This window comes from Streptomyces sp. NPDC006476 (genome assembly GCF_040612015.1).
Lineage (GTDB): Bacteria > Actinomycetota > Actinomycetes > Streptomycetales > Streptomycetaceae > Streptomyces > Streptomyces griseorubiginosus_B.
In genome coordinates, this window is sequence record NZ_JBEXPK010000030.1 from 55,852 (window position 1) to 110,439 (window position 54,588).

Annotated in this window: 57 protein-coding genes and 6 pseudogenes (2 of these 63 cut by a window edge); 32 read left to right on the top strand and 31 right to left on the bottom strand. The window is 69.1% G+C overall.

Annotated elements, in window-relative coordinates:
• The 6 genes from ABZZ74_RS30150 to ABZZ74_RS30175 form a co-directional block, all read right to left on the bottom strand.
• A protein-coding gene (locus tag ABZZ74_RS30150) for a transposase (protein WP_356770348.1) crosses the window boundary here: on the bottom strand, positions 1–376 show its 5' portion. 89 nt of this gene lie to the left of the window's left edge; only the first 376 of its 465 coding nucleotides appear in the window; it begins with the start codon at positions 374–376; its stop codon lies beyond the left edge, outside the window.
• 213 nt (positions 377–589) lie between these two features.
• Positions 590–802, bottom strand: a complete 213-nt coding sequence (locus tag ABZZ74_RS30155) for a transposase domain-containing protein (RefSeq protein ID WP_356770350.1) — start codon at positions 800–802, stop codon at positions 590–592.
• A 166-nt stretch (positions 803–968) separates the two neighbouring features.
• Positions 969–1,562 carry a hypothetical protein gene (locus ABZZ74_RS30160; protein ID WP_356770224.1) on the bottom strand — a complete coding sequence of 198 codons (594 nt, stop codon included), beginning with the start codon at positions 1,560–1,562 and terminating at the stop codon, positions 969–971.
• Positions 1,563–1,692: 130 nt separating this feature from the next.
• Entirely contained in the window at positions 1,693–1,866 is a 174-nt protein-coding gene (locus tag ABZZ74_RS30165; protein ID WP_097267141.1) for a CsbD family protein, read from the bottom strand.
• A gap of 94 nt (positions 1,867–1,960) precedes the next feature.
• Positions 1,961–2,110: a hydrophobic protein gene (locus ABZZ74_RS30170; RefSeq protein ID WP_356770226.1), complete on the bottom strand. Its 150-nt coding sequence runs from the start codon at positions 2,108–2,110 to the stop codon at positions 1,961–1,963.
• Positions 2,111–2,227: 117 nt separating this feature from the next.
• Positions 2,228–2,437: a hypothetical protein gene (locus ABZZ74_RS30175; protein WP_356770228.1), complete on the bottom strand. Its 210-nt coding sequence runs from the start codon at positions 2,435–2,437 to the stop codon at positions 2,228–2,230.
• Between the two features lie 384 nt (positions 2,438–2,821).
• Between ABZZ74_RS30175 and ABZZ74_RS30180 the strand changes: the two genes are divergently transcribed.
• The 3 genes from ABZZ74_RS30180 (at position 2,822) to ABZZ74_RS30190 (ending at position 3,951) form a co-directional block, all read left to right on the top strand.
• On the top strand, positions 2,822–3,115 hold the full coding sequence (locus ABZZ74_RS30180; RefSeq protein ID WP_356770230.1) for a hypothetical protein: 294 nt from the start codon (positions 2,822–2,824) through the stop codon (positions 3,113–3,115).
• 81 nt (positions 3,116–3,196) lie between these two features.
• Entirely contained in the window at positions 3,197–3,598 is a 402-nt protein-coding gene (locus ABZZ74_RS30185; protein WP_356770232.1) for an ANTAR domain-containing protein, read from the top strand.
• Positions 3,595–3,951 (top strand): PRC-barrel domain-containing protein, encoded by a 357-nt coding sequence (locus ABZZ74_RS30190; protein ID WP_356770234.1) that lies wholly within the window; start codon positions 3,595–3,597, stop codon positions 3,949–3,951. The genes ABZZ74_RS30185 and ABZZ74_RS30190 overlap by 4 nt, the downstream gene beginning before the upstream one ends.
• Before the next feature lie 421 nt (positions 3,952–4,372).
• On the opposite strand, the gene ABZZ74_RS30195 is transcribed toward ABZZ74_RS30190, so the two are convergent.
• Positions 4,373–4,867, bottom strand: a complete 495-nt coding sequence (locus tag ABZZ74_RS30195; protein WP_356770237.1) for an Asp23/Gls24 family envelope stress response protein — start codon at positions 4,865–4,867, stop codon at positions 4,373–4,375.
• Positions 4,868–5,314: 447 nt separating this feature from the next.
• On the opposite strand from ABZZ74_RS30195, the gene ABZZ74_RS30200 reads away from it, so the two are divergent.
• From ABZZ74_RS30200 to ABZZ74_RS30215, 4 genes are all read left to right on the top strand, one after another.
• Positions 5,315–5,737, top strand: coding sequence for an STAS domain-containing protein (locus ABZZ74_RS30200; RefSeq protein WP_356770239.1), 423 nt, complete (start codon positions 5,315–5,317; stop codon positions 5,735–5,737).
• A 56-nt stretch (positions 5,738–5,793) separates the two neighbouring features.
• A complete protein-coding gene (locus tag ABZZ74_RS30205) occupies positions 5,794–6,405 on the top strand; it encodes a hypothetical protein (RefSeq protein ID WP_356770241.1) in 612 nt (203 codons plus the stop codon).
• Positions 6,395–7,141, top strand: coding sequence for a GAF and ANTAR domain-containing protein (locus ABZZ74_RS30210; RefSeq protein WP_356770243.1), 747 nt, complete (start codon positions 6,395–6,397; stop codon positions 7,139–7,141). Before ABZZ74_RS30205 ends, ABZZ74_RS30210 begins: the two co-directional genes overlap by 11 nt.
• Positions 7,142–7,220: 79 nt before the next feature.
• Complete coding sequence (locus tag ABZZ74_RS30215; protein WP_356770245.1) at positions 7,221–7,937, top strand: GAF and ANTAR domain-containing protein; 717 nt, start codon at positions 7,221–7,223, stop codon at positions 7,935–7,937.
• Between the two features lie 20 nt (positions 7,938–7,957).
• Here ABZZ74_RS30215 and ABZZ74_RS30220 read toward each other — a convergent pair whose 3' ends face one another.
• Positions 7,958–8,362, bottom strand: a complete 405-nt coding sequence (locus ABZZ74_RS30220) for a DUF1003 domain-containing protein (RefSeq protein ID WP_356770247.1) — start codon at positions 8,360–8,362, stop codon at positions 7,958–7,960.
• 77 nt (positions 8,363–8,439) lie between these two features.
• Positions 8,440–9,249: a SigB/SigF/SigG family RNA polymerase sigma factor gene (locus tag ABZZ74_RS30225; protein ID WP_356770249.1), complete on the bottom strand. Its 810-nt coding sequence runs from the start codon at positions 9,247–9,249 to the stop codon at positions 8,440–8,442.
• Positions 9,250–9,661: 412 nt separating this feature from the next.
• Between ABZZ74_RS30225 and ABZZ74_RS30230 the strand changes: the two genes are divergently transcribed.
• Positions 9,662–10,306, top strand: coding sequence for a hypothetical protein (locus ABZZ74_RS30230; RefSeq protein ID WP_356770251.1), 645 nt, complete (start codon positions 9,662–9,664; stop codon positions 10,304–10,306).
• Positions 10,307–10,368: 62 nt separating this feature from the next.
• Complete coding sequence (locus tag ABZZ74_RS30235; RefSeq protein WP_356770253.1) at positions 10,369–11,799, top strand: SpoIIE family protein phosphatase; 1,431 nt, start codon at positions 10,369–10,371, stop codon at positions 11,797–11,799.
• A gap of 50 nt (positions 11,800–11,849) precedes the next feature.
• Here ABZZ74_RS30235 and ABZZ74_RS30240 read toward each other — a convergent pair whose 3' ends face one another.
• The 7 genes and pseudogenes from ABZZ74_RS30240 to ABZZ74_RS30270 form a co-directional block, all read right to left on the bottom strand.
• Positions 11,850–12,209: an ANTAR domain-containing protein gene (locus tag ABZZ74_RS30240; protein ID WP_356770255.1), complete on the bottom strand. Its 360-nt coding sequence runs from the start codon at positions 12,207–12,209 to the stop codon at positions 11,850–11,852.
• Positions 12,210–12,666: 457 nt separating this feature from the next.
• Positions 12,667–13,174 (bottom strand): annotated as a pseudogene (locus ABZZ74_RS30245) (HAD domain-containing protein); the annotation flags it as partial.
• 27 nt (positions 13,175–13,201) lie between these two features.
• Positions 13,202–13,893: pseudogene (locus ABZZ74_RS30250) on the bottom strand (class I SAM-dependent methyltransferase).
• 1 nt (position 13,894) lies between these two features.
• Positions 13,895–14,708 (bottom strand): annotated as a pseudogene (locus ABZZ74_RS30255) (aminoglycoside phosphotransferase family protein).
• Between the two features lie 367 nt (positions 14,709–15,075).
• Positions 15,076–16,083: an SPFH domain-containing protein gene (locus ABZZ74_RS30260; protein ID WP_356770257.1), complete on the bottom strand. Its 1,008-nt coding sequence runs from the start codon at positions 16,081–16,083 to the stop codon at positions 15,076–15,078.
• A 125-nt stretch (positions 16,084–16,208) separates the two neighbouring features.
• Entirely contained in the window at positions 16,209–16,730 is a 522-nt protein-coding gene (locus tag ABZZ74_RS30265) for a DUF5994 family protein (RefSeq protein WP_356770259.1), read from the bottom strand.
• Entirely contained in the window at positions 16,731–17,108 is a 378-nt protein-coding gene (locus ABZZ74_RS30270; protein ID WP_356770261.1) for a hypothetical protein, read from the bottom strand.
• 356 nt (positions 17,109–17,464) lie between these two features.
• Between ABZZ74_RS30270 and ABZZ74_RS30275 the strand changes: the two genes are divergently transcribed.
• Together ABZZ74_RS30275 and ABZZ74_RS30280 are read left to right on the top strand one after the other, a co-directional pair.
• Positions 17,465–17,683, top strand: a complete 219-nt coding sequence (locus tag ABZZ74_RS30275; protein WP_356770263.1) for a three-helix bundle dimerization domain-containing protein — start codon at positions 17,465–17,467, stop codon at positions 17,681–17,683.
• Between the two features lie 144 nt (positions 17,684–17,827).
• Positions 17,828–18,272 (top strand): annotated as a pseudogene (locus ABZZ74_RS30280) (CoA-transferase); the annotation flags it as partial.
• Positions 18,273–18,384: 112 nt separating this feature from the next.
• Here ABZZ74_RS30280 and ABZZ74_RS30285 read toward each other — a convergent pair.
• Positions 18,385–19,968 (bottom strand): FMN-binding glutamate synthase family protein, encoded by a 1,584-nt coding sequence (locus tag ABZZ74_RS30285; RefSeq protein ID WP_356770265.1) that lies wholly within the window; start codon positions 19,966–19,968, stop codon positions 18,385–18,387.
• Positions 19,969–20,223: 255 nt separating this feature from the next.
• Here ABZZ74_RS30285 and ABZZ74_RS30290 point away from each other — a divergent pair, with 255 nt between their 5' ends.
• Positions 20,224–20,607 carry an LD-carboxypeptidase gene (locus ABZZ74_RS30290; protein ID WP_356770267.1) on the top strand — a complete coding sequence of 128 codons (384 nt, stop codon included), beginning with the start codon at positions 20,224–20,226 and terminating at the stop codon, positions 20,605–20,607.
• Positions 20,608–20,623: 16 nt separating this feature from the next.
• Positions 20,624–20,872, top strand: a complete 249-nt coding sequence (locus ABZZ74_RS30295; protein ID WP_356770269.1) for a VOC family protein — start codon at positions 20,624–20,626, stop codon at positions 20,870–20,872.
• Between the two features lie 32 nt (positions 20,873–20,904).
• Here the strand turns inward: ABZZ74_RS30295 and ABZZ74_RS30300 are convergent, their stop codons facing one another.
• Positions 20,905–21,837: a LysR family transcriptional regulator gene (locus ABZZ74_RS30300; RefSeq protein ID WP_356770271.1), complete on the bottom strand. Its 933-nt coding sequence runs from the start codon at positions 21,835–21,837 to the stop codon at positions 20,905–20,907.
• 70 nt (positions 21,838–21,907) lie between these two features.
• Here ABZZ74_RS30300 and ABZZ74_RS30305 point away from each other — a divergent pair, with 70 nt between their 5' ends.
• Together ABZZ74_RS30305 and ABZZ74_RS30310 are read left to right on the top strand one after the other, a co-directional pair.
• Entirely contained in the window at positions 21,908–22,795 is an 888-nt protein-coding gene (locus tag ABZZ74_RS30305) for an SDR family NAD(P)-dependent oxidoreductase (protein WP_356770273.1), read from the top strand.
• A gap of 73 nt (positions 22,796–22,868) precedes the next feature.
• Positions 22,869–23,798: an SDR family NAD(P)-dependent oxidoreductase gene (locus tag ABZZ74_RS30310; RefSeq protein WP_356770275.1), complete on the top strand. Its 930-nt coding sequence runs from the start codon at positions 22,869–22,871 to the stop codon at positions 23,796–23,798.
• A 176-nt stretch (positions 23,799–23,974) separates the two neighbouring features.
• Here the strand turns inward: ABZZ74_RS30310 and ABZZ74_RS30315 are convergent, their stop codons facing one another.
• Both ABZZ74_RS30315 and ABZZ74_RS30320 read right to left on the bottom strand, forming a co-directional pair.
• Positions 23,975–24,286 (bottom strand): hypothetical protein, encoded by a 312-nt coding sequence (locus tag ABZZ74_RS30315; protein WP_356770277.1) that lies wholly within the window; start codon positions 24,284–24,286, stop codon positions 23,975–23,977.
• Between the two features lie 369 nt (positions 24,287–24,655).
• Positions 24,656–24,946: pseudogene (locus ABZZ74_RS30320) on the bottom strand (NAD-dependent DNA ligase LigA); the annotation flags it as partial.
• Between the two features lie 296 nt (positions 24,947–25,242).
• Between ABZZ74_RS30320 and ABZZ74_RS30325 the strand changes: the two are divergent.
• A complete protein-coding gene (locus tag ABZZ74_RS30325) occupies positions 25,243–26,178 on the top strand; it encodes a GrpB family protein (RefSeq protein WP_356770279.1) in 936 nt (311 codons plus the stop codon).
• Between the two features lie 181 nt (positions 26,179–26,359).
• Here the strand turns inward: ABZZ74_RS30325 and ABZZ74_RS30330 are convergent, their stop codons facing one another.
• Positions 26,360–27,115: a DeoR/GlpR family DNA-binding transcription regulator gene (locus ABZZ74_RS30330; RefSeq protein WP_356770281.1), complete on the bottom strand. Its 756-nt coding sequence runs from the start codon at positions 27,113–27,115 to the stop codon at positions 26,360–26,362.
• 249 nt (positions 27,116–27,364) lie between these two features.
• Here ABZZ74_RS30330 and ABZZ74_RS30335 point away from each other — a divergent pair, with 249 nt between their 5' ends.
• From ABZZ74_RS30335 to ABZZ74_RS30350, 4 genes are all read left to right on the top strand, one after another.
• Positions 27,365–28,432 carry a 2-keto-3-deoxygluconate permease gene (locus ABZZ74_RS30335; RefSeq protein ID WP_356770283.1) on the top strand — a complete coding sequence of 356 codons (1,068 nt, stop codon included), beginning with the start codon at positions 27,365–27,367 and terminating at the stop codon, positions 28,430–28,432.
• Between the two features lie 44 nt (positions 28,433–28,476).
• Complete coding sequence (locus ABZZ74_RS30340; protein ID WP_356770285.1) at positions 28,477–29,742, top strand: RuBisCO large subunit C-terminal-like domain-containing protein; 1,266 nt, start codon at positions 28,477–28,479, stop codon at positions 29,740–29,742.
• 1 nt (position 29,743) lies between these two features.
• The gene (locus ABZZ74_RS30345; RefSeq protein WP_356770287.1) at positions 29,744–31,051 is read left to right on the top strand and encodes a four-carbon acid sugar kinase family protein; all 1,308 of its coding nucleotides are present in this window, start codon (positions 29,744–29,746) and stop codon (positions 31,049–31,051) included.
• 62 nt (positions 31,052–31,113) lie between these two features.
• The gene (locus tag ABZZ74_RS30350) at positions 31,114–32,157 is read left to right on the top strand and encodes an alcohol dehydrogenase catalytic domain-containing protein (protein WP_356770289.1); all 1,044 of its coding nucleotides are present in this window, start codon (positions 31,114–31,116) and stop codon (positions 32,155–32,157) included.
• A 399-nt stretch (positions 32,158–32,556) separates the two neighbouring features.
• Here ABZZ74_RS30350 and ABZZ74_RS30355 read toward each other — a convergent pair whose 3' ends face one another.
• From ABZZ74_RS30355 to ABZZ74_RS30370, 4 genes are all read right to left on the bottom strand, one after another.
• A complete protein-coding gene (locus ABZZ74_RS30355; protein WP_356770291.1) occupies positions 32,557–33,108 on the bottom strand; it encodes a TetR/AcrR family transcriptional regulator in 552 nt (183 codons plus the stop codon).
• A gap of 211 nt (positions 33,109–33,319) precedes the next feature.
• A complete protein-coding gene (locus tag ABZZ74_RS30360) occupies positions 33,320–34,795 on the bottom strand; it encodes an AMP-binding protein (RefSeq protein ID WP_356770293.1) in 1,476 nt (491 codons plus the stop codon).
• Between the two features lie 37 nt (positions 34,796–34,832).
• Complete coding sequence (locus ABZZ74_RS30365) at positions 34,833–35,756, bottom strand: alpha/beta fold hydrolase (RefSeq protein ID WP_356770295.1); 924 nt, start codon at positions 35,754–35,756, stop codon at positions 34,833–34,835.
• 7 nt (positions 35,757–35,763) lie between these two features.
• On the bottom strand, positions 35,764–36,732 hold the full coding sequence (locus ABZZ74_RS30370; protein WP_356770297.1) for an enoyl-CoA hydratase/isomerase family protein: 969 nt from the start codon (positions 36,730–36,732) through the stop codon (positions 35,764–35,766).
• Positions 36,733–36,997: 265 nt separating this feature from the next.
• On the opposite strand from ABZZ74_RS30370, the gene ABZZ74_RS30375 reads away from it, so the two are divergent.
• The gene (locus tag ABZZ74_RS30375) at positions 36,998–37,681 is read left to right on the top strand and encodes a WHG domain-containing protein (protein ID WP_356770299.1); all 684 of its coding nucleotides are present in this window, start codon (positions 36,998–37,000) and stop codon (positions 37,679–37,681) included.
• A gap of 39 nt (positions 37,682–37,720) precedes the next feature.
• Here the strand turns inward: ABZZ74_RS30375 and ABZZ74_RS30380 are convergent, their stop codons facing one another.
• The 3 genes from ABZZ74_RS30380 to ABZZ74_RS30390 form a co-directional block, all read right to left on the bottom strand.
• Positions 37,721–38,617, bottom strand: coding sequence for a short-chain dehydrogenase/reductase (locus tag ABZZ74_RS30380; RefSeq protein WP_356770301.1), 897 nt, complete (start codon positions 38,615–38,617; stop codon positions 37,721–37,723).
• 384 nt (positions 38,618–39,001) lie between these two features.
• On the bottom strand, positions 39,002–39,496 hold the full coding sequence (locus tag ABZZ74_RS30385) for a MarR family transcriptional regulator (protein WP_356770303.1): 495 nt from the start codon (positions 39,494–39,496) through the stop codon (positions 39,002–39,004).
• Between the two features lie 148 nt (positions 39,497–39,644).
• Entirely contained in the window at positions 39,645–40,880 is a 1,236-nt protein-coding gene (locus ABZZ74_RS30390) for an acyl-CoA dehydrogenase family protein (protein WP_356770305.1), read from the bottom strand.
• 63 nt (positions 40,881–40,943) lie between these two features.
• Here ABZZ74_RS30390 and ABZZ74_RS30395 point away from each other — a divergent pair, with 63 nt between their 5' ends.
• The 5 genes and pseudogenes from ABZZ74_RS30395 (at position 40,944) to ABZZ74_RS30415 (ending at position 46,045) form a co-directional block, all read left to right on the top strand.
• Positions 40,944–41,771: an NAD(P)-dependent oxidoreductase gene (locus ABZZ74_RS30395; protein ID WP_356770307.1), complete on the top strand. Its 828-nt coding sequence runs from the start codon at positions 40,944–40,946 to the stop codon at positions 41,769–41,771.
• Positions 41,772–42,173: 402 nt separating this feature from the next.
• Positions 42,174–42,929 carry an SDR family oxidoreductase gene (locus tag ABZZ74_RS30400; RefSeq protein WP_356770309.1) on the top strand — a complete coding sequence of 252 codons (756 nt, stop codon included), beginning with the start codon at positions 42,174–42,176 and terminating at the stop codon, positions 42,927–42,929.
• Between the two features lie 40 nt (positions 42,930–42,969).
• Positions 42,970–43,680 carry a TetR/AcrR family transcriptional regulator gene (locus ABZZ74_RS30405; RefSeq protein WP_356770311.1) on the top strand — a complete coding sequence of 237 codons (711 nt, stop codon included), beginning with the start codon at positions 42,970–42,972 and terminating at the stop codon, positions 43,678–43,680.
• A gap of 265 nt (positions 43,681–43,945) precedes the next feature.
• Positions 43,946–45,142 carry an RNA-guided endonuclease TnpB family protein gene (locus ABZZ74_RS30410; RefSeq protein WP_356770313.1) on the top strand — a complete coding sequence of 399 codons (1,197 nt, stop codon included), beginning with the start codon at positions 43,946–43,948 and terminating at the stop codon, positions 45,140–45,142.
• Positions 45,143–45,197: 55 nt separating this feature from the next.
• Positions 45,198–46,045: pseudogene (locus ABZZ74_RS30415) on the top strand (enoyl-CoA hydratase/isomerase family protein).
• A gap of 479 nt (positions 46,046–46,524) precedes the next feature.
• Here ABZZ74_RS30415 and ABZZ74_RS30420 read toward each other — a convergent pair.
• Positions 46,525–47,538, bottom strand: coding sequence for an NADP-dependent oxidoreductase (locus ABZZ74_RS30420; RefSeq protein WP_356770315.1), 1,014 nt, complete (start codon positions 47,536–47,538; stop codon positions 46,525–46,527).
• A gap of 155 nt (positions 47,539–47,693) precedes the next feature.
• Here ABZZ74_RS30420 and ABZZ74_RS30425 point away from each other — a divergent pair, with 155 nt between their 5' ends.
• Positions 47,694–48,203 (top strand): helix-turn-helix domain-containing protein, encoded by a 510-nt coding sequence (locus tag ABZZ74_RS30425; protein WP_356770317.1) that lies wholly within the window; start codon positions 47,694–47,696, stop codon positions 48,201–48,203.
• A gap of 33 nt (positions 48,204–48,236) precedes the next feature.
• On the opposite strand, the gene ABZZ74_RS30430 is transcribed toward ABZZ74_RS30425, so the two are convergent.
• Positions 48,237–48,845, bottom strand: a complete 609-nt coding sequence (locus tag ABZZ74_RS30430) for an ABATE domain-containing protein (RefSeq protein ID WP_356770318.1) — start codon at positions 48,843–48,845, stop codon at positions 48,237–48,239.
• A gap of 63 nt (positions 48,846–48,908) precedes the next feature.
• Between ABZZ74_RS30430 and ABZZ74_RS30435 the strand changes: the two genes are divergently transcribed.
• The 4 genes from ABZZ74_RS30435 (at position 48,909) to ABZZ74_RS30450 (ending at position 51,794) form a co-directional block, all read left to right on the top strand.
• Positions 48,909–49,781 carry an alpha/beta hydrolase gene (locus ABZZ74_RS30435; protein WP_356770319.1) on the top strand — a complete coding sequence of 291 codons (873 nt, stop codon included), beginning with the start codon at positions 48,909–48,911 and terminating at the stop codon, positions 49,779–49,781.
• Positions 49,782–49,858: 77 nt separating this feature from the next.
• The gene (locus ABZZ74_RS30440; RefSeq protein WP_356770320.1) at positions 49,859–50,584 is read left to right on the top strand and encodes an alpha/beta hydrolase fold domain-containing protein; all 726 of its coding nucleotides are present in this window, start codon (positions 49,859–49,861) and stop codon (positions 50,582–50,584) included.
• Between the two features lie 351 nt (positions 50,585–50,935).
• Positions 50,936–51,340: a DUF4345 domain-containing protein gene (locus ABZZ74_RS30445; protein WP_356770322.1), complete on the top strand. Its 405-nt coding sequence runs from the start codon at positions 50,936–50,938 to the stop codon at positions 51,338–51,340.
• Positions 51,341–51,623: 283 nt separating this feature from the next.
• Positions 51,624–51,794, top strand: coding sequence for a transposase (locus ABZZ74_RS30450; protein WP_356770324.1), 171 nt, complete (start codon positions 51,624–51,626; stop codon positions 51,792–51,794).
• Positions 51,795–52,953: 1,159 nt separating this feature from the next.
• Here ABZZ74_RS30450 and ABZZ74_RS30455 read toward each other — a convergent pair.
• The gene (locus ABZZ74_RS30455) at positions 52,954–53,559 is read right to left on the bottom strand and encodes a TetR/AcrR family transcriptional regulator (RefSeq protein WP_356770326.1); all 606 of its coding nucleotides are present in this window, start codon (positions 53,557–53,559) and stop codon (positions 52,954–52,956) included.
• Between the two features lie 478 nt (positions 53,560–54,037).
• On the opposite strand from ABZZ74_RS30455, the gene ABZZ74_RS30460 reads away from it, so the two are divergent.
• A protein-coding gene (locus tag ABZZ74_RS30460; RefSeq protein ID WP_356770328.1) for an alpha/beta hydrolase crosses the window boundary here: on the top strand, positions 54,038–54,588 show its 5' portion. The gene runs 301 nt beyond the window's last position; the window shows 551 of its 852 coding nt (coding positions 1–551); the start codon lies at positions 54,038–54,040; its stop codon lies off the right edge, out of view.

Consider the following 54,588-nt stretch of genomic DNA (forward strand, 5'->3'; position numbering starts at 1 on the left):
ACCCGGTGAAGGACGTGCCGTCCGCGCAGGTCACGGCGATCTGCGCGTCGATGATCCGCACTTTCACGGTGCCGATCACCGACAGGTAGGAGCCGTCAGCGAGGCGGGTGAGGACAGGCGTGCGCCGGTTGCTGCGGAGCCGACCCAGGACCTGGGCGCCGGTGTCGGTGACCTGCGCGAGGAAGGCGTTGCTGTCGAATCCTTTGTCCCACAGCACCGCCATGTCCGGCCGCAGCAGATGCAGCAGCCGGCCGGCGTAGCTTGTCTCGCCCTCGGCGGTGGGGCCGAACACCGCGCCGCCCAGGGCCCGGGTGCCGGTCTCGACCAGCGTCATCAACTCCAGCGTCGGATAGCCATGATGCGAAGTCCTGCCCAGCCAGGCCCGGTTCCGTTCGGAATCGGGAAACCCTCAGCGAACTGCAGCCGTCGAACGACACCGTCCGGTACGAACCGAAACGCACACCTGGCGTCGTCGGCCCGGCCAGCAACCCGGCCTGCACCTCGAACAACGCCCGCACCGGCGCGCTGCCGATCCGCCGACGCAGATCACGCAACGCCTTCGCCGACGGACGGACCACTGTCATCCCCGTCAGACCCGGGTCAGCCTGTCCCAGACCAGGCGATAGCCGACCTCAGGGAACAGACACATAGCCAGCAAGAAGTAGACCCCGACCCGCGACGGGAGATCACGCAGCCGCTGCTGCACCGCCCTCGTCTCCGCAAGGACCGCGTCCACCAACTCAAACGGCACAACCGCCGTCAGTTCCCCCAGATGCCCGGGGGCGAACCGGCCCCTGGCCACGGTGACCGTTCGGGTGATGGCCGTCAGCGCAGACGGCAGGACACAATGACGGGGCAACGGAGCTCCTTCGGGACAAGCTGTCTTGGTCGACTGCCTGTACCCACGAGCTCCGTTGCCCTGCGTCGTGAGTCCTTCAACTCACTTGCGTGACTTGCGAAAACCCTAACTACCCGGCCTTGGGGGAGGCCCCCTTTGCCTTGGCCGTCGGGGGCGGAGGGCCGGGGCGGGTTGCCGGCTGCCCGGTGACCAGCGCTTCGAAGAGGCTTCGGGATTCGACCATCGCCTCCCGCATGTCCTCGGTACCGCTCGGCCCGTGGGCCGCCGTGTGCATGCTGCGGTAGCCCTGGACGTGGTGGGCGTGATGGACGGAGAGGGCAGCGATCTGGTCCTCGAACCGCTCGCCGTCGGGGAAGCCGCGGTCCCTTGCCAGGCGCGCCAGCAGTGCGTCCGCCTTGGTGACGGCCTGCTGCGGTGATTCGACGAACTGCTCCTGGATGGCGGCCCATCGCGTCCTGTAGCGCTCGCGGGCCGCGGGCGACAGCGCCTGCTGCGTGAGGGAGCCGTGCTCCTTCACACGCTTGCCGAGTTCCTGTTCGGCGGCCTTGGTGTCGCCGTCGTGGTCGGCGACTGCGCGGGCGTACTCGGGTCCGAAGCGACGCTTCAGTCCCTGCCCGCCACCGCCTGGGGTTCGTCCACGTCCCGTGTAGAGGAGGATGGCGAGGCCGATGACGACCACAGCTAGGATCACGGCGATGATCATGGCTGCCTTCTCTGGCTCTCGGTGCGCACGCTGGTCTGCTTCATTGCCATCGATTCCTGTCGGCTTGTCGGGCGTTCGGGTCGGCCGGGTGGTGTCCGCCCGACGCGGGCACCACCCGGGGCGTTGGTGGTCAGGGCCTGAAGGCGTCCTTGGCCTTGTCGCCGGACTGCTTCAGGTTTCCGGAGACCCGGTCGGTCCTGCCTTCGCGCTGCAGTCGCCTGTTGCGGGTGGTCCGGCCGATGCGTTCGGTGACCCGGCCCTTGAACGCCTGTGTTTTGTGTTTGATGGTCTGCCCGACGCTCATGGCCGGCCTCCTGCTTGTCTGGTGAGTGGGGTTCGCGCGTGTGATCGCCGCTCAGGCCGTTGTCCCTGCGGGCAGGGGCGGACTGCGGAACGGACTACCGGCGGCGGCCACCGCCGCGCCCGCGCATCGCGAAGCCGGCGATCCAGACGACCAGCAGGACGGCGGCGACCCACCACAAAATCTGCATCGTGAAGCCGAACCCGAAGACCACCAGGATCAGCAGAAGGAGAAGAATCCAGATCATTGCCGGGCCTCCAGATCGCGGGAATTTCCTTGAGTCCGCGGGGTCCGGGCGAAGTGGGAAGGTGGAATGCCGCGCCCCTATGTTCCGGAGTGGCATGGCCCTACGCCGTGCTGTCAGTCAACGCCCGGCAACCTCCCCTGTCAACGTGGCGTCGACACGGGCGAGTTCTGGGAGCTGCGCCGGGGCCGCCGGGGTGAGGGGAGCCTCGGCGGGGGATTCGGCCGGCTCGGTCGGCGGCGGCAGGATGTGGTCCTCCCACCACGAAAGGGCCATCACCGCGATGAGCAGGACGAAGGGGGTCGAAGCGGGAATGATCAGCGCGTACATGTGTACCGCCTGGTAGGGGATGCGTGCGACGCGGCGGGCGGCAGATCGTTGCCCGCTTGAGGCGCATCGGGGCTTCGCCGGGTTCTCGTGACGAGGGGCGTGTGCGGGAACGGCCGGGCTCGTGACGCGGCGCGTTCCGGGACCGATGCGCAGGGTGCGCCCTCTGAGGAGCGCGTTGGCGGTGCGACGCTGCCGGGGGGCCGGGGCGGCAAGTCGCACGCTAGCCCTTGCCTCAGTTTCCCGACAGGTGTCAAGCAGCCATCCGTGCCAGACAGGATGCGCGGACGTCGCACAGTACTCGCAACCCTTGGGCAGGACTATGCTGTGGTGTGAGGCCCCGGTCCCCGGTATCGATGCCGAGTTCTGCTCCCGGGGAGGCCCACCGTGTTAGTCCTGCTTCTCATCCTCATTGCCGTCTTCTTCGGCTTCGGCTTCCTTCACCCCGTCTGGTGGGTGGCGGCGGCGGTGCTGGTCTACGGCGCGACCCGCCACGGCCGCGATCGTGGCGGAGGCCGAAGCCGTGGTGGTCCCGATCTCGGGGACTATCGGCAGCCCCGGGACTACCGGGACTATCAGGAGCGCCGGGATCGCCAGGACCGCTGGGACCGCCGCTACAGCCGCCAGAACCGAGCGCGCTGGCGGCGCGAGGACCGTCGGGACCATGACCACCACAGCTGACCCGGGGAGCGGGCGGGCAGCCACGGTCCGGGACGGCTCCGGCCAGACCGGAGACGTCGAACTCGTGAAGAGGTACATGCCATGCAACGCACAACCGTGCTCCAAGAGGAGTGGTGGATCCGGGCCGAGGCCACGTGGGGGAGCGCATCGGCGGGGCAGGATCTCGTCGCACTGCGCGCCGAGAACGATCAGCTGCGGCGGGCGCTGGCCGGCCGTGCGGTCATCGACCAGGCCCGCGGAATGGTGATGGTCCTGACCCCCTGCAGCCGCGGGGCGGCCAGGAACCTGCTGGTCGACGTCTCGCGGCAGTGCGACACCAAACTTCCGGAGGTGGCCGCGGCCGTGGTCGCCGCCTGGGAGGGCAAGCCGCTGCCGGAGCGGCTGCAGCGGGCGCTGCGGCGTGCACTGCGGCGATTTCACGCGGAGGACCGAGGGTGCACTCGTCATCGGCCGATGAGTCGTCCAGGTAGGGAGAGACCATGATCCACGCAGCGGACGTCCGGGAATGGCGCAACCGCGATGTCGTCGACTCCGAGTCGCACAAGATCGGTGTCCTGGAGGCGGTCTATGTGGACACCACCACCGACGAGCCGGCCATGGCCACGGTACGGACCGGACTGCCCACCCGGCACCGCCTGGTCTTCGTCCCCCTTGAGGACGCGATCGTCGGGCCGGGCTATCTGAAGGTCGGCTATGTCAGAACGCTGGTGAAGCAGGCTCCTTCGATCGGTACCGACGACGTGCTTCCCGCCGAGCAGGAGGAAGCCGTCTTCAAGCACTACGGACTGCCCTACCGGCTCGGTGCGGCCGGAGAACGGCAACTCGCGCGCCGCTGACCGCCCTCGGACGGAAGGGCTGTCGTGTTCGGGGGGCCCGGCATCTTAGATGGCTGCCGTCCGTTTCGCCCCGGACGGCACCAGAGGCGTGGTCGCGACGCTCCGCTGCTTCCCGCAGACACCCCGGCGCCGGTCCCCTTCCGCCGACGCGCAACCGCGCAGGGCATCGGTGCGGGACGGGCTGCCCGTGCTCCGCCCCTTCGATGCCCACGTACCGGAACCGGTGCGCGGCGTTGGCTGTCCGTGGCATGCGGACGGCGCTGAACCGCCACCCACGGCCCCCATCCCCGTCCTGCTGAGCCGGCCGCGTCCGTTCGACGTGTCCCGGGTCCGACGACTCGGGGCGCCGGGAACCGACCGTCCGACAGCATCCGGAGACTGCCTCGGGCAGCCGCGCGCCCGCGTCTGCCCGGGCAAGGCCTCAATGCACCCGGCCCTCGGGGTTCTCCAGCGTGTCCTCGTCCGGCAGGTGCACGTCGTTGACCGCGATGTTCACCTCGACGACCTCCAGGCCCGTCATCCGTTCCACCGCCGCGATCACGTTCTCACGGACCTCTGCGGCGAGGTCGGTGATGCTCACCCCGTATGCGACGACGACCTGGAGATCGATGGCGGTCTGCTTCTCACCGACCTCGACCTTGACGCCACGCCCCGCGCTGGGGTGTCCGCCCGGGACCCGGTCGCGCATCGCGCCCATGGTGCGGGTGAATCCGCCGCCCAGCGCGTGGATTCCCGGGACCTCGCGGGCGGCGATGCCGGCGATCTTCTCCACCACCCCGTCGGCGATGGTCGTCCGGCCGCGGGTTTCCGGCGGTACCTGGAGCCGGGGGCGTGCGGCGTGCAGTGTCGTGCCCGGGTCGGTGCGGGGCTCCCCCGGGTCGGGTTGGGGCAGGGTCGAACCGTTCGGCTCCGTCATGCGAAGCCACCTCCTCGGGTGGTGCACGGACTGACGTGCCCGGCGGCCGTCGGCCGCCGCGTTTCGCGCCGTTTGCCCAGTACCGCGCTACGCGTCGGACATGCCTGCGTACACCGTCCACATCGCGGCCACGGTCCAGGCGCTGGGACCAGGCGGGTCAGCGGACCCCACCGGACCGTGCCGGGGACTATGCTGCTGTAAGGACGTCCCAGACCCCGGCGGCTTGTCGTTGCTCGACACACAGAGCGCGGGGAGCGGACTCGTAGTCCGTCACCCGGCGCATCCCAGGAGGGAACCGGGTGGGCCTCTTTCCTGTCGCACAGGTGGTCGAACCTGCGTTCGCACCGACTCCGCCGAACGTCCGCCCCCACCGGGAGCGCGCCAGGCGGTGCCGAATATCCGGCACGGCCGGACCCGCTGCTGGACGGTCTTCCGAACCGAGGCGTCATGTCCCTTCCACAGCTCACCGTGTATCGCCATGACCGAAGGAAACGGGCACTGATCACCCTGGCCGGTGAGATCGACCTCGAATCCGCGCCGTTGGTGCGCGCATCCGTGGATCAGTGCTTGCGGGAGGGCATCCGCGCCATCGACGTCGACCTCACCCTGGTCCGTTTCTGTGACTGCAGCGGCCTCAACGCCTTCCTGCACGCTGCGCGGCAGACCACCGTGGCGGGCGGGACCCTGCGACTGCACCACCCACCGCCGATGCTCGTCCTTGTGGTCGGCCTCACCGGGTGCGGGTTCCTGCTCCTCGGTCCTCCGTACGACCCGCCACCTCCTTCCCGCGACGCTCCCGCCGCGCCGGCTCCAGCCCTGCCGCACGGGTCTGTCCCGCCTGCGCCTGTTCTCCCGGGCGATGTGCGATGACGGCCGGACCCGGGCGGGGACAGTCACCGAAGCCGGGGGACGGCGAGGGCTGCGGCGTGGCTCCGGTGCGACTGCGCCGGCTGAACCGTCGGATGGTGGAGGACCTGCGCGAGGATCTGGCGGGGTTGTATGTGGACTCCCGCGTGCCGACGCCGGGTGATGCCTGCCGCCGTCCCGGCCGCCAGGACTTCCTGAACCGTCTCACCGCGGACCTGGGCCGGCCGGGATTCGCCATGGTGATCGCCGAGTCGGACGGCCTGATGGGATGCGCCTTCGGATTCCCGGTGCGCGGCGACGGCTCGTGGTGGCTCGGCTTCGACGGAGTCCTGCCGCGCGGCGTCGGGCAGCTCACGGTGTCCGGCAGGGCCTTCGCGTTCGGTGACATCTTGATCCGCCCGCACCCTCAGGACCGGGAACTCGCCTGTCGTGTGCAGGAGCGGCTGCTCACCGACCACCAGGCGTCGCTCGGCGCCACCCTGGTGGACGGGGCCGATCACCCGACTCTCTCCGCACTCCGCTCCTGGGGATGGCTGGATGTCGGAGAGCTTCGCAGGCCACTGGGCGTCACCACGTTCCGAGCGCTGGTGTTTCCCCTCGTGGAACGCGCCACGGTGACGCCGGTGGGCCTTGTCGCGATGCCGGGAGGAGGTGGCCCGGGTGGGCGCTGAGAGCAGGTCGGCCCGCATCCAGCTGCTGGTGGCCGAGCAAGCGGCCCGGCGCGGTGCCCAGGTCGGTGTGGTGGACGTGTGCACCGCGGCCGTGGCCGCGCTGCCGGTCGGCGGGGCCGGGCTGTCGGCGATGTCCAGGGTCGCGCCGAGCCACCCGCTGTGCAGCACCGACACCGTCAGCGAGCAGCTGGAAGAGCTCCAGCTCACGCTGGGCGAGGGGCCCTGTGTGGACGCCTTCCTGCACGGCTCGGCCGTCCTGACACCCGATCTGCTCAGCCGTGACCTGCAGGACCGCTGGACGGTGTTCGCCGAGGCGGCCCTGGAAGCCGGGGCCCGCGCGGTCTTCGCGCTTCCTCTGCAGATGGGCGCGATCAGCCCGGGAGTTCTGGACCTGTACGCCCACGTTCCGGTCCGGTTGAACGCGGAGGAACTGGCGGACGCGCTGGCGTTCGCCGATATCGCGACTTTGGTGCTGCTCGACGCGCGCATCGACGAGACGGGCGGGCCCCGCGGTGGCCCCCTCGAGGACCTGGGCGCGTACCGGGCGGAGATCGACCAGGCCAGCGGGATGCTCACGGTCCAGCTCGGCGTCGGCATCGAGGAAGCCTTCGTCCGGCTCCGCGCCTACGCCTATGCGCAGGGACGCCGGCTCGCCGACGTGGCCGCGGACGTCGTGGCCCGTCGGCTTCGTTTCCCACCGGATGCGGAGCCGGACCAGGCCGGGGAGGACACCTGACGCATTGGTGCCGACCGAGGAACGTGCCGCACTTCCCGCCCCTTCCCGGCGGGACTAGTCTTAATCGAGGGTGTCCCCGATGGATCAACAACTCCTTGCCAAGACCTTCGTCGAGTTGGCCGACAACCTGGTCGCCGACTTCGACCTCATGGACTTCCTGCGCCTGCTGACCGACCGCTGCGTCAGTATGCTCGACGCGAGCGCCGCCGGGGTGCTGCTCGCCGACCGGGACGGCAAACTCCGCGTCATGGCCGCCTCCGACGAACAGGTGCGTGTGCTGGAGCTCTTCCAGCTCCAGAACGACCAAGGCCCCTGCCTCACGTGTTTCCGCACCGGCGCGCCGGTGATCATCCCCGACCTGACCCGGGAGGTCGACCGCTGGCCGCGCTTTGTCACGGCGGCCCACCGCAGTGGATTCGGGGCCGTCCAGGCCCTGCCCATGCGCCTGCGCGAGGAGACCGTGGGCGCCCTGAACCTCTTCCGCGCCGCGCCCGGCCCCTTCGACCCGGCCGCCACCCTCGTCGCCCAGGCACTGGCCGACGTCGCCACCATCAGCCTGCTGCAACAACGCACCGCCCAGCGCAGCACCGTGCTCAACGAACAGTTGCAGACGGCGCTGAACAGCCGGGTACTGATCGAACAGGCCAAGGGGAAACTCGCCGAACGCCAGGGCGTCGACATGGAGCAGGCGTTCAGCGCGCTGCGCGGCTACGCCCGTTCCCACAACCGGCGCCTGTCCGATGTGGCCCGCGCCTTCATCGACGGCTCGGAACCCCTTGCCGGTCTGGGGTCCTGATCCACTCCCGGCGGGGACCGCTACTGCTTGGCGTCGTCCTCGATCAGACGGCGGTGCAGTTCCGTGGTCATGACGTGGATCGCCCGGGTCAGCTCGGTGTTGGTCTTGAGTTCCAGCTCCTGCTCGATGAAATCGTGGTCGGCCTTGATCTGCTGGAAGGCCGCCTGCCGGTTCTGGCCGATCATGACGAACGTGGAGAGGAAGATCGCTTCCAGCGACACCACGAGTGTCAGCGTGGGCCAGGGGCTGCCCTCGGCGAACAGCATCCAGAGCACGAAGGCGACGGCGTGGAGGTAGACGAACGGCATCGAACCGGCGAACTTGGTGATGGTGTCGGCGATCCGCAGTTGGGCGTCTCCGGCACGGCTGTTGCGGTGGGCAACCACTGCGGGGTGGTGCATGGCCTGGCTGTCCTGCTCGCTCATAGCGGTGCGCCTCTCGGGTTTCGGGGCTTCGCGGAGCACCGCCGACCACAGGCAATGGCCCCCCGCATCCCTGGAGCCTAGCCGCGGGACTCGGCCATCACCTGGTCGCGCAGGCGCGCACAGGTGCGGATGATGAGACGGGAGACGTGCATCTGCGAGAGACCGAGCTGCAGGGCGATGCGGTTCTGTGTCATCTCCCCGAAGAACCTCATGTAGAGGATCTTCCGTTCGCGTTCGGGCAGGGCCCGCAGCAGCGGGCGCAGCGCCTCACGGTCGACGATCAGGTCGAAGCGCGGCTCCAGGCCGCCGAGCGTGTCTGTCATTGGGTGGCTGTGCCCGGAGTGGCCGGGTACGGCGTCCAGGGACAGGGCGGTGAAGCTCTCCAGTGCCTCCTGGCCGAGCCTTACCTCCGCCTCGGTGAGGCCGGCGTGCGCGGCGATCTCGTGGACGGAGGGTTCGTGGCCGTGGAACGAAGCGAGTTCGTTCCCGGCGGAGCGGACCCGGCCGCGAAGCTCCTGCACGCGTCGCGGCACGTGTACGTCCCAGAGGTGGTCACGGAAGTGTCGTTTCACCTCGCCGAGGATCGTCGGTATGGCAAAGCTCGGAAAGGCGGTGCCGAGGCTCGGATCGAAGCGGGTCACCGCCTTGACCAGGCCGAGTTGGGCGACCTGCGTGAGGTCTTCGAGGGACTCGCCGTGATGACGGAAGCGCCGTGCGAGCCGTAGGGCCATCGGTGCCCAGGCGCACACGACCTGCTGGCGCAGTGCGGTCTTCTCCGGGCCGTCCGGCAGGGCGACGATACGGCGGAACGCGGCATCGGTGTCCGGGGCGTCGTCGTGGGCGTAGGGATGTGTGCGACTTGGGCTCTGTGTGCGTACGTCCGGCATGGGCACGTGTCTCCCCGATCGGTGGCGTCACTCACCGTGGGAGCCGGCAGGCCGCAGCGCGTTGGAGAGCAGCGACAGCTGCTCGCACGGGCGTGCCTCTGGTCTGAAGCACACCCGGCGACTTCCCGGACAGCCCGCGTTCAAACAGGGTTTCCGCCCCGACGGCGGCTGCCCATGGTGTGCGTGCGAATTCCGTTCGTCGCCGCGTTCCTCTTCGTGCTCGACAAGTCGGTCGGCTCACTCACCGTTCAGTTGCCCTGGCCGCAGTGCTCCCGTGCCCCCAACGGGCCCCAGCACGGCGCCGATCCGGGGCTATGCTGACAATCAGACGTCCCGGACCCCGGCGCCGCACGGCACATCGGCCACGATGGCACTCCCGCTCATCTGCCGGTCTCCTGAACCGAGGCGCCCCATGCGCACTCCGCGGCATCCCCACGAACCCGAAGGCCCGAAGCGGTCCGCCATGGACGCGGTGCGGCTGCGCCGGCTGAACCGCTGGCAGGCCGAGCTCCTGCGGGAGGACCTGGCGGATCTGTACGTGGAGTCCACCACCACCCCGCCGGGGGAGGAGTTCCGCGGCCGGCAGGAGTTCCTGCGCCGTCTCGCGGAGGGCGTGAAACTGCCGGGATTCGACATGCTGGTCGCCGAGGCCCGGTCCCTGACCGGCTGTGTCTTCGGATTCTCCGTTCCGCGTGACGGCTCCTGGTGGCAGGGGTTCGCCGGGCCGTTGCCACAGAACCTGGAGCAACTGACCGCGTCTGGACACGTCTTCGCGATCCTTGAGACCGTCGTCCATCCGCACCAGTACGCCCGCGGGCTCGCCCGCCGGCTCCAGGAGCGGCTGCTCGCCGACCACCAGGCTTCGCTCGGTGTCACCTTCGTGGAGCGGTCCGACCGTTCGACCCGTGCCGCCCTGGAGGCGTGGGGCTGGCAGGACGTGGGCCGGGTCCACCGCGCCCCGACCGTCCTGCGCGTACTGCTTCTGCCCCTCGGAGAGCGCACCACGGACCATCCGGACGGCCTCACCCACAACGACCGGACCCAACGGCCCGGATAGCGGCCCGCGAGCGGGCGCGACGCGTGCACAGGTGGAGGCGTCGAGAAGCCGTGGAGGAGAGCGTGGATCTGTCTGTGGATCTGTCTCCGGAGCAGGAGGCACGGCGGATCGCCGCGGTGCGCCGTTACGACATCCTGGACACGCCGCCCGACGGTGCCTTCGACCGGATCGCCGCGCTGGCCGCCCGCCTGTTCGACGCTCCGTCCGCCACGGTGACGATCGTGGACACCGACCGGGTCTGGTTCAAGGCCGCGTACGGTCTGACCGGGGTCACGCAGATCGGCCGGGACCCGGGGCTGTGCACCTCGGCGATCCTCACCGGCGGCCCTCTGGTCGTCCCCGACACCCTCGACGACCCGGTCGCCCGCGCCCACTGTCTGGTGACCGGTCCGACCCGGGTGCGCTTCTACGCCGCCGCCCCGATCACCACCGGCGACGGTCACCGCCTGGGCACCGTGGACGTCCTGGACACCAGGCCGCGCCGCATCACACCGGACCAGGCCACCGCCCTGACCGACCTGGCCGCGCTCGTGATGGACGAACTGGAGCTACGGCTGTCCGCGCTGCGCATGCTCCGTGTCGAACGGGAACTGGTGGAGGTCGAGCGCTCGGCACGGGAGCGCGCCGAGCGGGACCGGTCGGAGATCGCCGCGTACGCCGCCACCCTCCAGCGCACCCTGCTGCCCCCGGCACTGCCGGAGGTGCCGGGCCTGGAGGCCGCCTGCCACTACACCACCGCCTCGGTCCACGACGTCGGCGGCGACTTCTACGACGTCTTCCCGCTCGGCGCCGGGCGGTGGGCGTTCTTCCTCGGTGACGTCAGCGGACGGGGCGCACCGGCAGCCGCGCTCACCTCGCTGATCCGCTACACCCTGCGCTCCACCGCCCTGCTGGAGCGCGACCCGTGCGCCGTACTGCGGGCGCTCAACACCGCCCTGCTGTCGGCATCGTCCGACGGCAGCGGCTTCTGCACCCTGGTCTTCGGCACTCTCGCTCCCGAGCCCGCGGGCGGTTTCGCCCTCACTCTGGCCGGCGGCGGCCATCTCCCGGCCCACCATCTGCGCCCCGCCCGCCGCGACGGGCCCGACCGGGCTGTCGCCCGAACCGAGCCGGTGAGCCTCGCCGGAGGGATGCTCGTCGGCGCCCTGCACCACGCGGACTTCGTCTCCCGGGCCGTTCAACTCCTGCCCGGCGAGGCGCTCTTCCTCTACAGCAACGGACTCACCGAGGCCCGTACCGCCCAAGGCGCCCGGTTCGGCGAGAGCGGCCTGGCCGCCCACCTCACCCACCATGCCGCCACCAACCGGGCCGTCGGGGCCGCCGCGATCATCAGCGACCTGACCTCGCTGCTGGACACCTTCCCCGCGGGACCCGCCGACGACGTCGCGCTCCTCGCCCTCAGCGCGACCTCGGCAACACCCGCCACAGCACCCTCCGGAGCCTCGGGCACCGCGCACACCAGCCTGCCCTTTCCGCTCCCCGACAGCATGTGAGCAAGCTGACCGGGCGAAGAGCCGACAGCCCGTCCGCCGGGCGCGCGCCGTCATCTCCGGTCCGCCGTATGGAGGCGCCGAAGTGCCTGGCGCAGTTCCTGTCGTATTGGCTCCGGGAGCGGGTCGTCCTTCGTCGTGGCGACCAAGGCCGCGGCCACGTCCCGGAGCTTGATGTTGCAGCGCTGCGACATGTCCACCAGCAGATCCCAGGCCTTCTCACTGGTACAGGGCGCCAGGGCCATCACCATGCCGCACGCCTGGTCGATCACCGCACGGCTCACCAGCGCCTGTCCCAACTGCTCGTTCCTGGCGCGTAGTTCGACGACCTCGGCCAGTAGGGCCTCATCCCTTGCCGGAGTCGCAGCCGTCGACAGCGGGTGCTCTGTACGGGGCGTGGTCACCTGGTGCATGGCGCGTACCTCACAAAGCGGTCACCTTCCACAGACGGTCGGCGGCACGCCGGTTGCCGTTCGCCGGCCCTGCCGGACCGCTATGGCCGGACGTGGTGTCGGTCACCTGCGGTTCTCGCTGTCACGACGGACCTCGCGCCTCCACCGCGCCCAACGCCGACGGCGGTTCCAGAACCCCCGGTACTCCCCGGGATCGGAACTGCCGCCACGGTCCCAGCCCCCGCCCTCACCACGGCGGCCGTATTGGGCGGCGCCGAACACCAGCGCAACCGAGGCCGCGGCCACCCACCAGACGGGGTGTAGGAAACCGAAGCCGAAAAGGATCACGACGAGAACGAGAAGCAGGACGAACACGGCGGGCCTTCCGCGGAGCGGAGCAGGGCGTCACTGCCGGGGACCGGGGCCTGTTCGAACAGCATAGCCCTGTCCAGAGACTCCTGGTGGCGCCCCATCCCATAACCTCAGCCAGGTGCTCGCTCGGTCAACAACCCGACGTGAGGATCGGGCTGGACCAGGAAAGTCGCCACTCCGCGCGCCGTGCGCTCTGCTGCCCAGGCGTGGTCGAGGGCGGTGAAGTCATCGTCGACCCAAGCAACAGGCGTGTCGCCCAACCAGACATCGACGTGGTCTCGTTTCCAGAGATGGCCGTTGGGGTGGCTGGTCGTGATCTGCGGACGTGGGAGATCGACATAGGGCAGAGGCGGGAGACCGAGGAGCGGCCCGATCAGCGCGGTGGCGTCCTGGCGCCAGCTGGTACACCAGACCGGGGCGACCGGGCCGGTTCGGATCACGTGCACGAGCAGGGAGCCGTGTGCGGGGTTGAGCCAGTTGGTGACCAGGTCGTTGGCGCTGGGTCCGGCAGGAACGACATTGTGGCGGTCGTGGGTGGCCGGGGTGGTGCCATCGACGGTGGGGGAGGGTATGAGGACGCCGTCGACGTCGAGGAGCAAATAAGGCTGGCGCATGGGCTCTCCCTGTGGGTGGGGTAGGGGTCAGAGCTTGCGCGCGGTGATCAGCAGGGTGGTGGCCAGAGGCCGTGACGGGCGTCGTGGAACTCCTGTGCCGAGGTGAGCCAGAGGCCGGCGCGGTCGAGGTGTTTCTCCCAGCGGTTGGCGTCGAAGTCTCAGCGGGCGATGGGTAGTCGGGTGCGGTGGGGGAGGGTGAGGTAGTCCCGGCGGGGCCGGTCGTCGGTGGTGGGGCGAAGGCCGCCGCGCTGGAGGTGGGGGACGGAGAAGGCGAGGGTGCGCCCGGGTTTGAGGTGCTGGGCGATGGCCGGGAGCAGGAGTTCGGGGGCTACCAGGCCGATGGCGCCGCAGACGGAGTAGATGGCGTCGAAGTGTTCGTCGGAGGCTTGTAGGTAGTGCAGGGCCTGGCCTGCGACGAAGGTCAGGTTGTTGAGCCTGCCGTAGTGCGAGCGGGCTCGGAGGACCTGGAGGCCGACGAGGTCGACGCCGGTGGCGTCGGCGCCGTAGCGGGCGGCGAGGTGGGCGGCGTTGTGGCCGGGGCCGCAGCCGAGTTCCAGCAGCCGCTTGCGGCGCAGGTCCGTGCCGAAGATCTCGGCGCCGGGCCCACTGCCCGGCCGCGTGGTCCATTCCATCCGCGCGGGTACCGACAGAGGCTCGGCGAGGCTGGCCGCGGTGCGCTGGAGAGCGTGGAGGTACCAAGGGGATGCCGGGGCGAGCACGTCAGACCTCCAGGAGGTGGAGGACGTCGGTGAGATGGCGGCATACGGCCTTGATGTAGGCGGGGTCGGTGGCCGGGTCGTTGATCCAGCGGACGGACTGCTCCATGAACCACTCGACGGCCCACGCGCGATGCCAGCCCAAAGCCCAATTCTCGGCGGTCAGTCCACCGCGCCGGGTGAGGGCATCGGGGGTGCCGCCGGCGGTGACGTACTGCTCCAGGAAGACACGCAGGCGCAGGGGATCGGGGGTATCGAGGGTGCCGTGTCAGCTGGCGAGGTCGAGCAGGCCAGGGCCGGTGAAGGCACGGGCGAAGTCCAGCAGCCGCCAGTCGTGTTGACCGATGTGGAGGCTGGTGGGGTGGAACTCGGAGTGCACCCAGCCGAACGGAGCCCACGGTCGTACCGGCCGAGCGTGCCTCGGCCACCTGGGCGATCCGATCGAGCGCGTCTTCGACGTCGTCCGTCTCCTGCCAGCGCTCGGCCTTGCGGAGCAGTGCGAGGTGTTCCAAGGCCCGGTTCGGCACCGTGCGGAGGCGGGCCTGGTCAAGGACGGGCAGGGCGGGAGCCGTCCGCGTACCGTGCAGGACCACGGCCGCGGCGGTGCCGTCGAGGTCGTCGGCGTCGCGGACAGCGGGGTCGAGGTCCTCCATGAGCATGCCGAACCAGCCGTCCAGGACGGCGGAGGCGTGGAGCTGTGGGACGGGGACGCCGAACGTGTGCGCCAGACGGAGGGCCTGATCTTCGCTGTCGAAGGGCCGTTTCGCGTACTTGAGCGGTGGTGGCGTCGCCCGTGCACCCGAAGACATCCGCAACATCTTCCGCTGGCTGCCCGCCGGACCTGCCACCGACATCAGCGCCTGATCTGTAGCGTTCCACAGCCATAAGCCAGATGCTGCGACGTCCATACCCCGCTGGTTTCCTGTCAGGCCGTTGCGCCCTCACCTCTCCGCACGTCCCACATCCCGGAGACACTCCATGTCTGCCCGGGTCTCCAGGCGTGGGGCTCCATCACAAGGAGCCCAGCCGTGGCCACGCCATCGTCCGACGCATCACTTCCATTCGGCGGCGCCATCCATGTCCCGAACCCGGTTCAGCCGACGCAACCGCACCACGGCCAAGGTGGACGATTCGCCGCTCTGGAGCTCGGCGCTCATCCGCCGGCTGCCCGGGACCGGGCGGGGATCAGCCGCCGTCATGTGACGCGTCGGAGTCGGAGTCCGCGTGGGTGGGCCAGTTGTCCCGCCGTTCCCGCGCCACCGCCGCGCGACTGCCGATCCGTTCTCCGTGGGAGCCGACCCGTGCTCCGCTCAGAGGGAGGGCGGGCGCGGCGGGTGGGGCAGAGGTGATCAGTTCGGGGAGTTCCTGGTGTTCCGGGCGTTCGGGGAGCGCGGTGCGCGGGATGCTTCGGTGGATGGATTCGCCGTCGGTCTCCCGGCTCTGGTGCTCGAAGAAGCGGAGCATCTCCACCGGGAACGGCATGACCAGGGTGCTGTTCTTCTCCGCCGAGACGTCCACCACGGTCTGCAGCAGGCGCAGTTGGAGCGCGCCCGGAGTGTCGGCCATGGTCGCCGCGGCGTCACTCAGCCGCTGGGAGGCCTGGAACTCACCGTCGGCGGCGATGACCCGGGCACGGCGTTCACGTTCGGCCTCGGCCTGCTTGGACATGGAGCGCATCATCGACTGCGGAAGGGCGATGTCCTTGATCTCCACCCGCTCGATGCGCAGTCCCCAGGGTTCCTCGGTGGGGGCGTCCATCACCTTCTTGAGCTCCGCGTTGATGTGGTCGCGGTCGGAGAGCAGCGTGTCCAGATCCGCCCTGCCGATGACCGCGCGCAGCGAGGTCTGCGCGATCTGGGAGACGGCGCTGGGGTAATTACGGACGTTCACCAGGGCCTTGACCGGGTCGATGACCCGGAAGTAGACGACCGCGTCGACGGTGAGCGTCACGTTGTCGGCGGTGATGGACCCCTGCGGCGGGATGCTCAGCACCTCGGTCTGGACGGACACCTTCCGCATCCGGTCCCCGATCGGCCGGATGACACGCAGGCCGGGCCCGCGGATGTCCGGCAGCAGCCGCCCGAAGCGGAACACCACGCCCCTCTCGTACTGCTGGACGTTGCGCAGGCTCAGGGCGAGCAGCACCAGCCCGGCCACGGCGAACACCACCAGCACAGTGATCAGAACACCCATGGTTCTCACATTCCTTACGTCGATGTCGCCCCCGGACCCAAGCGGTCCGGGAAAAACCCGGCACGGGAGGACCCCGGCCGTTGTCCGTGGTGCGGCCGGGGTCCCGGGCTGCTGTTGAGGCTCTGCTACGTCGGCCCGGCTCGGCCGGGAGAACTCTGCGGTACGTCGCTCCGGCCGGCCCGGGTGATTCCGGTGGCGGCCAGAATCCGCTCGGCAGAGGCGTCGTTGTCGTCGCGTACGGCCATGACCATCGCGTCGTGCGCGGGGCCGATACCGGCCCCCGACGGGATCACGAGGAAGAGGAAGTGGTCCTGGTCGCCACGGGTGACGATCATGGTGTGGTCGCCCACGGCGGACCTGTCGATGCGGACCATGTGCCCGTCGACGAACAGATGACCTGGGGCACCGTCCCAGTCGCTCGCGTCGAGGCCCATGCGGGCGATGGGGCCCAGACGAGCCGTCAGCGCGGTGAGGACACTCGACAGTTGGCTCTTGAGGTCGCGTGTCCTCGGCCACCATGCTCCGTCGAACGTCCCCGTGCGCCTGGCGGTGGTCTCCATCCGCAGGACCGCGGTGCCGGGAAGCACCGGCTCACTGCCGGTGTCCGCCAGAAGCCTGAAGGGGTGCGTGGCAGAGAGCACGGCCACTCACATCCCCTCAGCCGGATGCCGTGTCAGCAGAGCGACTACCGGGATGCCGTGCACCGGAGCGGTGACCGCCGGGATCCGTGGACGTGAGGTCGGACCGCAGGCCTCATGGCCTCCTTCGGCGTCCCAGACGGCCCCCACCGCCCGGTCGGTCCCCGACACAGTGCGCAGCCGCGCCGCCGCCTCCATCAGCCGGCCCGTGGCCGACGTGCGCAGCGGGTCGCTCACGGCGGCCATCAGCCACACGGCCGAGACGGGAGTCGTCTGCGGGTCGAGCAGGGCAGTCGATGAGGCAAGTTCCGCCCCCGGACACCACGAGCGGCGCCACCGGGCACCGTCCAGCCGAGCCGCGGCCGAACCGGTGAGAGCCGGCGACATGTGGAGAGACGGAGAAGAGGGCCGGTCTTCGCATACCGGCGCGTACGAAACGGTCGCAGTCATGATGCGAACCCCGCTCCGGGCCGGTACCGGCCCGGCGTAATCAATCGCCGAAAACGACACAAGCATGGCGGCCGGTGCGCGAAATACCCTCGGTAACACCAGGATACTCCTCCGGGCCGCGGCACGGGCCTTACACGGTCGACCGGTCCGAGATGACCAGGGGATGAACAGATCCGACGGGTCGTTCCATGGACGCGATCCGTGCAAGTGTGGGGAGTGGACGGGCCATCGCCGAGCACCCTGATACCGATCAGCTGCCGCGGTCGGCCGTCTGTGACAGTGAGGAGCGCACCATGCGCGCGAACACGGCCGAGGCCGCGCTACCCGACACCCTTCAGAAGCTCACAGACCATCTGACGGCCTCCTACGCCGGCGTGCTGACGCCCGCGGTCGTACGGGAAGTGGTACAGGACTGCTACCAGCCGCTCAGCAACGCTCGTATCGCCAGCTACGTGCCGATCCTCGTCGAGCACAACAGCCGCGCCAGGCTACGGCAACTCGCCCGACCCTGATCCACTCGACATGACTCCTCCCCCTCGTGAACGAGGGGGCTTCTCGCTTTGCCGGTTGGCGTCGCGACGTCGCTGGCTCGACGAAGGCGTGTTCGTCGGCGGCGTCGACATCGAGGGAAGTCCGCTGGCACAGGAGGAGAGCCGATGAGCACGCGCATCAGCCGCACCGACCTCGCCCGCCGCATCGCGGCCGACATCCCCGAGGGATCGGTCGTGAACCTCGGTGTCGGCGCCCCCACCCTTGTGGCCAACTACCTGCCGGACGACACGGAGGTCGTCCTGCACAGCGAGAACGGGATGCTCGGCATGGGGCCCGCACCCGAGCCCGGCAGCGTCGACCAAGACCTGATCAACGCCGGCAAGCAGCCAGTGACCGCGCTGAAGGGGGCGGCCTACTTTCACCACGCCGACTCGTTCGCGATGATGCGCGGTGGCCACCTGGACGTGTGTGCTCGGCGCGTTCCAGGTGTCGGAGAACGGCGATCTCGCGAACTGGTCGACCGGCGAGCGCGGCGCGATTCCGGCCGTCGGCGGAGCGATGGATCTCGCGATCGGCGCGAAGTCGGTCTACGTGATGACCGACCTGCTCGTCTCCCACGACGCCGAACACCTGGCGCACGCCGAGTTCGCTCAGTGCGTCCACGATGACGCGGGCGACGGTACGGGCCACGTTGTTCCTCCAGGTCAGACGGATCGGCAGGTCAGACGGTGAAGTGGTCGGGATCGGCGGCCTTCCAGTCGGCGGCCCAGGAGTGCGGGGGCTCGGCGAGCAACTGCCCCGGCTCCAGCCACTCGTACAGCTCCTCGTAGGAGCACTCGGTATAGGGGTCGATACGCCGACGGAGCATGTGCGGGCGCAGCTCGGCGGGATCGGTCACGCCCATGGACGCCATGATCTGCAGGGCGCTGGCCACGGTCGCCTCTTGGAACCGCTGGACGCGCGGGGTCTTGTCGCGCACGTCGAGGGCGCGGGCGCGCCGTGGGTCCTGTGTCGTCACGCCGGTGGGGCAGGTGTTGGTGTGGCAGCGCTGGGCCTGGATGCAGCCGACGGCGAACATCATGGCCCGTGCCGCGTTGCCGTAGTCGGCACCCTGCACCAGGCGCTTGACCAGATCGGTACCCGTGGCGATCTTCCCGCTCGCCCCGATGCGGACGCGGTCGCGCAGCCCGGTGCCGACGAGGGCGTTGTGCACGACGTGCAGGCCCTCGGTCAGGGGGGTGCCGACGTGGTCGGCGAACTCCAGGGGCGCCGCGCCGGTACCGCCCTCGCCTCCGTCGACGATGATGAAGTCGGGGGCCGTGCCCTCGGCGAGCATGGCCTTGCACACGGCGAGGAACTGCCGGCGCGAGCCCACGCACAGCTTGAATCCGGTCGGTTTGCCGCCGGACAGCTCCCGCATCCGGGCGATGAACCGCACGAGTTCGCGCGGGGTGGAGAACACCTTGTGGTACGGCGGCGAGATCACCGTCCGCCCCTCGGGAACGTCCCGTACCCGCGCGATCTCGGCATTGACCTTCGCACCCGGCAGGACCCCGCCGATGCCCGGCTTGGCCCCCTGCGACAGCTTCAGCGACACACACTTCACGTGATCGTGGGCCGCCTTGTCGGCGAACTCGCCGGGATCGAAGTCACCGTCCCGGGTGCGGCAGCCGAAGTACCCGGTGCCGATCTCCCATACCAGGTCCCCACCGGGACGTAGGTGGTATTCCGACAGACCGCCCTCACCGGTGTCATGGGCGAAACCCCCGGCCGCGGCGCCCCCGTTGAGCGCGAGGATCGCATTGGCCGACAGCGAGCCGAAGCTCATCGCCGACACGTTCAGCAGTGCCATGTCGTACGGGCGGCTGCAGTCCGGCCCGCCGATCCGCACCCGCGGCGGCGTCTTCGGCACCGGGCAGGGAGCCATCGACGGCACCAGGTACTCGTAACCGGGCTGATAGACGTCCCGCTCGGTGCCGTAGGGCTGCTCGGCGTCGGTGCCCTTGGCCCGCTCGTAGACGATGCTGCGCACGTCCCGGTCGAAGGGCCGACCGTCGTAGTTCCGCTCGATGAAGTACTGCTGGAGTTCCGGGCGGATCCGCTCCATGAGGAAGCGGGCATGCCCGAGAACGGGATAGTTCCGCAACACGGAATGCCGCCTCTGCAGCAGGTCCGCCACGCCCAGCAGCCCCAGCAGACAGAGCGGCACGGCGACCAGGCACCACCAGTGCGAGAGACCGACCGCGGCGACGGCCGCCGCGACGCCGCCGGCCAGGAACAGAGCCACGATTACCGCACGTATCACCCCACGCTCATTGCCCTGGATCGGCGTGCCAGTCCTGGGATTCCGTCAAGAAAACGGCAAGTCGCGGGAGGGGTGGGGAGGAATACCCGTGCTACGGACCCTGTTGCTCGCCATTGTTGATCAACAAGGAGCAGATCCCATGCCTGCGATCCTTCAACCCCGCGCGCTACGTACCGGCCACCCGGTGGTCGTCACCGCTCCCTCGAGTCGGGGGAGGAGCCACTGCTGGCCCGCGGTGTGGCGATCCTCGAGCGGATGGGTTTCCGGGTGCGGGTCAGCCCCATGGTCGACCCGGCGCGGCATCGCTGGTGGGCGTCGGGCACGCCGGCGGAGCAGGCCGGCGAACTCAATGCCCTGCTCAGGGATCCGGAAGTGCGGGCCGTGATCACGCACACCGGTGGTCAGGCCACCATCGGCTACCTCGACCTGATCGACCTGGACGCGACCCGGGCCGATCCGAAACCGATCATCGGCTACAGCGACATCTCGGTGCTGCGCATAGTGCTGTACGCCAAGACCGGCTTCGTCGGCTTCCACGCCGACATCGTCACCCACGGGTTCGGCAGCGACTGGTACACGCTGGGCGAAGAGGGCCTGGAGATGCCCGAAGCGGGAGGCCGAACCGCCGTTATGAAGTGATCCGGAGGGTCTGCGGGTGGAGTTCGTCGAGCGGTCCGGCTCACACCCCGTTTCGCATCCCGACGCCTTCGCTGCCACTGCCATGCAGACCTTCACTCACCTGGCGCTTCAAGTCCCGGATCTCGATGGCGCGTTCGCCCGTCTGACGCAGAACTGCGGTGCTGATGTGGTGTCGCCTCCGGCGCCCGGCGCTAGTGAAGCCATGCGGTACGCGTACGTCGCCGACCCGGAGGCCAATCTGCTGGAGTTGATCGAGGCGGCATGAGCAGGGCCGGCCCGGGCCTCGCTCCACGGGGGTCATGCGGAGGGGGGAGGCATGTGGGCGTCGAGTGCCGCGGCGCGGAGAACGGTCGCCACGCGTGTCATGGCCGGGGAAGGCGGGGCGGGAAGGCGGGCCAGGAGCAGGCGCCGCTGTTCTTGCGGGCCGCCGCGGACGGGGAGGACACACACCCCGGGTGGTACGGCGGAGACGAGCGAGGCGGGGAGGGTGGTCAGTCCGCATCCTGCGGCGACGAGACGGAGTTTGGCCAGCCAGTCGCGGGCGGTGTGGGCGATCTCGGGGCGCTCGTCCAGGCCCGGCCACACGCCCATCAGGCGGTCCTCTCCTGATGAGGACCCGGCGATCCAGCGCTGCCCCCGTAGATCGGCCACGTCGACGTATTCGCCGCGGGCCAGGGGATGGGCGGCGGGCAGTGCGAGACACAGTGGGCGTTCGGTGAGTGTCTGCAGTGCCAGCGGGGGCGACTCGGTGTCCGGCGCCCGGAAGGGCGGTGCCGAGGCGAGCAGGGCCAGATCCAGGCTTCCCGCCCGCAGTGCGCGCACCAGGGCCGGGGTGCCGCCTTCGCGGCCGACGACTTCGAGTCCCGGGTCGCTCTCGCGCAGTGCGCAAAGGGCTCGGGGCAGGAGTACGGCGCCTGCGCTGGGCACCCACCCCAGTCGGACCGTTCCGGTCTGTTCCGGCAGGCCGGACAGGTCCCTGGCGGTCGCGGCGATCTCGTCCAGCACGACCGTGGCCCGGCGCATGACGACCTGGCCCGCCGGGGTGAGCCGGGCTCCGTCGCGCCGCCGTTCCAGCAGTTCGGTGCCTGCCGCTCGTTCGATGGCGGCGATCTGCCGGGACACCGCGGACTGGGTGTAGCCGAGCGAGGCCGCGGCCGCGGTGAAGGTTCCCTGCTCGGCCACGGCGCGCAGGACGCGCAGTGCGGTCAGTGACACATCAGTGAAGTCCATGATGTTTACGCATACTAGCTGTGCCGAACTTTCGTTGGACGCATGGACCGGCGGTTTCTAGCGTGGACGCATGACCACTTCACGCATCGCCCTCGTCACGGGCGCCAACCAGGGGCTCGGCCGGGCTTTCGCCGAAGGGCTGGCGGCGCGCATGGATCCGCAGGATCTGGTTCTGCTCACCGGCCGCAGTCCGCAGCGCGTGGGGGACGCCGCCCGGGAAGTCACCGAGCTGTCCGCCACCCGCGCCCGTGTCGAGGGCCGGGTCCTGGACGTCACGGACACCGACGCCATCGCACGTCTCGCCGAGGAATTGCGGGCCCAGCACGGCGGGGTGGACGTCGTCATCTCCAACGCGGTCGCCCGTCTGCTGCCCGAGGAGTCACAGGCCGAGCGGGCCGACGAGTTCATCGACGTCTCCAACACCGCCACGCACGCGATCCTGCGCACCTTCGGTCCCGTGCTGCGCCCCGGTGGACGGCTGCTCGTGGTGGCCAGCAGCCTGGGCACGCTCGGGCACCTCGACGCCCGGCTGCACCACTTGTTCGACGGGGCGAGCCTGGACCAGGTCGAGTACGCGGTGGAGTCGTGGCGCAGTGCCATCCACCACAACACCGCGCAGGAGGCAGGCTGGCCGCGGTGGCTGAATGTGCCTTCGAAGGTGGCCCAGGTCGCCGCCGTGCGGGCCGTCGCTGCCGAACGCCGTGCCCGGGACCTCTCCGACGGCACGCTCGTGGCGGCCGTGTGCCCCGGCATGGTCGACACGGCGACCTCGCGCCCGTGGTTCAGCGACTACAGCCAGGCCCAGTCTCCCGCCCGGGCCGCCGAGGCCGTCCTCGATCTGGTCTTCGCCGAGCATGTCGATCCCGCGCTGTACGGCGAGTTGGTGCGCTTCGGCAAGGTCCTGCCCTGGCACGACGGCACGCCTCCCATGGAGCAGGACGGAATGCTCGTCCCCTGACCGCACCAGCCGCCGTCCGCCCGCAGCGCCCGTGGGCGCTTGACGAACGAGCCTTTCAGCAAGGAGTGCTCCCATGAGTGCCATCACCACACCGTTCGACTTCGCCAGCACCGCCGGTGAGGTCGTGTCAGGAATCGATCTCGCCGGCCGCCGTGCGGTGGTCACCGGCGCTTCCTCGGGCATCGGGGCGGAGACGGCCCGCGCCCTGGCGGCCACCGGTGCCACCGTCACCCTGGCCGTCCGGGACGTGACGGCGGGCGAACGCGTCGCCAAGGACATCACTCAGTCCACCGGCAACCAGGATGTGCGGGCCGTGCACCTCGACCTGACCGATCCCGCGTCCATCACGGCCTTCACCGCCGCCTGGCGGGGGCCGCTGCACATCCTGGTGAACAACGCGGGCGTCATGGCCTGCCCCGAGCAGTACACAAAGCAGGGCTGGGAGTGGCAGTTCGCCACCAACCACCTGGGGCATTTCGCCCTCGCCGCCGGCCTGCACGACGCGCTGGCCGCCGACGGCAACGCCCGTATCGTGGTGGTGAGTTCCACCGGCCACCAGCAGTCGCCGATCGTGTGGGACGACGTCAACTTCGCCTTCCGCCCCTACGACCCGTGGCTCGCCTACGGCCAGTCCAAGACCGCCAACGTCCTGTTCGCGGTGGAGGCGACCCGCCGCTGGGCCGACGACAACATCACCGCCAACGCCCTGATGCCCGGCGCCATCTACACCAACCTGCAACGGCACACCGGCGGCCGGGGCAGCGGCCGGGTCCCCGCCGAGCTGATCAAGACCGTCGAACAGGGCGCCGCCACATCGACGCTCCTCGCCACCTCGCCGCTGCTGGAAGGCGTCGGCGGCCGCTACTTCGTGGACTGCAACGAGACCGAGACCGTCGACCGCCGCTCCGGCACCCTGCACGGCGTCGCCCGCTACGCGCTCGACCCGGAGGGCGCGCGGCGCCTGTGGGACCTGTCGCAGGCCCTCCTCGCCGACGCCGCGTGACGCCCTCGCAACCCGGCTAGGGCGCGTATCGAGTCGTGATCAATCTGCGGGATTCACCGTCGCGCCGTCGCTTGATCGGCCAGCCTGTCCAACTCAGTGACCGGCTGGCGGGCGCGACGCACATCGCAAACGTCTGTGCGGCTGCCGACGCGGCTGGGGCACCCGAGTTGATCGGATCAGTCCTCCTCCGCGAACTCGGCGGCGTCGGGAAAGACGCGCGTGCTGATGTGTCCTGAGAGCCAGCCGACCAGGAACTCGACCGCGCCCACGGGATGCGCGTCGTAGTACCAGCCCCGCGGATTCCAGCAGACAACCGTCCACTCGTCCGGCTGCCCGTCAGTGAGCCAGCACACGCGGTCCCCGTTGTCGGTTCCCGCCCACGGCAGGAGTCCGCCCGGCTCCGGGTAGAAGGGGTACGGACAGGCGTCGGGCTTGCTGTCCCGGAAGTCGCGTTCCTGGCCCAGCAGCCGTTTTGCCGGGCCGACCAACAGGTCGCGCCCGCCAAAGGGCGTAAGTGGCGTCAAGAACTCGGCGAAGTGGTATGCCCCGTAGGCTCCGACCAGCTTGCTTGAAGTCAGAGGGTACTTCCACGCCGAGTGCTGCCTCCACCTCGTCCCAGTCTCCGTTTGCCCACAGTGGTTGCGGCGGCGGAGGGATGAGGCGAGTGAGGTCGTCGAACGCGGTCATGGGGTTGAGCTTAGGGGTGGTCGTCGTGACTGAAGCTGCCGCCCTTGCCGAGAACGCCAGTCGTGATCGATCTGCGGGTTTCGCGCTCGCGATGGATCACGGATCGTTCCGCGTGACGCGAGTTCAACTGACTGTTCCTGAGTGGGAGTACATCGAGCCGCACCTGCCGAGGCGGTGAACTCTTCCGGTGAGAACACGTTGTCCAGGCTCAGCATGGCCACCGTGTGGAGGACATCGCCCTCCAGGGCACCACCGGCGACCTTCCCCGTCGGAGACTCGGGCAGCACCTGGTCAGGATGGTCGGCCTCCCACGCGGCGATGCCGCGCACCAGCCGGTCGTAGGCGTCATCGTCCAGGGACGACGTCCCGCCCGTGTAGTAGGCGGCCGACGCCTTCACCGCGTCCTCGACTGCCTGCGCGTATGCGGCGGAATCCGTGATCACAGCTGCTGGTGTTGTCATGCCCGTCATCCTGCACACCGGCACTGACAATGCCCGACGCCGCAGAACGCAACAACGGCCGCGAGGAGGGGGCGAAGGCCATACCGCGCCCAGCCGCACCTTTCAGTCCGGCCATGCGCGCACAGCGCCCTGGGGTGACCCCACCGATGAGGTAGCGCGGCGCGTATACCATGCGGGATACTGCGGGTATGGCTGAAACCACTGAGCCTTTTTCCAACCTCGCATGGTGAGAGCGGGCGTGGTGGCTGGGCGGAACTCGGTGGACATCGCAGCGTGCGTTGACCAGGATGACGGCCGTGGCAGAGCCCAGCGGCATCCACGTAGCCGACTATGACCCGAGCTGGCCCCGGCAGGCCGCTATCGCCATCGATGCTCTACGGGCAGCGGCACCTGGGCTGTTCGTAAGGATTGAGCACATCGGGTCGACCGCTGTCCCCGGACTGGCGGCCAAGCCCGTCATCGACCTGATGGCCGCCGTCCACGATCTCACACACGCCGCACCTCACCAGGCGGCGCTCACCGGCCTCGGCTTCCACCCACACGACAACGGGATGAATGACCGGCTGCTGTACGTCCGCGCAGATAACGCGGTCCGCAGCCATATCCTGCACGTGGTGACCCTGGAGAGTTGGCCTACCCGGAACCAGAGGATCTTCCGGGACTATCTGCGCGCCCACCCCGCGGACGCGATCCGATACGCACAGCTCAATGGGCAATCGTCGCTGCTGGTACGGGACCGGGTCAGTATGCACGAGCCAAAACGGCGCTGGTCCAGGAACTTACCGACCGTGCTCGCGCTCAACTCGGCCTGCCTTCGGTACCCGTGTGGGAGAAGCAGTGAGTCTCCGCCAAGGTGTCGAGCGGGGACACGCGTATCTGGGTGGATGCGGGCAGCGGGACGCTCGGCCCGCTCCAGTGTCATGTGCGGCTTCATCGAAGCTGGAAGCATGATCATCCCTGATGTCTCCGTCTCGCCACGCTTCCTCACCCAGGACGACCGCATCGCCATCGCCGACGGCCCGCGTACCGGGAAGCCGCCCGCGAGACACAGGTACTCGACGCCGTCCAGCAGCCCGTACACCAGCCCCACGAACCGGTCGTCCCCGCGTACGCGCCGGCCGTCGTCCTATGCTGGCGGGGAGATCACGATGGGCTGTGTGGTGGCCATGGCTCCAGCGTGCGGCGCAGAGGGCCCGCGCGCATGTGGGGCAGTGTGGGTGTTTGTAGACTGATGTGGGATCGCAATGACGGCGTCAGGAAACGATGCTCTGACCTGTCGGGTCCTTGTCTTTCTTACGCTGGTGGCCACGCCCCTGTCTCAATGCGTGGCCATTTCCTCGCTTCGGTTCAGGGTGTCCTGGCACGCCCCCGCTGGCGAAGACCTTCCCTATGAGTCCGCCCTCGGTTCGAGCGCTACGGAGCGACAACGACCTCCGCAAATGCGGAGCGCAGCGCAGGGGGAGGCGTCTGGTCGGTGACGAGGACATCGATGACCGACAGGTCGCCGAGGGCCATCGCCTTCTTACGGTCGAACTTGGTGTGGTCGGCAGCGACAACGACCCGGTCCGCGAGATCGAGAAGTGTGCGGCGCACCTCGACCTCGGCGGGGTCGAAGTAGGTGATCCCGCGGTCGACGGACAGTCCGCCGCAGCCGAGGATCATCAGGTCCAGATGGATCTGCGGCCTTTCCTGAGCGGCCGTGGAGGCGACCAGGCTCAGTTCGGGTGTCATGAGTCCGCCCAGGACGAGGACCCGGCTCCTCGTGTCGCGCAGTGCGAACGCCGCGTGGATCGAGTTGGTGATCACGGTCAGATCGTCCCGGACGGCGAGTTCCGCGGCTACGGCGGTACAGGTGGTGCCGGTGTCGACGCCCACCGAGGCACCCGGCTTGACCAGGTCCGCCACGGCCCGCGCGATTCTCGACTTCTCCGACGTCATCGTCGAGGACCGGGACCCGTAGGCGGGTGCCCGGCGTGGCACCGCGCCGCCATGGACCCGGTCCAGCAGCCCTGCCTGATCGAGCTCGGCCAGGTCGCGGCGGATCGTCATGCCGGACACGCCGAAGCGCTCCGCGAGCGTGTTGACCTCGACCTGCCGGGATTCCTGCAAGGCACTGAGGATGGCTCGCTGTCGGGAGTTGCGCACGGGTTCCATCTCGTCTTGAGCCACGCTCATCACGCTATCCGGCCGCCTGCCCTGGGGTTCAACCAGGGGTGACCCGTTACTGCCACCCCGTCGGTGCGGTGTTCATGTAAACATTACAGCGACTCGTTCGAGCTGCCGGGACGCCTGCTCACGCGGGTGGTTCGGCTCGATACGGAAACCTTCAGTGGCGAGAAGCCATTGACCCGCCCTCTTCCTGCGGCTACCTTCCGAGTCACCCAATGTTCATTCGAACATCGTCGTTCGGAGGTCCCCATGGCTGTGCCCATCAAAGCCGGCATTGAGAAGGTGCCTGGTGGGCTGATGCTCGTCCCGATGCTCGTCGGAGCCGTGGTGCACACGGCGGCGCCGGGCTCCGGAGAGTTCTTCGGCTCCTTCACCGGAGCCCTGTACACGGGCCTGCCCGCGATCCTGGCCGTCTTCTACGTGTGTCTGGGCGCGACCCTGGACGTGAAGGCGACGCCCTACATCGCAAAGAAGGGCGGTGTGCTGCTGGGGACCAAGGTCGTGTTCGCGTTGGTCGTCGGTATCGTTCTGGGGAAGTTGCTCGGCGAATCGCCGGTCAGCGGCGGGGCCTTCGCGGGGTTGTCGACGCTGGCAGTCGTGGCGGCGCTGAACGACACCAACGGTGGCCTCTACATGTCGCTGATGGCCCAGTTCGGACGCAAGCGCGACGTCGGCGCCTACAGCGTCATGAGCCTGGAGTCCGGGCCCTTCCTCACCATGGTCACGCTCGGCGCCGCCGGGCTTTCCGCCTTTCCCTGGCAGACCCTGGTCGGGGCGATCCTGCCCTTGGTGCTCGGGATGCTCCTGGGCAATCTCGATCCCGAGATGCGGCGGTTCCTGGCCCCTGCCGTGCCGGCGATCGTGCCGTTCCTCGGGCTGTCACTGGGGCTGACGCTCAACCTGACCGCTGTCTGGAAGGCCGGGCTGCTGGGGATCGGGCTGGGGCTGTTCGTGGTGCTGGTCGGCGGGGCGGTTCTGCTGCTGGCCGACAAGGCGAGTGGTGGCGACGGCATCGCGGGCCTGGCAGCGGCGACCACCGCCGGCAACGCGGCCGTAGTCCCCTCAATCGTGGCGGCAGCCAATCCCGTCTACGCGCCGGCCGCCGAGTACGCGACCGTGCTCGTGGCCTCGTCGGTGGTGGTGACGTCGATCCTGTGTCCCCTGATCACCGTCTTCTGGGCACGCCGGATCCTGAAGCAGCCCTCGGCCGCCGACGGACTCGGCGATGCGACAGCCGACGGCGACGGGCCGTCCTCCGCCCCGCACCACGTGCCCGGCGGGAGCAGAGAAGCTGCCGCACAGCACGACGGCACCTGAGACGAACGACCCCCACACCACCGTCGTCGAGAAACGGAGAGCACATGCGTGACCAGCGGGCCGTGCGCTGCACCTACTACCTGGAATCGGAGAGCGATCCGGAACAGGCTGCCGCGGCGATGGCCGGGGAGCAGTCCAGTGGCACCTTCGTCGCTGTGCCCGGCGAGTCCCCCCGCATCCGAGAACGGCATGCAGCGCAGGTCGTCAGCGTGCGGGACCTGGGCACGCGCACCCCGTCGCTGCCGTCGCGGTCCCGCCCCGAGACGGTGCGGGCCGCTGTTGTGGTGGTCGAGTTCCCGATGGAGAACATCGGGACCGACCTGGCGACCCTGCAGACCACGATCGCAGGCAACCTCTTCGAGCTGGGTGAGCTGTTCGCCTGCCGCCTGCAGGACATCGAGCTGCCGGAGGAGCTCGTTGCCGCTCACCCGGGCCCCGCGTTCGGCATCCCCGGCACCCGCAGGCTGATGGGAGGTGCCGAGGGCGTCATGATCGGCACCATCATCAAACCGAACGTCGGTCTGGACGAGAGCGAGTTCCGCCTGGCCGTACGGGAGCTGGCCAGGGCGTCGGTCGACCTGATCAAGGACGACGAGCTGATGACCGATCCGTCGTACCTCCCGCTGGAGCGCCGGGTCGCTGTGGCCAACGAAGAGATCCGGGAGGCCGAGCAGATCACCGGCCACCCCGTCATGTACGCCTTCAACATCACGGGGGACCTCGCCGGGCTCCGCCGGCGACACGACATGGTGGTCGGGGCGGGCGGCCGGTGCGTGATGCTCAACGTCCCCGTCATGGGACTGCCCGCACTGGCCTGGCTGCGGGAGTTCTCCGAAGTCCCCGTGCACGGACACCGCGCCGGTCTGGCCGCATCGATGCGCTCACCGGCGCTGGGGATGTCGTACCGGGTGTGGCAGCAGCTGGCCCGCCTGGCGGGAGCAGACCATCTGCATGTCAGCGGTCTCGGCAGCAAGTTCTACGAGACCGACGAGGAGGTCGCGGCCCACGTCCGCAGCCTGCTCGAACCCCTGGGCAAGACCCTGAGTCCGGTACCGACCCTGTCGTCCGGCCAGAACGTCACCACCCCGGCGCCGACCTTCACCGCGGTCGGCTCGACCGACCTTCTGATGCTCGCGGGCGGCGGCGTGGCCGCGCATCCCGACGGACCGGCGGCCGGCGTGCGCAGTCTCCGGGCCGCCTGGGCGGCTGCCGTCGACGGTGTTCCCCTGGAGGTGGCGGCACACGCGGCGGCCGATGCAGGCGACCCGGCGCTGCTGCACGCCGGGCGCACGTTCGGAGGTGTGGCCTGACATGACGTACGTCAGTTTCGTGGCCGACGACCTGACCGGTGCCAGCGATGTCCTCGCACAGGCCCACCGGCACGGTCTCGACGCCGTGCTCGTCATCGGGGACGGAAACCGGCCGCTCCCCACCGACTGCGATGTCGTCGGGATCGCCGGACCATCGCGTTCGCTCGGCGGAGCCGCCTTCGACGAGCTGGTGCGCGCACAGCTGGAACGCATCGCCACTGCCGATGCGCAGGTGCTTATCTACAAGGTCTGCTCCACCTTCGACAGCGCCCCCGCACGCGGCAGCATCGGCAGAGGCATCGAGCTGCTGCACGAGCGCTTCCCCCGCCACGGCCCGGTCGCGGTCGCACCGGCACAGCCGGGATTCGGCCGGTACACCGCCTTCAGCAACCACTTCGCCGGCTATTCCGGGGACGCCTACCGCCTTGACCGGCATCCCGTCATGGCGCAGCATCCGTCGACCCCGATGCACGAGGCTGACCTGCGGCAGGTGATCGCCGAGCAGCTGCGTACCGGCGAGGTCCCCGGAGCCATCCACCTCCCCGCCTACGCCGATGGGTCCTTCGGCGAGCAGTGGACGAGGCTCCGCCGGTCCGGCCGGGCCGCCGTCGTCGTGGACGCCGTGGAGGACGGTCACCTCGACACCCTCGCGCTGGCACTGCGAGAGGACGACACCCGGCAGGGCCCGGCGATCGTGGTCGGCTCCGGCGGTGTCATGGCCGCCCTCGCCCGCACCGCCAACAAGCGGTCCGACGTGGCCGATCACGACGCCCAGCCCGCCTCCGGGCCGGTGCTGGCCGTCAGCGCGTCGGCCTCCAGCACGACGGACGCACAGATCGCCGACGCCGTCGGGCACGGCTGGGCAGAGCTGGCCGTGCCCACGCAGTTGCTCAACGGACAGGACCCCTCTCTGCTGGACGATCTGGAAGACCGCTCGGCCGCCATGCTCGCGGCCGGACGGAACGTCATCGTGCACACCACGCGCGGCACCCAGGACCCCCGCTACGCCGCAGCCGGTCCTCTCGACGCCGCCCATGTGGGCGGACTCCTGGGCACCCTGGCCGGGAACATGGCCGTCAAGGGCCTCACCCGGGACGTCGCCGTACTCGGCGGCGACACCTCCAGCCACGCACTGCTGACCATGGGGGTGAGCGAGCTGCGCGTCGCCACCCAGTTCGTCACGGCCGCCCCCGTCTGCCGCACCGACAGCGAAGCCGCCGTGGCCGGCTGCCGGCTGCTGCTCAAGGGCGGACAGGTCGGTCCGGTCGATGTCCTCGAACGCTTCGCGCAGCCGCATCCCGCCGACTGACCACCGTCCGTCCGGGCCACCAGTCATCCCGCCACGTACGAGACACGAAGGAGTGTGCATTCATGAGGGCAGTCGTCAAAGCAGTCGCGGACAGGGGAGTCGAGTACGTCGCCGATGCGCCCGAGCCGAAGGCCGGCGACGGCGCGGTCGTAGTGGAGATCGCGGCGGCCTCGTTGTGCGGCACCGACCGCGAATGCTACGAGTGGTCGCCGGCGGCCCGGGCGTTCAACCTGGGGCTGCCCGTCGTACTCGGTCATGAAGCGGCGGGCACCGTCGTCGAGGTGGGCGCCGGTGTGGAGAACCTGCGCGTCGGTGACCGCGTCGCTCTGGAAAGCCACCTGGCGTGCGGCCAGTGCTTCGCATGCCGGACCGGGGACGCACACACCTGCGAGCGCACGCAGATCCTGGGCATGCACTTCGACGGGGTCTTCGCCGAACGCGTCGCCGTGCCCCACCGCATCTGTGTCCCCCTTCCCGACAGCGTGCCCTTGGAGACCGGCGCACTGCTGGAATCGGCCGGCGTCGCGGTACACGCCATTCAGCGAGCCGGCTACTCGGTAGCCGGCCGAGGCGTTCTGGTCAGCGGCGCCGGGCCGGTGGGCATGGTCGTCGCGCGACTGGCATCCCTCATGGGCGCCGCCTACGTGATCGTGATCGAGCCGAATCCGTTCCGCCGCGCCGAAGCCGAACAGCTCGGAGTGATCACGATGGAGCCCGGAGAGGGGGTCGCCGAGCGCAGCCGCGAACTCAGCGGCCACCGCGGCGGGGCCGATGTCGCCTTCGAATGCTCGGGAGCGGCCGCCGCACTCCCGTCCCTCTTCGACGCCGTGCGCCGAGAAGGAACGGTCGTGACCGTGGGACACCCGGGCCGACCAGTGCCGATCGACGTTGCTGCCCAGATCAACAAGCGGGGCATCACACTGCGGGGCATCTTCGGCCGCCGCCTGTGGGAAACCTGGGAGCAGACGCTGCTCCTGCTGAACTCCGGGCGCCTGGACCTGGACTGGCTCATCACGCACCGACTGCAACTCAGCCAGGTCGACCAGGCGATCGATCTGCTCACCGGCGACGCCTGCAAGGTGCTGTTGGTACCAGGGCTGGGCTGACGCTCTGGGCTGCCTGTGAATCCGGGTAGAGACCTCCTTTGGGTAACTGTCCCGCAGTCGGTGAAAGCGGTGGATGACCCGGCTGATCGAGGAGTTGGTGATCCACGTTTGGGCCGAAGGACCGCAGCTGACCGGCGCAGGTGGGGACAGCGCTCGAATTCCTCGAACGACAGTGAGCGTGGAGTGCCGTTGACGCCCGGGCCGAGGAGGCTGCCTCAGAGCCGTGATGCCTCTGGCCGAGCGGCTCGGGCGGCCCGGTCGGGGTTGCTGACCCGCTTGCTTCCTGAAAGTTGGGCGATGGCCAGGCCGGTGTCCGGGCCGCCATACGCGATGTGTGTTTCCGGCTGGCGAAGCCCCCGGCGACTGTGCGAGGGCCGGAGCCGTCCTCCTCGGTGCACCTCAGCGCATGAAGGTGAGGGTGTTCTCAATGCCCTCCTCGAGGACCTCGTCGGCGAACTTCCGGCCGGAGAGGGCGCGGGACAGCTGCAACGTCTCCACCAACATGGTGTAGGGCCCGGTGGCCTTCCCACGAGCGGACGGGGAGTCCTCAGGTGACGGGCGGGCGGCGATCTCGTCCAAAATGTCCCGCGCGCCGGTGTAGGCCTGCTTGGTCTGGCCCGCGCAGCGGTCGATCTCGTCGAACAGCGCGGCGGAGGGCCATCCGGTGCCCGGGTGGTCCCGGTGCGCAGGCGACAGGTGCTCGCGGACGAGGTCCTCGAGTACAGCGCGGCCGGGCCGCAGCGTGCCGTAGCTCGCGACCTGCGTGCGCACGTGGTCGGCCATGACGTGGGCGACGAGGTCGTCCGTGGAGGCGAAGTGCGCGTAGAAGGCTCCGTTGGTGAGCCCGGCGTCCGACATCAGCGTGGAGATGCCCGAGCCGTCTATGCCGTCCTGCTTGAACCGTATCGTCGCTGAGGTTCCGCACGGTCTGCGGCCTGGGAGCGAGCGCACCGGTCAGGCTGGGCGGCGACGGCCCTCAGCGTCGCCGCCCAGTCAGCCAAGGGTCTGCGCCGCCGTTGCGAGCAACTCCGCGGATGTCCCTGGCAGGCGGGGCGGTGGCGAAGCTCGCGCAGTTCCGGGGGAGCCCGGAACTGCCACTCGGCCCCCTGGCACGGAGCTGAGGGCCGCCGCCGGAGACAGCCCACAGCGCCATCCATGGAGGTCAGGTCCGCGCAGAGACCCCAGTGTGGGCAGCGCGCAGCGAGACCTTGTCGATCTTGCCGACCGCGTTCTTCGCTATGGCTTCCACCACGAAGAACGCGGTCGGGCGCTTGAAGCCGGTGAGGCTGCGTGCGCAGAGGGACTGCAGTGCCGAGGGATCGACAGTCGAACCCGGTCGGGGCTGGACGTAGGCGACGACGACTTCTCCCCATTTGTCGTCGGGGACGCCGATCACGGCGGCCTCGAGCACCGACGGGTCACCGACGAGGACGTCCTCGATCTCCTTGGGGTAGATGTTCTCCCCGCCACGGATGATCATGTCTTTCGAACGTCCGACCAGGGTCAGGTATCCGTCGGCGTCGAGTCGGCCCACGTCGCCGGTGTGGAGCCAGCGGTCGACGATGACCTTGGCTGTCTCCTCCGGGCGACCGAGATAGCCCCGCATGACGTTGGGGCCCCGCACGACAACCTCTCCCTCCACGCCCGTCGGCACCTCGCTGCGGTCGGCGTCGACGATCCGGATCTCCTGGCCGGGGAAGGGCAGTCCCACGGTTCCGGCGCGTCGAGGGCCTGCGACAGGATTGATGGTGGAGCCGCAGGTTCCCTCGGACAGCCCGTACCCCTCGACGAGCGGAAACCCGTAACGCGCCTCGAACCGGGTCAGCAGCTCGGCGGAGGCGGGTGCAGCGCCGCAGACTCCGAAGCGCAGGGACGAAGTGTCGGGGCGGACCGTGTCCGGGAGCGCCGCGAGCATGCTGTAGATCGTCGGCACGGCGCTGAAGAAGGTGGGGCGCTCGCGCTCGACGACGTCGAAGAAGGTCTCGGGATGGAACCGGTCGGCGATGGTGACGCTCGCGTCCGCCAGCAACGGGATGAGGGTGCTGACCACGATGCCGTTGACGTGGAAGAGCGGCAGGATCAGCAGGCACCGGTCGGCCGGACCGACCTCCAGCGCCCGACGCCCCATGTCCGCCATGGCGTCGATGTTGGCGTGGTCGAGCATCACCCCTTTGGGAACCCCGGTCGTGCCGCTGGTGTAGATGAGCAGGGCCAGCGCGGACGGGTCCGCAAGGGGTGCTTCATCCGGCTCCGCCGCTGCGTCGTCGCGCAGTTCGCCGACGGCGAGGACGGCAGTCCCGTTCGCCACGGCGGTCTCACCGTCCTCGCTCACCAGGAGGCGTGCGCCGGAGTCTGTGAGCTGTCGGGCCACTTCGACGTCGGTCATGCTCGGGTTGACCGGCGTGATGGTGGCGCCGAGCCGCCAGGCGGCGAACAGCAGGAGCACGAACTCGACGCGATTGGTGAGCTTGAGGGCCACGACGTCGCCGGGGCCGATCCCGAGGTCCTGCAGGTGATGTGCCGCCGCCTGGACGCGACGCAGCAACTGGACGTTGGTGAGGGCCTGACGTCCGTCCGAGACCGCGGCCCCATCAGGGTCGAGGGCCGCGCGGCGGTCGGGCAGAGATGCGAAATTCATGGCGAGGGCGTACCTGTCTGGGTGTGATGCGATCCGGTCACGCAGCTGACGCGGCGGCTGCCGGAGTCAGCTGGCGGGTGAGGAACTCGATCTGGTCGCGCACCAGTACTTCGAAGGTCTCGCCGGTGTAGAAGTCGAAGTGGCCGGCGTCGTACCTCTTGATCTCTCCCTTGGGTGCGGTGCGCGCGTAGCGGAGAGTCTGGGCGGGAGGCGTGACGGAGTCGGTGTCGCTGACGCAGAAGAGGATCGGGATGGTGATCTTCTTGGCCGCGCGCCCGGGCCGGTAGGTGAGGATGGTCGGGATGACCCTCGCCGCCACCTCGTTGCGGAATGTCGTTCCCGTAGGCTGGAGCGCCTGGTATCCGGGCAGGGCGTCCGGGGCGTTCATGAGGGCCGGTGTGCCGGGGGCGGCGGCGATCGGCACCATCACGGGCGGCTTTCCGCGGCCTCTGGCTGCCAGATCGCGGGCTACCACGGGGAGGACCTTGAGCGAGGCGACAGGGCCCAGCGCGAGCGCGGAGGCGAGACCGTCGGTGAAGGGGCACTGGGACACGGCCGCGCGCAGTTCGGGGTGGCGTGAGGCGACGGTGATGGCATGGCCGCCGCCGAACGAGCTGCCCCATACGGCGATGCGTGTGCGGTCGACGTCCGTGCGGGCCTTGACGTAGGCGATGGCGGCGTCCCAGTCGGTGAGCTGACGCTTGATCGACAGGAGTTGGCGAGGGTGGCCGCCGCTGTCGCCGAAGTGCCGGTAGGTGAAGGCCACCGCGGCGATGCCGGCCTGTGCGAAGCGCTCGGCGAAGGCGTCCAGGCGCATCTCGCGGACGGCGCCGAGGCCGTGCCCGAGGATGACGACGGGCGGAGACGTGACGCCCGTGGGGAGGTAGAGCCAACCGGCGCAGGTGCTGTCGCCGGAAGGGAACGTGATGTCGTGACGGGTGAAGGACTGCCGAGTGGTCATCGTCGGTTCACCGCCCGCTCGTCGAGCGACGGCCCGGCACGCTGCCCGACGCGAGGGCCCGAGCGTAGGTGCCCGGTGTGTAGAGCGGGAGTTCGCCAGTGGCGTCGGTAGTGGCCTGGTAGTCGAGCATCAGCCCCTGGCCTTCCTTCGACATGACCTGGGCGAAGAACTCGGCGCGTTCGACGTGCAGTCCGTCCTCCAGTGACATCGAGCCGCCGAAGTACACAGACCTCTTGGCGGCCGCGACCGACCCCTTCGACCGCTTCCCGAAGTGCTCGGCGAGTTCGACCGCCTGCGCGACCACCTTGTCCTGCGCGACGACCTTGTCCACCGCCCCGTTGGCGAGAGCTTCCGCGGGCGTGAACGGCTTGCCTTCGAGGATCGCGGCCAGGGACCGGTGGGTGCCGATCAGGCGGGTCAGCCGCTGGGTGCCGCCACCGCCCGGGATGATGCCGAGGAGGATCTCCGGCTGGCCGATGAAGAAGTCCCCGTCGGCCATGACCCGCAGATCGCACGCCCAGGCGAACTCCGCGCCGAGGCCGAGAGCCGAACCGTTGAGGGCGGCGACGTAGAGCACGCCGCTGGCGTTCATCCGCAGGAAGGTCGTGTGCAGACGTTCCAGCTGGAGGGCTCCCCGCATCGGGGTCCTGCGCATCACGGGCCCGAGGAGGCGGGAGCGGTCCACGTGCTTCGCCATGCGTACGACGGCCGCGGCACCGCGTCGGCCGACCGTGGGGCTCGCGGCGCCCTCCTCCTGCAGCCACCGGACCGCGGCATGGCTGACGAACCGCTCGGGATGCGCCCCGGTGAAGACGACGGCACGGACGTTCGGATCGCGGTCGGCTCGGGCCACCAGCCTGTCCAGCTGCTGGGCGATGTCGAGGCCGAACTCCTGATGCGGGCCGCCGTCGACCCGGACGATCAGGACGGCCCCGCGATCTTCGATCGTCAGACGGCCCTTGTCTTTGTATGGCATGAGTTCTGCTCCCGTGCTGAGTTCATGGCGGGGGTGGGAAAGTGCGTCGGGACGGCCGCGGATGCGTGTCGCAGCGATGAGGTCGGGTTCGCCCCGACACGCTGTGCCCGCACGGGCGGCAGGAGACTGGACCAGCGCGTGACGACGTGTCCGAAGGCGGACGCGTGGATCGAAGGTGGCACGTCACGTGCGATGTGTACTATTGCCGTGAAGAATTACATAACCAAGTTATTTCTGGTGTGTCAACGGTGGAGGCGTACGGAACATGGCAGGGCGGGCGAGGCTCGAAGACGCACCGGAACGACTTGTGCAGGCGGCCATCGGCCTGCTGGCCGAGCAGGGTCCGTCGGCTGTGAAGGCGCGCACGGTGGCCTCCGCGAGCGGACTGTCGACGATGGTGGTCTACAGCCACTTCGGCGGGATCCCCGAGCTGATGAGCGCTGTCGCCGACCACGGCTTCAAGGAACTCGGCGCAGCGTTCGCCCGGGTACCGGTGACGGAGGACCCGATCGCGGATCTCTTCGCCATGGCCCTGACCTGCCGTCGGCAGGCCCGCGAGAACCCTCACCTCTACGACCTGATGTTCGGCCTGTCCACTCGGGCGACCTACCGGCCTCTGCCGGATACGGACCGCCGCCTGAGCGGGCACTCCCCGGCCTTTCGGGAAGCCCACGCCCATGTCACCGCGGCATGCGAACGGCTCCTGCGCTCCGGCAGGGTCGAGCGGCAGGAACCCGAAGCCATCGCCGCCCAGCTGTGGAGCTACGTGCACGGTTACATCACCCTCGAACTGGCTGAGCACTTCGTCGAGTTCGACGACGCCGTGGCGCAGGTGCTCCTGCCGATGGGCGTGACCTTCGCTGTCGGCCTGGGAGACGAGCGGGAACGCGCCGAGGCCTCCCACGAGACCGGCGCGCGCCTGTACGACTCGATCGCCCAAGGCCGCTGAGAGGCCTGGTCGTCGGGTGCTGCCCCGGTGCGCGGCCGGCTAGGACGCCCTGGTCTCCGCAGGAGGGGCATCTGTGCCAGGCGTGAGTTGGTCCTGCCTCCCCAGCGCCGCGACCTCCCGTTCGAGGGACGGCACCGCCCGGGCCGCGAAGCGCCTCGCCCAGGGCCAGGCCAGCGGTGAATTCAGCGCCGCCTTGGCCCAGTTGGCCACGACGACCGCACGCGGGACGTAGACGCGGGCGCGCCGGCGTACGAGTCCGTCGACGATCGCGGCGGCCGCCCGGTCGGAGCTCGTGGTGACATTGCCCGGATAGGGGAGTCGCGCGCGCAGGTCCTGGAACGAGGGGAGGTCCGCCTCGGCGCCTCGCACGAGGTCCGTGTCGATCCAGGAGGGGTGCACCACGCCGACCGTGACTCCGAGGTGGGCCACCTCCTGCCGGTAGGTCAGGGCGAGCAGCTCGGCCCCGGCCTTGCTCGCGCCGTAGGAGGCCATCGCGGCCAGCGGCATGAACGACAGCGCGGACGCCACGACCAGCACGTGGCCCCGGCTGCGCTCCAGGTGCGGCGTCGCGTACTTGAGGGTGCGGAACACACCGTTCAGGTTGATGTCCAGGACCCGCTCGAACGACGCCTCGTCCGTCTGCCGCACCGTCCCGTACGCCACGACGCCGGCATTGGCGACCACGAGGTCGATGCCGCCCATGGCCTCGGCGGCCTCGTCGATCGCCGCTCGTAGGCCGGTCCCGTCGCGCACATCGGCCTCACGCCACGAAGCGGCGGGACCCAGTTCGTCGGCGAGGGCGCGCAACCGATCGGCTTCGAGGCCGATCACGGTCACCCGGGCCCCTCGGGCGGCGGCCAGGCGGGCCACCTTCTCCCCGATGCCGCGTGCCGCACCGGTGACAACCAGCTTTCTGCCCAGCAAGTCACGTTTCATGGCGGCAACATAACTTCGTTATTGATGGAGCACAAGAGTCCGCGCACCTGACTGCTGCTCGGTCACCTACGCCCGGACCGGCCGCCGCCTTCGGCCTCGGCACTCTCAGGACAGGCGCGGTGCCGCCGAGGCCGGAGTACGCGAAGTCGCCGGGGTCCGCGGTCGGTGACGGCTGCATGGGCCTACGACGTGGCAACGGGGCGCTGAAGCCTGTGAGGTCGTCGCCGTCGAACGACCCGTAAGCGGGCAGACTGCCTCGCAGCCGCCGACGACCGCGAAGGCGAGCGGCCTCGAATCAGTGGACCGGGGCGGCTGACTGGCCATGCAGCCCGGCCGTAACAGCCGAGGCGTATCGCCCCGGACTGTCGAGATCTCCTACTGCTGTTAAGCCCTTTTCGCGCCGCTCTGCTCGCGGACGGCATCGAACATGGCGGTGAGAGCGGGACTCCCGGCGAGGCTGCCCAGCAGGGCGTGGAGCGAGTGCTGTTCAGTGGTGCCCAGGTCGGCGAGGATTTCGCTGTCGAGGCCGACGAGTGTGCGGTTGAGGTCGGCCAGGACCTTGCGCCCGTCGTCGGTGATGTCGACGGCGTACCGGCGTCGGTCCTGGGGATCGCGTGTCCGCTCGGCGTATCCGGCCCGCTCCAGGTCGTCGAGACTTGTCACCATCGTCGCCGGGTCGATGCGCAGGAACGAGCCGAGCGCCAGTTGCGGCATGGCGCCGTTGTCGGCCAAGGCCTGCAAGACGCTGTAGTGGCGCACTCGCAGGCCGGTACCGCTGAGGCCGTCTTCGGCGATCCTGAATGCCACCTGCCCGAGTTTGACCAGCAGGCAGATGGTGTGTTCGGCCACTGTCCCCGGTACCAGCGGAGCCTCGGACATCGTTTATCCCGCCTATGGTTAGCCCTGCGTATCGTCTGGCACCATCGTACGAGAAGGCTGAGATGGCCGGACCCTTGAGGTGACCGGACCGGGGCAGCGATCTCGGTGCGCCGAAGAGAGGCTCGCAGCGCAGGGATGCGCGGGGCCGTCAGCCGACGATGGTCCGGCCGAAGATCTGCCGGGCGATGACCCACTTCTGGATCTCGTTGGTGCCCTCGTATATCTCACCTATCTTGCTGTCCCGGTAGATCGCCTCGACAGGGCCGGGGCTGTTGTCGGCGCCCAGTTCGCGGGCGAAGCCGAGGCCTCCGAATGCCTGGACGGCGTCGCGTGCCATGTCCACCGACAACTTGGTGGCGTAGTACTTCGCCATCGCGGCCTCGGGTTCCGGGGACGGGTTGCCGGCGTCCAGGCGAAGGGCCGCCTTGGTGACGAGGGTGCGGGCGTTGTCGATCTCGGTGGCCCGCTCGGCGAGCAGGAACTGCCAGTGCTGGTTGGCGGCCACCTGCTTGCCGAAGGCGTGTCGCGTCGACAGGTGGGCCACGGCGTGGTCGAAGGCGGCCTGTGCCACGCCGACTCCGGCGGCCGCGATGCCGATCCGGCCGTAGGTCAGGGTGGACAGTGCGTGGCGCAGTCCGTGTCCTTCGGTGCCGCTGAGGAGGTCGTCGTCGGACAGGTGGACGTCCGTGAAGCGGATGTCCGCGGTGAGCTGGCCGCGGTTGCCCATCTTGCGGTCGGCAAGGCCGACGTGAACGCCCGGAAGCGTTGTGTCGACGATGAACATGCTCAGCCGCTCGCCGGTGCGGGCGAGAACCACCACGAAGGCGGCCACGGGAGAGTTGGAGATCCACCGCTTGTGGCCGTTCAGCACCCAACCGGTCTCGGTGCGTACGGCCTCGGTCCGGACGGCCTGCGGAGACAGGTCGCTGGAGGCGTCCGGCTCGGTGGTGGCGAACGCGCCGACCACCGAGCCCTTGGCGACCTTGGGCAGCCAGCGCTGCTGCTGCTGCTGCTGCTCCTCGGTGCCCTGCCGCAGGGCGTTGCCCGCCAGGATGCAGTGCACGTCGAAGACGGCCGCGACGCTGCTGGAGTAGTAGGCCAGTTCCTCGATCGTCGCGGCGGTGGCGGTCGCCGGGTGGGTCAGACCGTCGCCGCCGACCTCGCCGGGGAAGGGGATCCGGAAGACCCCCGCCGATGCGAGCGCGTCGAACACCTGCCGGGGGAAGCCGTCGGTGCGCTCGTCGCCGTTCGCGATCGCCGCGGCGTGCGGAGCCACTTCTTGCTCCGCGATCCGGCGCACCGCGGCGCGTACGGACTGGGTCTCCTTGGGGGCGAGGAGCTCGTGGTAGAGCCGGTCGCTCTGGCGTGCGGGAGTGGAAGTCATGCGCGGACCATATCATTCGTACTGCTTATGATTAGTTCATCAATCGATTGTGGAGGTTCGACCATGACACGAACGCTGGCTGGCAAGACCGTCCTGATGTCGGGAGGCAGCCGCGGCATCGGGCTCGCCATCGCCCTGCGCGCGGCCCGCGACGGTGCGAACGTGGTGATGCTCGCCAAGACCGCCGTACCGCACCCGAAGCTCGAAGGCACGGTCCACACCGCGATCGAGGAGATCGAGCGCGCGGGCGGCAAGGGGCTGGCCGTCGTCGGTGACGTCCGCAATGAGGACGACGTACGCACCGCCGTCAACGCCGCGGTCACTGCCTTCGGCGGCATCGACATCGTGGTGAACAACGCCAGCGCGATCGACCTGTCGTCGACGGAGCAGCTGGAGATGAAGCGGTACGACCTGATGCAGGACATCAACACGCGCGGCACGTTCCTGCTGAGCAAGGCCGCGATCCCGCACCTGCGCGCGGCGGACAACCCGCACATCCTCACTCTCTCGCCGCCGTTGAACCTCGCGCCGCACTGGGTGGGCAAGCATCTTGGTTACACGCTCTCGAAGTACGGGATGAGTCTGTGCACCATCGGGCTCGCCGAGGAACTCGCCGCCGACGGCATCGCTGCCAACTCGCTGTGGCCGCGAACCCTGATCGACACCGCCGCCGTACGCAACGTGGTCGGCGGCGCCGGACAGGCCCGTAGTCCGCAGATCATGGCTGACGCCGCGTACGCCGTCCTCACGCGTGACGCGCGCAAGTGCACCGCCAACCTGTTCATCGACGACGAGGTCCTGCTCGACGAAGGCGTCACCGACCTGTCCGTCTACAGCCCTGCCGGCTTCGAGGGCGATCTCGCGCTCGACATATTCGTCGACCCTGCCTGATCCCGCTCGGTTTCGAGGCGGGGGCGGGCCTCACCCCGCTCGCGCAGCGACGATCCGTGCCGCCGGTGCGCAAGGCGTACGCAACTCAAATGCCATGTCGCGGCCGTCGGTGAGGAGTCGGGCGATGGTGGTCTTCCCAACCCGGGCGACCCCGCACAAATCTCGCGGCGCTCATCGGGCTCTGGGCATACCGGCGGGGCGCTAAAACAGCGTCCCGCGGCGCGGATCTGAGGAGCTTCGGTCGCCGGAAGTGGCCCGCTCGCTCGTCACCTTCCCGGCTCGGCAGAGCGACCCCCGGCCACTGATGGTAAGTGGATCGACTTGCCTTAAGGGTGGTGCGGGGGCTACCTTCCGATGGTGAGTCCATCGACTTATCTTACTTCTCGGCAAGGAGCAGGGAACATGAATCGTCTTGCGGGCAAGCGCGCCCTCATCACCGGCGGCACGAGTGGGATCGGTCTGGAGACCGCGCAGCGTTTTATCGCGGAGGGGGCCGACGTGCTGGTGACGGGCGTCACCCCGGCCAGCATCGACAGGGCGCGGCAGATCCTCGGGGACAAGGTGCCGGTCGTTCAGGCCGATGCCCGCGATCTCGATGCGCAGCGCGGCCTGGCGGAGCGGGTGCGTGAGCACTTCGGGGAACTGGACGTGGTGTTCCTGAACGCCGGTGTCTCGGACTGGCGGCCGTTCGAGGACCACACGAAGGACAGTTTCGACCGGCTCTTCGACATCAACGTCAAGAGCGTCTTCTTTCTCACGCAGGCCCTGGTGCCCGTGCTGGCCAACCCGTCCTCGGTCATCCTCAACGCGTCCGCCAGCGCGCACGGCGGCTACGGGCATTCGAACGCCTACGCCGCGACAAAGGCGGCTGTCGGCTCTTTGATGCGGTCGTGGAACGCGGACCTGCTCAGGTCGCACGGCATCCGGTTCAACGCGGTCAGCCCCGGCCCGGTGGACACCCCGCTGTACTCCAAGCTCGGGATCGAGGACCCCGCGCAGCAGACGGCGGTGCTGGAGGGGATCAGCGCCGGCATCCCGCTGGGTCGCATGGGTCTGCCCGAGGAGGTCGCGGAGGCCGTCGTGTACCTGGCCTCCGATGCCTCCGCCTTCGCGGTGGGCCAGGACCTTATCCTGGACGGAGGCCAGACCGTCCTCTGACAGCGAGGATGCGGCCGGGAGACGGGCGAGGGGCGTGGGTATGTCGGTGGCGGGCCGAGCGGAGGCCGGTGGCGATACGTGCCAGGCCGGGTATGACGCGCAGACCAAAGCCGGCTATCACGCGCAGATCAAAGAGGAGAACCGCGCGCGCATCATCCGCGCCGCCCGCGACCTCTTCCTCGCCCGGGGATACGACAAGACCTCCCTCGCCCAGATCGCCAAGGAGGCCCGCGTCTCCACCGGCACCCTCTTCAAGCGGTACCCCTCCAAGGCTGCCCTGTTCGCGGCCGTCACCTCCGAACAGTGGCAGCTGGATGTGGAGTACGCCGCACCGCCCCCGCCCGGTGATCCCCGGTACGGGCTGGACCACATCGGCCGCGACTACGCCTGCCTGGTCGCGCGGCCGGGCACGGCGGCGCTGTGCCGCCTCATCATCACCGAACTACCCCAGATGCCGGAACTCGCCGACATCGTCGGCACCGGCTTCGCCATCGACCGCGGACCCTTCTTCGACCGGCTCCGCGACTACCTGGAAGCCGAAGCACAGGCCGGCACACTCGACTTCCGTTCGGCCGACGGACAGCCACAGTCGGCGGCCGAAGTCGCCGAACAGTTCCTCGGCATGATCTGCAGCCAGTTCCTGTGGCCCCAACTCGTACGGACCGACTTCGTCCCGCCCAACCCCACCGACGCCGCGATCGTGGACGAAGCCGTCGCCCTCATGCTCAGCCGCTACGGCACCGGATCCTGACCCTCGAACCACCTGTTCACGCTGCCACAACGCCAAGACGTCATCTGCTGGAATGACCGGTCGCGCTCGCCCGTGTTCGTTGCCGGTCGAGTCGCCCCTACCCGCGGCTGTCATCTGGGTCCTCCGTTTCCTCTTCGGCGTTTACGCCGGAGAGGAAACGGACTCCTGCGGAGCAGGGCAGGGAGCGGGGTTTCGCCGTCAAGGCGAAAGACCGTGCTCTGACTCGCAGGTTTGATCTTACCTGTGACCTCGCTAGTTTGTGAGCGTGGCCACGAACCATGTGAAGCGGGCGTTCAAGTACCGCTTCTATCCGACGGATGCGCAGGCGGCAGAGCTGTCGCGCACCTTCGGCTGTGTGCGCAAGGTCTACAACCTCGCCCTCGCGGCTCGCACGCAGGCGTGGACACGACAGGAGCGGGTCAACTACAACGCCACCTCCCAGATGCTGACGGCGTGGAAGAAGACAGAGGAACTGGCCTACCTCAACGAGGTCTCCTCGGTGCCGCTCCAGCAGACGCTGCGGCACCTCCAGGTGGCGTTCACCCACTTCTTCGGCAAGCGGGCAAAGTACCCGCGCTTCAAGTCCCGGAAGAAGTCGCGGAAGTCTGCCGAGTACACCACCAGCGGTTTCCGCTTCCGCGACGGCCGGATCACCCTCGCGAAGATGACCGAGCCGCTGGACATCGTCTGGTCCCGGCCGCTGCCCGAGGGCGCGAAGCCGTCCACGGTGACCGTCTCCCAGGACGCGGCCGGACGCTGGTTCGTCTCGATGGTGTGCGAAGACCCCACCGTGATCCCGCTCCCCGCCGCGAACACGGAGATCGGTATCGATGCCGGGCTCGACCACCTGGTGACGCTCTCCACCGGAGAGAAGATCACCAACCCGAGGAATGAGCGCAAGGACCGCGTCCGCCTCGCCAAGGCCCAGCGGGAGCTGGCCCGCAAGGCCAAGGGAGAGGGGACCAACCGGGCCAAGGCCCGGCGTAAGGTCGCCAGGATCCACGCCCGTATCACCGACCGTCGCCGCGACGGTCTGCACAAGCTGACCACTCGTCTCGTGCGTGAAAACCAAACGCTGGTGATCGAGGACCTGACCGTACGCAACATGGTCAAGAACCACAGCCTCGCCCGTGCCATCTCCGATGCCGCGTGGCGGGAACTGCGGAGCATGCTGGAGTACAAGACAGCGTGGTACGGGCGGAACCTAGTGGTCGTGGACCGCTGGTTCCCCTCCTCCAAACTGTGCTCCGCCTGCGGCACCCTCCAAGAGAAAATGCCGCTGAACGTCCGCACCTGGACGTGCGACTGCGGCACGACCCACGACCGGGACGTGAACGCGGCTCGCAACATTCTGGCGGCCGGACGGGCCGTTACAGCCTGCGGAGCTGGTGTAAGACCTCAACGGAGTTCTCCGGGCGGGCAGTCGGCGATGAAACAGGAAGTCTCACGGCGCGAGCCGTAAGAATCTCCTTCCTTCAGGGAGGAGAGCGTCAAGGGAGCACGCACCGCTCGCCGTGGTGCTCGCCAGTACCAGCACGAAGGCGTTCTGCGCCGGTGGGGACATCCGTACGATCCGCGAGCACAGCCTCGCCGGCGATGCCGAGGCCAGTGAGCGGTTCTTCGCCTCCGAGTACCGGCTCAACGCCCGGATCGCCGAGTATTCCGTGCCGGTCGTGTCGCCATCGACGGCCTGTGCATGGGCGGCGGTCTGGGGCTGTCGGTCCACGGTGGCTTCCGTGTCGTCAGCGAACGCGCGGTGCTGGCGATGCCCGAGACCGGGATCGGGTTCTTCCCGGACATCGGGGCCAGCTACTTCCTGCCGAGGCTGCCCGGCGCGATCGGCATGTACCTGGGACTGACCGGGCAGAGGATCGACGCGGCCGACGCCCTGTACACGGGGCTGGCCACGCATTTCGTTCCCGCGGACGTGCTGGACACGGCGGGTGACGCCCTGGCCGACAGCCCCGATGAGCCGGTGGACGTCGTCCTGAACCGTCTCGCCGGCCGTTCCCCGGTGGCGGAGAGCAGGCTGGCGGAGGTTCGCGGGGACGTGGACTCGGCTTTCGGCGCGTCGTCCCTCGGCGAGATCGACAAACGCCTGCGTCACCTCGACACCCCTTGGGCGGCAGCCGCGTTGGGCGCCCTGGAGTCCGCCTCGCCGCAGAGCCTGGAGATCACCCACGCCCTGCTGGCCCGAGGCAGACAGCGCACGTTGCGCGAGTGCCTGGAGGCCGAACTTGCCCTCACGCGCACGACCATCCGCACGCCGGACTTCCTGGAGGGCGTCCGGGCCGCCCTGGTCGACAAGGACCGCACTCCCACCTGGCAACGTGCGTCGCTCGGCGGACGGACGCTGCCGTCCTGAACACGTCCGCCGTGAGCAGGACATCGCCTTGCGCGAGGGGGGGGAGGAGGGCCGCGCGTCGACGAAACGGGAACGTATGGCCTCGCAGACTGCCGCGGCAGCTGTTCGACCGGGCCGGGAGCCATGCGGCAGCCATACTGTCCATGACAGCCGGTTTGCCGTTGATGGGAGCGGTCTGACCGCGTCCGTACAGAGCCGGATCTCATCGACCACGGCGACAGCGTGCCACCGTTGTCGCGGTTGCGCGCGTTCTGAACCGAGTGGTGGCCAGGAACGGTCTACCGGGATTTGGGGCGGCAGGGCACACTTCGCGCGGGCATCCAAAGCTGCGCGCCGCGCTGTGCTGCGGGCATACGGCGTGCCGAATGACCCGAACCCCTGCAACTGCAGCTCTCCGCGACATAGTTGCGATGTGGACCGCCAACGGGGTCGTCCTCTGATGACCGTGCCGGAACGGCGGGGCTGTTGCCGGCCGCGTCTCAGTCGGTGCCGGGCGCCATGGAGACCACGACCTTGCCGGCCTTGGTGCGGCCCTGCTCGACGTGTGCCATCGCCTCGAGCGTCTGGTCGAAGGGGAAGGTGCTGTCGATGACCGGGCGGAGTTTCCCGCTGTCGTAGAGGGCGCCGAGCTTGCGCAGCTGGGAGCCGTTGGCCTGCATGAAGAGGAACTCGTAGCGCACGCCCAGCGCCTTGGCCTGCTTGCGGACCTTGCGGCTGAGCGTGTTCATGACCAGGCCCAGGACGAAGGGGGCGCCGAGCTGCTTGGCGAAACCTGCGTCGGGCGGGCCGACGACACTGATGGCCAGGCCGCCGGGCTTCAGTACGGTCAGTGACTTCTCGAGGTTCGCCCCGCCCAGGGAGTCCAGCACCAGGTCGTAGCCCGAGAGCACCTTGGAGAAGTCTTCCTTGGTGTAGTCGACGACGACGTCGGCGCCAAGGCTCCTGACCAACTCCTCGGACCTGGTGTTCGCGGTCGTCGCCACCGTGGCGCCGAGGTGCTTGGCGAGCTGGATGACCGTCGACCCGAGGCCGCCGGCTCCGGCGTGGACGAGCACTTTCTGCCCCGGCTTCACGTGCGCGCGCTCGACGAGGATCTGCCAGGCGGTCAGAGCCACCAGCGGCACCGCGGCCGCCTCCTCCAGGGAGAGTGAGGCCGGCTTGGGGGCGACATCGTCCGCGTCGATCGCGATGAACTCCGCGAAGCCCCCGACCCGCAGGTCGCGCGGGCGGGCGTAGACCTCGTCGCCGACCTTGAAGCCGTGTACGGCGGAGCCGACCTGTGTCACGACGCCGGCCACGTCGTGGCCGAGCACGAACGGGCGCTTGTACTTCAGGATCTGCTTGAACTCCCCGTTGCGGACCATCTTGTCCAGCGGGTTGATGCTGGCGGCGCTCACTCTGACCAGGACGTCGCGGTCTCCGACGGTGGGCTCGGGTACCTCTGCGGCGCGTACGCCGTCCTTGCCGTACTTCTCGACGACGAACGCCTTCATGCCGGCGGCCTTCCTGTGTGGGTGTCCGGGTTGATGCGATTCTTCCGGCAGGTCCCGCTGCGCGCCCGTTTCTCGTGCGGCCGGGTTGATGTGCCGACCGTGACGCTACTTGCTGAGTATGGAAAAGTAAACTCAGGTGAGGTTAGTATCGCCCCATGGATGCAACGACCGAAGCTCTGCAGGACGCTGGCGTGGACCCCCGACTCGACCGGGACGCGTCGAACTGCTCGATCGCCCGGACCCTTGAGGTCGTGGGCGAGAAGTGGACGATCCTGATCCTGCGCGAGGTCTATTACGGCTCGTCCCGTTTCAGTGAGTTCGAACGGGTCCTCGGCTGTCCTCGCAACCTCCTCGCGGCGCGGCTTCGGATGCTCGTGGAGGAAGGGATCCTGGCCACCGAGACGTACAAGGAGCCGGGCTCGCGGAGCCGGCCGAAGTACGTGATCACGCGCAAGGGTGTGGATCTGGTCCCGGCCGTGATGGGGCTCCTGCAGTGGGGCGACCGCTACCGCGCCGACCCGGAGGGCCCGGCCATGCTGTCCAGGCACCGTGGATGCGGCGCGCACGTCGACGCCCAGATCCGCTGCGACCGGGGCCACGCCGTACAGCCGGAAGACATCGAGAGCGTCCCCGGGCCGGCCTTTCGTCTGAGGTCCGCCGAGTGAACTGAGCGCGGTGGTGCCAGGAGCTGTTGGGGCTCAGTCTGCTGGCGTGTGCTCACTCCGTCTGGCCCGGGCCTGGTGGAGGCGGACCTTTGTGCGGTTGCCGCAGCGGGACATGGAGCACCAGCGGCGGTTGCGGGCGGGGGAGCGGTCCACGAAGCGCAGGGCGCATTCGTCCGCGCCGCAGACGCGTACCCGCAGGATCTCGGCAGACAGGAGCAGTTCGACGGCGTCCTGGGCGATCAGCGCCAGAGCGGCTGAGGCATCGGTGGCGATGTTCGCGGTCCCGGCGGGCTCCAGGCGCCCGTCCGTGACGGCGATCTGCAAGGCGGGTCGGGGAGCCTGCGCTGCTGATCGGTTGAGCATGGTGATGTCGCCGGACAAGGGCAGCCGGTTGTCGGCGACGGCGAGTACGGCCCGGTCGACCGTCTCGCGCAGTCGTCGGCCCGACGCCAGGACGGCGGCATCGGCGCTGTCGTGGGAGCCCGGTGTGAGCAGGCCGGCCTGCTGAAGCCAGAGGACCAGGTCGTCCGGGGTCCGGAGAGTCTCCTCCGGTGCGGTCCGCCACCGGTAGCGGAGGGTGTTGGTGAAGTCCAGGCAGACCCGCCCGCCGTCCCAGATCCACATGTCGTCGTCCGTTGCCACGCCTCCATTCTGCACGTTAGCTTAACCGTCTAAGGCGGTTAGTCATGCCGAGGAGGCGCATTGATGGGACAGCCGACAGTGACGACCGGAGTGGCGCAGGTGGACGGGGTCCGCCTGCACTACGTCCGGGCGGGATCCGGCCCCCTGCTCGTGCTGCTCCACGGCTGGCCGCAGACCTCCGACTGCTGGCGGCCGGTGCTGGCGGATCTTGCGGCCGACCACACTGTTGTGGCGCCCGACCTGCGCGGCTACGGCCTGAGTGACAAGCCCACGGCCGGCTACGACAAGCGGCGCATGGCTGCCGACATCGCCGGTCTCGTTCAGGCGCTCGGCTTCGACAAGGCTGCGGTCGTGGGGCACGACCGCGGCGCCCGTGTGGCGCACCGTTGGGCGCTGGACCGCCCGGAGCAGGTGGAGCGGCTGGCCGTACTCGACATCGTGCCCACCCGGGAGATGTTCCGTCGCTTGGATGCCTCCCTCGCCTCCGGGTACTGGCACTGGCTGTTCCAGATGCAACCCGACCTGCCGGAGCGTCTCGTGGGACGCGACATCCGCGGATATCTCGAGTACTTCTTCGAGCGCTGGACCTACAACCGCCACGGCCTGACACCCGAAGCGGTCGACGCCTACGTCCGGGCGTTCTCCCGTCCGGGTGCCCTGCGCGCGAGTTTCGACGACTACCGCGCCATGGAGCAGGACGTCGCCCTCGACGACATCGACGCCGCCGAGGGCCGGCGCCTCACCATGCCGGTACTGGCGCTGTGGGGTTCCGTGGGGCTGCCCTCCCGCCTGCCGACGCTGGAAATCTGGCGTGAGTACGCGGACGACGTCACCGGCGCCGAGATCCCGGAGTGCGGCCATTTCATCCCGGAGGAGCGGCCGACAGCGATGCTGGCGCATCTGCGGCCTTTCCTGGCTGACGGAAGGGCTGTTTAGCCCGGGCCTTTCAGGAAGCCTGCCCGCGGTTCATGATCGGAAATGAGGAAGGTACCTGCTATCTGGGATGATCTGGCTTGTCGAAGGCCCCGGCGCGGACCCCGACCGGGCGCTGCTGCACTTCCACTTCGGCGGCTCGGTCACCGCGTCCATGCACTCCGACCGCAAGGCCGCCGGCCCCATCGCGAAAGCCGCCGGGATCCGCTCACTGGTCGTGGACTTCCGGCTGGCCCGAACATCCCTACCCGGCACAGCTCGACGACGCCGAGACCGCCTACCGGTGGCTGCTGGCGCAGGGCTACCAGCCGCAGAACATCGGCAGCACCGGCCACTCCATCGGCGGCACCCTCGCGATCATGCTGCCGCTGCGGCTGCTCGCCAACGGCGAACCCACCCCCGGCGCCATCGTCAGCATCTCACCGTGGACCGACCTCACCATCGCCAACCCCAAGGTCGACGAGAACGAGGAAAACGACAAGATGCTCAGCCGCAACACCCTCGAACTCTTCCGCGGAGCCTGGCTACAGGACCCCGCCCTGGACTTCGCCGACCCGAAGATCAGCCTCGTCAACGCCGACCTGACCGGCCTGCCGCCCACCGTCGTGCACTACGGCGAGTACGAGACCCTCGCCGGCGACGGCGCCGAACTCGGACACCGGCTCACCGAATTCAAGGTCACCTCCGCGGTCCACCCGATGCCCGAAGGACAGCACTCGTTCATCCTCGCCGCCGGCCGCGTACCCGAAGTCGACCAGGCGATCGCGCAGATGGGCCAGTGGCTGCGCCTGCATCTCGGCGCCTGAACACCGCATGTCACACGTCACCGTTCCGGTGATCTTCCGGGGTCCAGCCCTGACAGGCCGTGTCCGGCACCTCACCGAGAGGGTCGCTGCCCAGCTCAAGGATTCTTCGCTGGGAAATGAAGCACCGATGGACCTCTCCTTGATCCGGCATCCCGTTCTGGTCGCGAACGGCGAGGACGACCGCAGGCTTCCGACACGAGCATCGTTCGGCCTCGCGCATCGCCTGCCGAACGCCTCACTTCGGATCTGCCCCGATGCCGGCCATTGCGGGGTCTTCCCACACCACGAGCAGTTCGTGCCACATGTTCTGGAGCTTCTTCGATGAGCTCCCACACCGGAGGTATCAGAAAGATGAGTCTGAAGAAGATGATTCTTGGTTCCGCCGGCCTCGGGATCGCCGTGATCGGGTTGATCTATCTCCTGGCTCCCCACCTCTTGCTCGACGTCTACGGGGTCGACATCCAGTCGCCATCGGAGGCGAACATTTTCAGGAGCGGTTCCGGGTCACTGTTCGTAGCCATGGCGATCCTGTTCTGCCTGGGAGCCTCCAATCCGCGTTACACCAGGACTTCCCTCGTCACGCTGTTCACCTTCATGAGCGGCCTGGCTGTGGGGCGCGTGGTCAGCATCGTGGCGGATGGGTGGCCCCATGCTCTGCTGATCGCCGTTCTTGTCGTCGAGGCTTCCTACGCCGGCGCTGCGGCCTATGTGTTGCGGGTGGAGGACTCCTCCCCGCAGCTGAGGGAGGCCGCCTGACAGTCAACGCCCCCGTGCGGCAGGGCGCACGACAACAGCTGGCCGGGCGTAGATCACCGCTGCGTGGCGCTGAAGCTGACGCCGGGAAGCCGCCGTTCGAGATGGTGGACCATACGGTCGCCTCCACCGTTTCCCTGCTGCGGGAGGTGGCGGATGCCGCCGCCGGCGTGTCGATGAACAGGTTGTTCGATCGGGAGTAAGTGCGCCCCACGCGAAGGGGGTGGGCCGCCCCAGTGGAAAGGAAGCCGTCCATGGACGAGCAAGGTGAGCTGGTCTGAGATCCGTGAGCAGTAGCCAGACTCGGATCCGGCACGGGCAGTACACCGACCAGTGGCGGCGCCGATATGCGATCCGCGCAGGATGCGAGGGCACAGTCTCCGAAACTGTCCACGCCCACGGCCTGCGGAAATGTCGTTACCGTGGCCTTGCCGAAACCCACGTGCAGCATGGCTGACCGCAGCCGGAAGCAACGTCTCCGCCTCAGTGAATGCTTCCCGCCGGGCGACAAGCCCGGGCATCCACCACGCCCGATGAGCCAACTCTGTCAACTCTGCGAGAAGTTGACGAGCTGAAGATCGTCAACAGCATCGCTTCCATGATGCTGAGCGGGAGTAACCCATCCGGCCTGAGCCACCTGGGAGTTCATGGCATCGCGGTCAGAACCTCATCGATGCGCATGGAGGCTGGCCACGGATGTTGGTCGGCCAGTTGGTTGATCTTGCAGAGCCAGCTGTGTGCGGTTGGGGCGTGATGGGGATCGGAGTCTGTTCCGGGCCCGAGGTGGCTCGGCGGGCGAGCGGTTGCTCGTACGGGAGCGCGTGGGCAGGTTGCCGACGGGGTTGGTGCGCTCTTGCAGTCGTTGCGGCAACCTCACCGGCCTCGATGCCTGGTGGCCGATGCCGCGGCCCGGCTCAGAAAAGCAGTACGGGGCGCCCCCGTACACCGCCCACTTCGAAGAGCCGCTGCGCCTCTCCCGCCAGTTCGGGTGGATACGTCGCCGCGACGCGGAGCGTGAGGGTGCTGGACTCGACCTGGTCGTGTAGTTCCGTCAGGGCTGCCGTCCCGGACGCGGCCGTTCACGAACAGTCCGTTCACGAAGCTTGTCCGCGACCGGCAGGTCGGCGACGACGACATCGCGGCGATCGTCGACGCCGTCGTCATGCCCTTTCTCTGACGGCTATGCGTACAGCGTCACCGGCAGGTGAAGGATCAGACGTGTCCGGGCTCTGTGACCGTTGCGGCTTCAGGCCCCTGCGGGAAGGGGTGTCCGTACGGGTGTGGCGCACCGAAATGCCGACGGGTCGAGGACGGGCATGGTCGCACCCTCGCGGTCGGCGGCGAACCCCGGGGCACCGGGATGAGCGTGAACGTCCAGTACGACGAGCTGATGCGGCACCTGGGCGAGTCCACGAAACCCGGACCGGCCGGCTGGTCCTCGCGGCAGGCGACGCCCGCGACGCCGTGCCTGGGCGTAGAGGGTGGACGGGGCCGCGTGCAGGCTCCGGGTGTCGAGTGGACGCCTCTTCCCGTAGGGGGTGTCGCGCCGCGGGTGAGGGGTTGGCGCGGTGTGGGCGGTGCGGCCGCGCGCTCCGCAGTGTCTGTGTGAACGCCGGTCAGTGCGCCGTCCTGGTGTCCCCTTCGTGTTCGATGCCCAGGAGCGCGAGGGCGTTGTGGATGCCCTGGTCGAGGACTTGGTCGGCGAGCTGCGGGTCGGCGAGGGCCCGCGAGAGCTGGAGTGTGCCGGCCATCATGGCGTAGGAGCTGAGTGCGATGGGGCGGACCGAGAGCGGGTCGCCCGGCGCCAGGCGGGCGGCGATGCCGTCGGCGACCACCAGTACACCCTCGGTGTAAGCCTGCTTGGTCAGGTGGGTGCAGCGCCCTATCTCGTCGAGCAGGGCGGCGGAGGGGCAGCCGACGTCACGGCTGTCACGGTGCCAGGGGGACAGGTACCAGCGCACGATCTGTTCGAGGCCGGCGCGGCCCGGCTGTGCGTGCGCGACGATGCTCGCGTTCTGGGCCTGCAGCTGGTCGGTGATCGTGGTGGCCACGAGGTCGTCCTTGGACGTGAAGTGGGTGTAGAAGGCGCCGTTGGTCAGCCCGGCGTCCTTCATGAGCGCCGTGATGCCCGAGCCGTCGATGCCGTTCTCCTTGAAGCGGCGGCCCGCCGTCTCGATGATCCTCCGCCTGGTGGCCTGCTTGTGCTCTTTCCTGTATCGCACCGCACACTCCTCTGCGCGCCGGGTGGGCCGCTCGCCCTCCGTCGGCTCCTCCAATGTATTGTATTGTGAACGTAATTTAATTGTCCCGGATTCCGGTGCCCTCGCGGCCGGTGCGGGGCTGCCGCCCCTCGGCCCCCGCCGCATCGGCCCGCTTGCGCCGCCAGCCCGCAGACGGTTCCGCGGCCGCCCCGCGGGCTCCGCTCACCACGCGAACCCCCTTGCGCGCCCAAGCCGTCCCTGCTTAGTATTATGAACATAATTTAATTGTTCCGCGGCTCGGCGCGGTGGATTCCGGGGTGATCGGAGCGAGCCGGTGACCGAGTGATCCGAGCAGGCTGTCGGCCTGATCCACAGCCCTGGCTCGCCGCATGGGGCGGCGGCCGAGGGCAGCGACCCCGCAGACCCGGCATGTGTTGCGTGTGCTGCGTGAGCAGACCCGCGAGGCAGGCCGGGCACCCGCCCACAAGAGAAGGACGTCATGAGCACCTATCTGGCAGACAAGGCCGAGAACCTCACCGTGGAGGGGCCCTCCGCGACCTTCACCTACCGGCGCATGGGTCCGCAGGGCGGTGTCCCGCTGGTCCTGCTGCAGCGTTTCCGGGCGACCATCGACTGGTGGGACCCGGAGTTCCTGGACTACCTGGCCGCCGACCACGACGTGATCGTGTTCGACAACGTCGGCGTCGGCTACACCACCGGCGAGCCGCGCGACTCCCTCGACGGATTCGCCGAGGGCGCCGCCGAGTTCATCGAGGCCCTCGGCCTCGCGCGGGCAGACGTGCTCGGCTGGTCCCTGGGGGGCTTCGTGGCCCAGCGCCTGGCCGCGCGTCGCCCGGAGCTGGTGCGCAAGATCATCGTGGCGGGCAGCGGCCCGACCGGCTGGGTGCCCGGTGCGCCGGAGGCAAGCGAGAAGGTCCTGGGCATCATGGCCAAGCCCGACGCCGACCAGGAGGACATGCTGTACCTGTTCTACCCGGAGACGGACGCGGCCCGCGCCTCAGGGCACGAGCACTTCGCCCACGTCGCGCC

Coding starts and splice junctions, on each gene's coding strand:
- ABZZ74_RS30160 (WP_356770224.1), bottom strand. CDS start 1,562: ATGATCATCGCCGTGATCCTAGCTGTGGTCGTCATCGGCCTCGCCATC.
- ABZZ74_RS30165 (WP_097267141.1), bottom strand. CDS start 1,866: ATGAGCGTCGGGCAGACCATCAAACACAAAACACAGGCGTTCAAGGGC.
- ABZZ74_RS30170 (WP_356770226.1), bottom strand. CDS start 2,110: ATGATCTGGATTCTTCTCCTTCTGCTGATCCTGGTGGTCTTCGGGTTC.
- ABZZ74_RS30175 (WP_356770228.1), bottom strand. CDS start 2,437: ATGTACGCGCTGATCATTCCCGCTTCGACCCCCTTCGTCCTGCTCATC.
- ABZZ74_RS30185 (WP_356770232.1), top strand. CDS start 3,197: ATGCAACGCACAACCGTGCTCCAAGAGGAGTGGTGGATCCGGGCCGAG.
- ABZZ74_RS30190 (WP_356770234.1), top strand. CDS start 3,595: ATGATCCACGCAGCGGACGTCCGGGAATGGCGCAACCGCGATGTCGTC.
- ABZZ74_RS30195 (WP_356770237.1), bottom strand. CDS start 4,867: ATGACGGAGCCGAACGGTTCGACCCTGCCCCAACCCGACCCGGGGGAG.
- ABZZ74_RS30200 (WP_356770239.1), top strand. CDS start 5,315: ATGTCCCTTCCACAGCTCACCGTGTATCGCCATGACCGAAGGAAACGG.
- ABZZ74_RS30215 (WP_356770245.1), top strand. CDS start 7,221: ATGGATCAACAACTCCTTGCCAAGACCTTCGTCGAGTTGGCCGACAAC.
- ABZZ74_RS30220 (WP_356770247.1), bottom strand. CDS start 8,362: ATGAGCGAGCAGGACAGCCAGGCCATGCACCACCCCGCAGTGGTTGCC.
- ABZZ74_RS30225 (WP_356770249.1), bottom strand. CDS start 9,249: ATGCCGGACGTACGCACACAGAGCCCAAGTCGCACACATCCCTACGCC.
- ABZZ74_RS30230 (WP_356770251.1), top strand. CDS start 9,662: ATGCGCACTCCGCGGCATCCCCACGAACCCGAAGGCCCGAAGCGGTCC.
- ABZZ74_RS30240 (WP_356770255.1), bottom strand. CDS start 12,209: ATGCACCAGGTGACCACGCCCCGTACAGAGCACCCGCTGTCGACGGCT.
- ABZZ74_RS30260 (WP_356770257.1), bottom strand. CDS start 16,083: ATGGGTGTTCTGATCACTGTGCTGGTGGTGTTCGCCGTGGCCGGGCTG.
- ABZZ74_RS30270 (WP_356770261.1), bottom strand. CDS start 17,108: ATGTCGCCGGCTCTCACCGGTTCGGCCGCGGCTCGGCTGGACGGTGCC.
- ABZZ74_RS30275 (WP_356770263.1), top strand. CDS start 17,465: ATGCGCGCGAACACGGCCGAGGCCGCGCTACCCGACACCCTTCAGAAG.
- ABZZ74_RS30290 (WP_356770267.1), top strand. CDS start 20,224: ATGGGTTTCCGGGTGCGGGTCAGCCCCATGGTCGACCCGGCGCGGCAT.
- ABZZ74_RS30300 (WP_356770271.1), bottom strand. CDS start 21,837: ATGGACTTCACTGATGTGTCACTGACCGCACTGCGCGTCCTGCGCGCC.
- ABZZ74_RS30305 (WP_356770273.1), top strand. CDS start 21,908: ATGACCACTTCACGCATCGCCCTCGTCACGGGCGCCAACCAGGGGCTC.
- ABZZ74_RS30310 (WP_356770275.1), top strand. CDS start 22,869: ATGAGTGCCATCACCACACCGTTCGACTTCGCCAGCACCGCCGGTGAG.
- ABZZ74_RS30335 (WP_356770283.1), top strand. CDS start 27,365: ATGGCTGTGCCCATCAAAGCCGGCATTGAGAAGGTGCCTGGTGGGCTG.
- ABZZ74_RS30340 (WP_356770285.1), top strand. CDS start 28,477: ATGCGTGACCAGCGGGCCGTGCGCTGCACCTACTACCTGGAATCGGAG.
- ABZZ74_RS30345 (WP_356770287.1), top strand. CDS start 29,744: ATGACGTACGTCAGTTTCGTGGCCGACGACCTGACCGGTGCCAGCGAT.
- ABZZ74_RS30350 (WP_356770289.1), top strand. CDS start 31,114: ATGAGGGCAGTCGTCAAAGCAGTCGCGGACAGGGGAGTCGAGTACGTC.
- ABZZ74_RS30360 (WP_356770293.1), bottom strand. CDS start 34,795: ATGAATTTCGCATCTCTGCCCGACCGCCGCGCGGCCCTCGACCCTGAT.
- ABZZ74_RS30365 (WP_356770295.1), bottom strand. CDS start 35,756: ATGACCACTCGGCAGTCCTTCACCCGTCACGACATCACGTTCCCTTCC.
- ABZZ74_RS30370 (WP_356770297.1), bottom strand. CDS start 36,732: ATGCCATACAAAGACAAGGGCCGTCTGACGATCGAAGATCGCGGGGCC.
- ABZZ74_RS30375 (WP_356770299.1), top strand. CDS start 36,998: ATGGCAGGGCGGGCGAGGCTCGAAGACGCACCGGAACGACTTGTGCAG.
- ABZZ74_RS30380 (WP_356770301.1), bottom strand. CDS start 38,617: ATGAAACGTGACTTGCTGGGCAGAAAGCTGGTTGTCACCGGTGCGGCA.
- ABZZ74_RS30385 (WP_356770303.1), bottom strand. CDS start 39,496: ATGTCCGAGGCTCCGCTGGTACCGGGGACAGTGGCCGAACACACCATC.
- ABZZ74_RS30390 (WP_356770305.1), bottom strand. CDS start 40,880: ATGACTTCCACTCCCGCACGCCAGAGCGACCGGCTCTACCACGAGCTC.
- ABZZ74_RS30395 (WP_356770307.1), top strand. CDS start 40,944: ATGACACGAACGCTGGCTGGCAAGACCGTCCTGATGTCGGGAGGCAGC.
- ABZZ74_RS30400 (WP_356770309.1), top strand. CDS start 42,174: ATGAATCGTCTTGCGGGCAAGCGCGCCCTCATCACCGGCGGCACGAGT.
- ABZZ74_RS30405 (WP_356770311.1), top strand. CDS start 42,970: ATGTCGGTGGCGGGCCGAGCGGAGGCCGGTGGCGATACGTGCCAGGCC.
- ABZZ74_RS30420 (WP_356770315.1), bottom strand. CDS start 47,538: ATGAAGGCGTTCGTCGTCGAGAAGTACGGCAAGGACGGCGTACGCGCC.
- ABZZ74_RS30425 (WP_356770317.1), top strand. CDS start 47,694: ATGGATGCAACGACCGAAGCTCTGCAGGACGCTGGCGTGGACCCCCGA.
- ABZZ74_RS30435 (WP_356770319.1), top strand. CDS start 48,909: ATGGGACAGCCGACAGTGACGACCGGAGTGGCGCAGGTGGACGGGGTC.
- ABZZ74_RS30445 (WP_356770322.1), top strand. CDS start 50,936: ATGAGTCTGAAGAAGATGATTCTTGGTTCCGCCGGCCTCGGGATCGCC.